This is a genomic window from Mitsuaria sp. BK041 (assembly GCF_014193085.1).
GTDB lineage: Bacteria > Pseudomonadota > Gammaproteobacteria > Burkholderiales > Burkholderiaceae_C > Roseateles.
On record NZ_JACHYT010000001.1, the window covers coordinates 282,911 to 339,790 of the forward strand.

The 56,880-nt window shown below is 69.6% G+C and carries 48 protein-coding genes and 1 pseudogene (2 of these 49 only partly in view); 18 read left to right on the plus strand and 31 right to left on the minus strand.

Annotation, left to right across the window (positions count from 1 at the left end):
- From FHT38_RS01205 to FHT38_RS01245, 9 genes are all read left to right on the plus strand, one after another.
- Nucleotides 1-25, plus strand: partial view of a sigma-54-dependent Fis family transcriptional regulator gene (locus tag FHT38_RS01205; RefSeq protein WP_183489081.1) — the 3' portion only. 1,568 nt of this gene lie to the left of the window's left edge; 25 of the gene's 1,593 nt are visible here — the last part of the coding sequence; the start codon falls outside the window, past its left edge; it ends in the stop codon at nt 23-25.
- Between the two features lie 169 nt (nt 26-194).
- Nucleotides 195-1,838, plus strand: coding sequence for a methyl-accepting chemotaxis protein (locus FHT38_RS01210; RefSeq protein ID WP_221213722.1), 1,644 nt, complete (start codon nt 195-197; stop codon nt 1,836-1,838).
- Between the two features lie 219 nt (nt 1,839-2,057).
- Entirely contained in the window at nt 2,058-3,260 is a 1,203-nt protein-coding gene (locus FHT38_RS01215; protein ID WP_183489084.1) for a substrate-binding domain-containing protein, read from the plus strand.
- Between the two features lie 172 nt (nt 3,261-3,432).
- A complete protein-coding gene (locus FHT38_RS01220) occupies nt 3,433-4,713 on the plus strand; it encodes a PHB depolymerase family esterase (protein ID WP_183489087.1) in 1,281 nt (426 codons plus the stop codon).
- Nucleotides 4,714-4,740: 27 nt separating this feature from the next.
- A complete protein-coding gene (locus FHT38_RS01225) occupies nt 4,741-5,496 on the plus strand; it encodes an ABC transporter ATP-binding protein (RefSeq protein WP_183489090.1) in 756 nt (251 codons plus the stop codon).
- On the plus strand, nt 5,493-6,254 hold the full coding sequence (locus FHT38_RS01230; protein WP_091720511.1) for an ABC transporter ATP-binding protein: 762 nt from the start codon (nt 5,493-5,495) through the stop codon (nt 6,252-6,254). Before FHT38_RS01225 ends, FHT38_RS01230 begins: the two co-directional genes overlap by 4 nt.
- A complete protein-coding gene (locus tag FHT38_RS01235; RefSeq protein ID WP_183489093.1) occupies nt 6,251-7,288 on the plus strand; it encodes a branched-chain amino acid ABC transporter permease in 1,038 nt (345 codons plus the stop codon). The genes FHT38_RS01230 and FHT38_RS01235 overlap by 4 nt, the downstream gene beginning before the upstream one ends.
- A gap of 17 nt (nt 7,289-7,305) precedes the next feature.
- Nucleotides 7,306-8,373: a branched-chain amino acid ABC transporter permease gene (locus tag FHT38_RS01240; RefSeq protein WP_221213782.1), complete on the plus strand. Its 1,068-nt coding sequence runs from the start codon at nt 7,306-7,308 to the stop codon at nt 8,371-8,373.
- On the plus strand, nt 8,370-9,215 hold the full coding sequence (locus tag FHT38_RS01245; RefSeq protein WP_183484737.1) for an alpha/beta fold hydrolase: 846 nt from the start codon (nt 8,370-8,372) through the stop codon (nt 9,213-9,215). The genes FHT38_RS01240 and FHT38_RS01245 overlap by 4 nt, the downstream gene beginning before the upstream one ends.
- 76 nt (nt 9,216-9,291) lie before the next feature.
- Here the strand turns inward: FHT38_RS01245 and FHT38_RS01250 are convergent, their stop codons facing one another.
- On the minus strand, nt 9,292-9,813 hold the full coding sequence (locus FHT38_RS01250) for a response regulator (protein WP_183489099.1): 522 nt from the start codon (nt 9,811-9,813) through the stop codon (nt 9,292-9,294).
- Nucleotides 9,814-10,149: 336 nt separating this feature from the next.
- Between FHT38_RS01250 and uvrA the strand changes: the two genes are divergently transcribed.
- Entirely contained in the window at nt 10,150-15,786 is a 5,637-nt protein-coding gene (gene uvrA / locus FHT38_RS01255; RefSeq protein ID WP_183489102.1) for an excinuclease ABC subunit UvrA, read from the plus strand.
- Nucleotides 15,787-15,901: 115 nt separating this feature from the next.
- Here the strand turns inward: uvrA and FHT38_RS01260 are convergent, their stop codons facing one another.
- Nucleotides 15,902-16,198, minus strand: coding sequence for a hypothetical protein (locus tag FHT38_RS01260; RefSeq protein WP_091720540.1), 297 nt, complete (start codon nt 16,196-16,198; stop codon nt 15,902-15,904).
- A gap of 65 nt (nt 16,199-16,263) precedes the next feature.
- Nucleotides 16,264-16,866 carry a hypothetical protein gene (locus tag FHT38_RS01265; RefSeq protein ID WP_221213723.1) on the minus strand — a complete coding sequence of 201 codons (603 nt, stop codon included), beginning with the start codon at nt 16,864-16,866 and terminating at the stop codon, nt 16,264-16,266.
- 142 nt (nt 16,867-17,008) lie between these two features.
- On the opposite strand from FHT38_RS01265, the gene FHT38_RS01270 reads away from it, so the two are divergent.
- On the plus strand, nt 17,009-19,678 hold the full coding sequence (locus tag FHT38_RS01270; RefSeq protein WP_183489105.1) for a prolyl oligopeptidase family serine peptidase: 2,670 nt from the start codon (nt 17,009-17,011) through the stop codon (nt 19,676-19,678).
- Between the two features lie 65 nt (nt 19,679-19,743).
- Here the strand turns inward: FHT38_RS01270 and FHT38_RS01275 are convergent, their stop codons facing one another.
- Together FHT38_RS01275 and FHT38_RS01280 are read right to left on the minus strand one after the other, a co-directional pair.
- Nucleotides 19,744-20,454, minus strand: a complete 711-nt coding sequence (locus FHT38_RS01275) for a response regulator transcription factor (protein WP_183489109.1) — start codon at nt 20,452-20,454, stop codon at nt 19,744-19,746.
- A gap of 49 nt (nt 20,455-20,503) precedes the next feature.
- Entirely contained in the window at nt 20,504-21,085 is a 582-nt protein-coding gene (locus FHT38_RS01280) for a DUF4148 domain-containing protein (RefSeq protein ID WP_183489112.1), read from the minus strand.
- Between the two features lie 377 nt (nt 21,086-21,462).
- On the opposite strand from FHT38_RS01280, the gene FHT38_RS01285 reads away from it, so the two are divergent.
- A complete protein-coding gene (locus tag FHT38_RS01285) occupies nt 21,463-22,026 on the plus strand; it encodes a DUF4148 domain-containing protein (RefSeq protein ID WP_221213971.1) in 564 nt (187 codons plus the stop codon).
- 42 nt (nt 22,027-22,068) lie between these two features.
- Here the strand turns inward: FHT38_RS01285 and FHT38_RS01290 are convergent, their stop codons facing one another.
- The 4 genes from FHT38_RS01290 to FHT38_RS01305 all read right to left on the minus strand — a co-directional run bounded on the left by FHT38_RS01290 (nt 22,069) and on the right by FHT38_RS01305 (nt 25,496).
- Complete coding sequence (locus FHT38_RS01290; protein WP_183489118.1) at nt 22,069-23,568, minus strand: M48 family metalloprotease; 1,500 nt, start codon at nt 23,566-23,568, stop codon at nt 22,069-22,071.
- Nucleotides 23,569-23,653: 85 nt separating this feature from the next.
- Nucleotides 23,654-24,265, minus strand: coding sequence for a UPF0149 family protein (locus FHT38_RS01295; protein WP_091720550.1), 612 nt, complete (start codon nt 24,263-24,265; stop codon nt 23,654-23,656).
- Between the two features lie 67 nt (nt 24,266-24,332).
- The gene (locus FHT38_RS01300; RefSeq protein ID WP_091720554.1) at nt 24,333-24,575 is read right to left on the minus strand and encodes a hypothetical protein; all 243 of its coding nucleotides are present in this window, start codon (nt 24,573-24,575) and stop codon (nt 24,333-24,335) included.
- 6 nt (nt 24,576-24,581) lie between these two features.
- The gene (locus tag FHT38_RS01305; RefSeq protein ID WP_091720558.1) at nt 24,582-25,496 is read right to left on the minus strand and encodes a DUF808 domain-containing protein; all 915 of its coding nucleotides are present in this window, start codon (nt 25,494-25,496) and stop codon (nt 24,582-24,584) included.
- 113 nt (nt 25,497-25,609) lie between these two features.
- Between FHT38_RS01305 and FHT38_RS01310 the strand changes: the two genes are divergently transcribed.
- Both FHT38_RS01310 and FHT38_RS01315 read left to right on the plus strand, forming a co-directional pair.
- Nucleotides 25,610-26,095, plus strand: a complete 486-nt coding sequence (locus FHT38_RS01310; protein ID WP_091724904.1) for a thioredoxin family protein — start codon at nt 25,610-25,612, stop codon at nt 26,093-26,095.
- Nucleotides 26,096-26,296: 201 nt separating this feature from the next.
- Nucleotides 26,297-27,127, plus strand: coding sequence for a transposase (locus FHT38_RS01315; protein ID WP_183489120.1), 831 nt, complete (start codon nt 26,297-26,299; stop codon nt 27,125-27,127).
- A 146-nt stretch (nt 27,128-27,273) separates the two neighbouring features.
- On the opposite strand, the gene FHT38_RS01320 is transcribed toward FHT38_RS01315, so the two are convergent.
- The 14 genes and pseudogenes from FHT38_RS01320 to FHT38_RS01380 all read right to left on the minus strand — a co-directional run bounded on the left by FHT38_RS01320 (nt 27,274) and on the right by FHT38_RS01380 (nt 41,794).
- Entirely contained in the window at nt 27,274-27,750 is a 477-nt protein-coding gene (locus FHT38_RS01320; protein WP_183489122.1) for a hypothetical protein, read from the minus strand.
- A gap of 191 nt (nt 27,751-27,941) precedes the next feature.
- Nucleotides 27,942-29,315, minus strand: a complete 1,374-nt coding sequence (glmU, locus tag FHT38_RS01325) for a bifunctional UDP-N-acetylglucosamine diphosphorylase/glucosamine-1-phosphate N-acetyltransferase GlmU (protein ID WP_183489124.1) — start codon at nt 29,313-29,315, stop codon at nt 27,942-27,944.
- Nucleotides 29,316-29,469: 154 nt separating this feature from the next.
- A complete protein-coding gene (locus tag FHT38_RS01330; protein ID WP_091720579.1) occupies nt 29,470-30,111 on the minus strand; it encodes a DUF4136 domain-containing protein in 642 nt (213 codons plus the stop codon).
- Nucleotides 30,112-30,362: 251 nt separating this feature from the next.
- On the minus strand, nt 30,363-31,370 hold the full coding sequence (gene ttcA / locus FHT38_RS01335; protein ID WP_183489126.1) for a tRNA 2-thiocytidine(32) synthetase TtcA: 1,008 nt from the start codon (nt 31,368-31,370) through the stop codon (nt 30,363-30,365).
- Between the two features lie 106 nt (nt 31,371-31,476).
- Nucleotides 31,477-31,845 (minus strand): dihydroneopterin aldolase, encoded by a 369-nt coding sequence (locus FHT38_RS25155; protein ID WP_254783363.1) that lies wholly within the window; start codon nt 31,843-31,845, stop codon nt 31,477-31,479.
- An 84-nt stretch (nt 31,846-31,929) separates the two neighbouring features.
- A pseudogene (locus FHT38_RS01340) lies at nt 31,930-32,910 on the minus strand (NAD(P)/FAD-dependent oxidoreductase); the annotation flags it as partial.
- A gap of 219 nt (nt 32,911-33,129) precedes the next feature.
- Nucleotides 33,130-33,792, minus strand: a complete 663-nt coding sequence (locus FHT38_RS25535) for a response regulator transcription factor (protein WP_175538144.1) — start codon at nt 33,790-33,792, stop codon at nt 33,130-33,132.
- Between the two features lie 149 nt (nt 33,793-33,941).
- Nucleotides 33,942-34,772 carry an APH(3') family aminoglycoside O-phosphotransferase gene (locus FHT38_RS01350; protein WP_091720594.1) on the minus strand — a complete coding sequence of 277 codons (831 nt, stop codon included), beginning with the start codon at nt 34,770-34,772 and terminating at the stop codon, nt 33,942-33,944.
- 247 nt (nt 34,773-35,019) lie between these two features.
- On the minus strand, nt 35,020-35,541 hold the full coding sequence (locus FHT38_RS01355) for a GNAT family N-acetyltransferase (RefSeq protein ID WP_147239809.1): 522 nt from the start codon (nt 35,539-35,541) through the stop codon (nt 35,020-35,022).
- Nucleotides 35,542-35,603: 62 nt separating this feature from the next.
- Entirely contained in the window at nt 35,604-36,278 is a 675-nt protein-coding gene (locus tag FHT38_RS01360; protein ID WP_183489130.1) for a sulfite oxidase heme-binding subunit YedZ, read from the minus strand.
- Nucleotides 36,279-36,348: 70 nt separating this feature from the next.
- Entirely contained in the window at nt 36,349-37,341 is a 993-nt protein-coding gene (gene msrP, locus FHT38_RS01365; RefSeq protein ID WP_091720610.1) for a protein-methionine-sulfoxide reductase catalytic subunit MsrP, read from the minus strand.
- 186 nt (nt 37,342-37,527) lie between these two features.
- The gene (gene ccsB, locus FHT38_RS01370; RefSeq protein WP_183489134.1) at nt 37,528-38,946 is read right to left on the minus strand and encodes a c-type cytochrome biogenesis protein CcsB; all 1,419 of its coding nucleotides are present in this window, start codon (nt 38,944-38,946) and stop codon (nt 37,528-37,530) included.
- 1 nt (nt 38,947) lies between these two features.
- A complete protein-coding gene (locus FHT38_RS01375; RefSeq protein ID WP_255488569.1) occupies nt 38,948-41,086 on the minus strand; it encodes a cytochrome c biogenesis protein ResB in 2,139 nt (712 codons plus the stop codon).
- A 126-nt stretch (nt 41,087-41,212) separates the two neighbouring features.
- A complete protein-coding gene (locus tag FHT38_RS01380) occupies nt 41,213-41,794 on the minus strand; it encodes a cytochrome c (protein ID WP_404932364.1) in 582 nt (193 codons plus the stop codon).
- Nucleotides 41,795-42,309: 515 nt separating this feature from the next.
- On the opposite strand from FHT38_RS01380, the gene yihA reads away from it, so the two are divergent.
- On the plus strand, nt 42,310-43,014 hold the full coding sequence (gene yihA / locus FHT38_RS01385) for a ribosome biogenesis GTP-binding protein YihA/YsxC (RefSeq protein WP_255488713.1): 705 nt from the start codon (nt 42,310-42,312) through the stop codon (nt 43,012-43,014).
- On the opposite strand, the gene FHT38_RS01390 is transcribed toward yihA, so the two are convergent.
- The 4 genes from FHT38_RS01390 to groES form a co-directional block, all read right to left on the minus strand.
- Entirely contained in the window at nt 42,990-45,332 is a 2,343-nt protein-coding gene (locus tag FHT38_RS01390; RefSeq protein WP_183489137.1) for a patatin-like phospholipase family protein, read from the minus strand. The genes yihA and FHT38_RS01390 overlap by 25 nt on opposite strands.
- 99 nt (nt 45,333-45,431) lie before the next feature.
- The gene (locus FHT38_RS01395; RefSeq protein ID WP_183489140.1) at nt 45,432-47,504 is read right to left on the minus strand and encodes a DUF1631 family protein; all 2,073 of its coding nucleotides are present in this window, start codon (nt 47,502-47,504) and stop codon (nt 45,432-45,434) included.
- Between the two features lie 329 nt (nt 47,505-47,833).
- Entirely contained in the window at nt 47,834-49,471 is a 1,638-nt protein-coding gene (groL, locus tag FHT38_RS01400) for a chaperonin GroEL (RefSeq protein WP_091720635.1), read from the minus strand.
- Between the two features lie 56 nt (nt 49,472-49,527).
- A complete protein-coding gene (gene groES, locus FHT38_RS01405) occupies nt 49,528-49,818 on the minus strand; it encodes a co-chaperone GroES (protein ID WP_091720640.1) in 291 nt (96 codons plus the stop codon).
- A gap of 209 nt (nt 49,819-50,027) precedes the next feature.
- Between groES and FHT38_RS01410 the strand changes: the two genes are divergently transcribed.
- Nucleotides 50,028-50,189, plus strand: coding sequence for a DUF3224 domain-containing protein (locus FHT38_RS01410; RefSeq protein ID WP_255512020.1), 162 nt, complete (start codon nt 50,028-50,030; stop codon nt 50,187-50,189).
- 47 nt (nt 50,190-50,236) lie between these two features.
- Here the strand turns inward: FHT38_RS01410 and FHT38_RS01415 are convergent, their stop codons facing one another.
- The gene (locus FHT38_RS01415) at nt 50,237-52,177 is read right to left on the minus strand and encodes a LamG-like jellyroll fold domain-containing protein (protein WP_183489143.1); all 1,941 of its coding nucleotides are present in this window, start codon (nt 52,175-52,177) and stop codon (nt 50,237-50,239) included.
- Nucleotides 52,178-52,248: 71 nt separating this feature from the next.
- On the opposite strand from FHT38_RS01415, the gene FHT38_RS01420 reads away from it, so the two are divergent.
- Nucleotides 52,249-52,608 (plus strand): hypothetical protein, encoded by a 360-nt coding sequence (locus tag FHT38_RS01420; RefSeq protein ID WP_183489146.1) that lies wholly within the window; start codon nt 52,249-52,251, stop codon nt 52,606-52,608.
- 643 nt (nt 52,609-53,251) lie between these two features.
- Entirely contained in the window at nt 53,252-53,593 is a 342-nt protein-coding gene (locus FHT38_RS01425) for a nuclear transport factor 2 family protein (RefSeq protein WP_183489148.1), read from the plus strand.
- A gap of 95 nt (nt 53,594-53,688) precedes the next feature.
- Here FHT38_RS01425 and eutC read toward each other — a convergent pair whose 3' ends face one another.
- The 3 genes from eutC to FHT38_RS01440 all read right to left on the minus strand — a co-directional run.
- Nucleotides 53,689-54,480 carry an ethanolamine ammonia-lyase subunit EutC gene (eutC, locus tag FHT38_RS01430; RefSeq protein ID WP_147240636.1) on the minus strand — a complete coding sequence of 264 codons (792 nt, stop codon included), beginning with the start codon at nt 54,478-54,480 and terminating at the stop codon, nt 53,689-53,691.
- A gap of 10 nt (nt 54,481-54,490) precedes the next feature.
- A complete protein-coding gene (locus FHT38_RS01435) occupies nt 54,491-55,894 on the minus strand; it encodes an ethanolamine ammonia-lyase subunit EutB (protein WP_183489152.1) in 1,404 nt (467 codons plus the stop codon).
- Between the two features lie 71 nt (nt 55,895-55,965).
- On the minus strand, nt 55,966-56,880 hold the 3' portion of the coding sequence (locus FHT38_RS01440; protein ID WP_147240635.1) for a pirin family protein. It continues 165 nt past the right edge of the window; 915 of the gene's 1,080 nt are visible here — the last part of the coding sequence; its start codon lies off the right edge, out of view; the stop codon is at nt 55,966-55,968.

The following is a 56,880-nucleotide window of genomic DNA, read 5'->3' on the forward strand; positions in this document are numbered from 1 at the left end:
GTACCCGGAACTGGCTTCAGGCTGACGCGTACGCCTGCACCCCGGCGCGAGCCCGGCGCCACATCGTCACGTTTGGGCCGTGTTCATGGGCTTCATCGAGGGTTCGAGGGCTTGCCGCGCGCGGGGCGCATGCGCATATTGCAGGGCAGGGAACACAACGACGACCGGACGCACCGGCCCGCCCAGGAGACCTCATGAACACGCTGACCACGCCCGCGCCCGGCTTCCATGCGGCCGCGTCCACTGCCGCCGAGTCCTCCGCGGGCGCCACGGGATCCGCGCGGCCCGCGCCGCGCCGGGCCTGGACGCTGGCGACCAAGCTGCGCGTCGCGGTGCTCGCGGCGGTGGTCGGCTTCGTGGTGCTGGTGATGTGGCTCAGCCACCGGTCGGCGATGAGCCTGCTGGACGTGAAGATGATCACGACGGTGGAGCAGGTCAAGAACGCCGAGCAGATCGCCAAGCGCTACTTCGACCGCATCGGCGCCGGCGGCCTGACCGAGGCCGAGGCCCGCAAGCAGGCGGCGGCGGAGATCGGCAAGATCCGCTACTCCGGCAACGAGTACCTCTGGATCAACGACATGAGCCCCAAGATGGTCATGCACCCGATCAAGCCGGAGCTCAACGACAAGGACCTGTCCGGCAACAAGGACCCGAACGGCTTGAAGCTGTTCGTCGCCTTCGTCGACACGGTCAAGAGCCAGGGCAGCGGCTTCGTCGACTACCTCTGGCCCAAGCCCGGCGCCAAGGATCCCGAGCCCAAGCGCTCCTACGTCGCCGGCTTCAAGCCCTGGGGCTGGGTCATCGGCTCGGGCGTCTACATCGACGATGTCTCCGCGATCGCGCGCCGCGACGCGACGATCGCGCTGACGCTGGTGATCGCCGTGGGCATCGCCGCGATGGTGGCGGTCGAGTGGTTCGCGCGCGGCCTCAAGCGCCGGCTCGACCAGATGCGTGAGGTCGTCGAGGCCGTGGCCAACGGCGACCTGCGCGCCCAGGTGCTCGGCAACCAGGCGGCCGGCAGCGACGAGATCGGCGTGGTGCTGACGCAGGTGGCGGCGATGCAGGTCCGGCTCAGCGACCTGGTGCGCGCGATCCGCGACGCCACCGACTCGATCCAGCATGCCTCGCAGGAAGTGGCCATGGGCAGCCAGGACCTGTCTCAGCGCAGCGAGCAGGCGGCCTCCAGCCTGCAGCAGACGGCGGCTTCGATGCAGGAGCTGACCCAGCAGGTGACGAACTCCGCGCAGGCGGCGCACCAGACCAACCAGCTCGCCATCGGCGCGGCGGACCGGGCCAAGCTCGGCGCCGACGTGATGGGCGAGGTGGTGCAGACCATGGACGGCATCGCCGGCGCCAGCCGCAAGATCTCCGACATCATCTCGGTCATCGACGGCGTGGCCTTCCAGACCAACATCCTGGCGCTGAACGCCGCGGTCGAGGCCGCGCGCGCCGGCGAGCAGGGGCGCGGCTTCGCGGTCGTCGCCAGCGAGGTGCGGGCGCTCGCGCAGCGCAGCGCCAACGCCGCCAAGGAGATCAAGGCGCTGATCAACGACTCGGTCTCGCGCGTCGACGCCGGCAGCGCCCAGGTCGGCCGCGCCGGCGAGGCGATGGGCCAGATCCTGCAGTCGGTGCAGCAGGTCAGCGGCACCGTCGCCGAGATCAGCCAGTCCAGCGCGGGCCAGTCCGACGGCCTCGCGCAGATCAACCAGGCCGTCGCCCACCTGGACGACATGACGCAGCAGAACGCGGCGCTGGTCGAGCAGACCGCCGCCGCGGCCGAATCGCTGCAGCAGCAGGCCCGCCTGCTCAACGCGCAGGTCGCGACCTTCCGCACCTGAGCCCGCGCGGCCGGGCCGCGCGCACCGCCTGGACTCCGGACACAGCGTCTGGAGTCCGGACAGGCTTGTGTTCGCCACCGCACGCCACTGTCTGGAGTCCGGACGGTGGCGTGGCCATGGGTGCGGTGAATCCGAGGGTTCTCCCGCACGGCACGGGCCTTGCGAAAGAGGGGCACGAGACCGGCGCACGACCGGTCCGCCCCACAGGAGACCCGGCCCATGACCCCTGGCTTCATCCGCGCCACCGCTGGCGCGGCCCTGGCGCTGAGCGCCGCCTTCGGCGCGAGCCTTCCCGCGTTCGCGCAAGGCAAGGAGATCCGCATCGCCCACGTCTACAGCCGCACCGGCCCGCTCGAGGCCTACGGCAAGCAGACGCAGACCGGCTTCCTGATGGGCCTGGACTACGCGACCGGCGGCACGATGACGGTCGCCGGCCGCAAGCTGGTCGTCCTGGAGAAGGACGACCAGGGCAAGCCGGACGTCGGCAAGAGCCAGCTGGCGGCGGCCTACGGCGACGACAAGGCCGACCTGGCCGTGGGCCCGTCCTCGTCGGGCGTGGCGCTCGCGCTGCTGCCGGTGGCCGAGGAATACAAGAAGATCCTGCTGGTCGAGCCGGCCGTCGCCGATTCGATCACCGGCGACAAGTGGAACAAGTACATCTTCCGGACCGGCCGCAACAGCTCGCAGGACGCGATCTCCAATGCGGTGGCGCTGGACCGGCCGGGCACCGTGATCGCGACGCTGGCCCAGGACTACGCCTTCGGCCGCGACGGCGTGAAGGCCTTCAAGGACGCGATCAAGAAGGCCAGGGTCGTCCATGAGGAGTACCTGCCCACGACGACCACCGACTTCACCGCGGGCGCGCAGCGCCTGATCGACAAGCTCAAGGACCAGCCCGGCCGCAAGGTGATCTTCATCATCTGGGCTGGCGCGGGGAACCCGTTCAAGATCGCCGACCTCGACCTCAAGCGCTATGGCATCGAGATCGCCACCGGCGGCAACATCCTGCCGGCGATGGCCGCCTACAAGTCGCTGCCCGGCATGGAGGGCGCGACCTACTACTACTTCGGCATCCCGAAGAACCCGGTCAACGAGTGGCTGGTGGCCAACCACTACAAGCGCTTCCAGTCGCCGCCCGACTTCTTCACCGCCGGCGGCATGAGCGCCGCGATCGCGGTGGTGGAGGCGCTCAAGAAGACCGGCGGCGACACGACGACCCAGAAGCTCATCAAGGCGATGGAGGGCATGAGCTTCGAGACGCCCAAGGGCCGCATGACCTTCCGCGCGGAAGATCACCAGGCGATGCAGTCGATGTACCACTTCAAGATCAAGGTCGACCCCGCCTTCGCCTGGGGCGTGCCCGAGCTGGTGCGCGAGATCAAGCCGGAGGAGATGGCCATCCCCATCCGCAACGCGCGTTGAACGGCGGCGGCCCGTCCCGCGGCCCTGCCCGTCCACCGATCCCCGGCGCATGAGCGCCGCTGCCGAATCGCCACCGCCCGCGACTGGCTCGCGATCTGGTCGCCAACCCGTGGCGACCGGTCGCGGCGCGGCCCGGCGACCCACCACCGTCCCCGACGTCCAGGAGGTTTCCATGAAGTCTTCCGCAGTCCGTGGTTCCACGATCCGGGCGCTGGCGCCCGCCGCGCCGGCCTTCGCCCTGGCGGTCACGCTGGCCTTGGCCGCGGCGGGCGCCGCGCAGGCGGCGGCGCCGCTGCCGGCGCTCAACATCGACAAGACGAAGATCACCGTCTCGGGGCTGTCGTCGGGCGGCTTCATGGCCAACCAGCTCGGCTACGCGCATTCATCGACCTTCAAGGGCGTGGGCGTCTTCGCCGGCGGGCCCTACATGTGCGCCGGCCACAGCAACTACACGGCCTGCATGTACAACGCGACGATCCCGGCATCGGCGCTGAGCACGATGCAGGCCGACCTCAACAACTGGAGCGGCACCGCGATCGACGCCAAGAGCAACGTGGCCGCGCAGAAGGTCTACCTGTTCGTCGGCACCAGCGACGCGACCGTCGGGCCCAACCCGATGAACGCCGTGCAGACGCAGTACCTCGACAACGGCGTGACGGCGGCCAATCTCTCCTACGTGCAGCGCAGCGGCACCGCGCACGTGCTGCCCACCGACTTCGACGCGAGCGGCAACACCAGCTGCGGCACCAGCGCCTCGCCCTACATCGCCAACTGCGGCTACGACGGCGCCAAGGCCGTGCTGACGCAGCTGTACGGCCCGCTCAATGCGCGCAACGACAGCCCGGCCGCGGCGAACTACGTCGAGTTCGACCAGACCGCGTTCAGCACCAACCCCGGCCTGGCCACCAGCGGCTGGGCCTACATCCCGGCCAACTGCGCGGCGGGCCAGTCCTGCAAGCTGCATGTCGCGCTGCATGGCTGCCAGCAGAACTACGCGACCATCGGCGACAAGTTCGTGAGGAACACCGGCTTCTCGCGCTGGGCCGACACCAACAGCATCGTCGTGCTGTTCCCGCAGACCCGGGTGGACAACATCGCGCGCTCGACGGCCGCCAGCGGCCTGCTGCCCAATCCCAACGGCTGCTGGGACTGGGTGGGCTGGTACGGCTCCAACTTCGCGCAGAAGGCCGGGACGCAGGTCGCCGCGATCAAGGCGATGGTGGACCAGGTGTCGGGCGGCGATCCCGGCGACCCCGGCGATCCGGGCACGCCGGCGCCGGTCTGCTTCACCTCGTCGAACTACACCCACACCGTCTCCGGCCGCGCCTACGCGCTGTACGGCCTGACCTACGCGAATGGCTCCAACCAGGCCATGGGCCTGTGGAACATCTACGCCACGACGACGCTGAAGCGGACCGCGCCCAACTACTACGTGATCGGCACCTGCCCCTGAGGCGCCGGCCAGCCACCCCCTGCACGCATGCTCGAGACCCGCGACCTCACCATCCGCTTCGGCGGCCACACGGCGGTGGACCGCGTCAGCTGCGCCTTCCATCCGGGCACGCTGACCGCCATCGTCGGGCCCAATGGCGCCGGCAAGACGACCTACTTCAACCTGATCTCGGGCCAGCTCGGCGCGAGCGCCGGGCGCGTGCTGCTCGACGGCGAGGAGCTGACGCGCATGGCCGCGCCGCTGCGCACCCGGCGCGGGCTGGGGCGGGCCTTCCAGCTGACGCAGCTGTTCCCGACGCTGAGCGTGCGGGAGAACGTGCGGCTCGCCGTGCAGTCGCGCCGTGGCGAGGGACTGCGGATGCTGTCGGTCTGGCTGCATCACCGGGAGCTGCTGGACGAGGCGCAGGCCATCGTCGAGCGCGTCCGGCTGGGACATCGCGCCGACGCGCCGGCGGCCAGCCTGCCGCACGGCGACCAGCGCAAGCTGGAGGTGGCGATGCTGATGGCGCTGCGGCCCAAGGTCTACCTGTTCGATGAACCCACCGCCGGCATGAGCGTCGACGAGGTGCCGGTGATCCTGGACCTGATCCGCGCGCTGAAGGTGGAGGGGGCCCACACGATCCTGCTGGTCGAGCACAAGATGGATGTGGTGCGCGAGCTGGCCGACCGCATCGTCGTGCTGCACAACGGGCAGTTGGTGGCGGACGGCGAGCCGGCGGCGGTGATCGCCTCGCCGGTGGTCCAGAACGCCTACCTGGGCCTGGCGATGCCGGAGGCCGCATGAGCGCCGCCACCGATCGCGCGCTGCTGCGGCTGGAGGGCGTGCACACGCACATCGGCGCTTATCACATCCTGCATGGCGTCGACCTCGCGGCGCGCGAGGGCGAGGTCACGATGCTGCTGGGCCGCAATGGCGCCGGCAAGACGACGACGCTGCGCACGGTGATGGGGCTGTGGCGCGCGGGCGCCGGTCGTGTGCTGTTGGACGGGCGACCGATCCAGGCGCTGCCGACGCCGGAGATCGCGCGGCTGGACATCGCCTATGTGCCCGAGAACATGGGCATCTTCGGCGACCTGACGGTGCGCGAGAACCTGCTGCTGGCCGCGCGCGGGGCGCGCTCGCTGGACGAGCTGGACACCGCGCGGCTGGACTGGCTGTTCGGCCTGTTCCCGGCGCTGCGCAAGTTCTGGCTGTACCCGGCCGGCAAGCTCAGCGGCGGACAGAAGCAGATGCTGGCGATCGCGCGCGCGATGGTGGAGCCGCGACGGCTGCTGCTGATCGACGAGCCGACCAAGGGCCTGGCGCCGGCCATCATCCGCAACCTGATCGAGGCGCTGCAGGAGATCAAGCGCGGCCGTGACGGCGCGCGCACGACGGTGCTGCTGGTCGAGCAGAACTTCATGGTGGCGCAGGCGCTGGGCGACGGGGTCGCGGTGATGGACGACGGCCGCGTCGTGCACGCCGGACGCATGGCGGAGCTGGCGGCCGACGAGGCGCTGCAGCAGCGCCTGCTGGGCCTGTCGCTGGCGGCGCACCAATGAGCGCCTTCTCGACGCCATCCTCCGCCGCGCCGTCGCCGGCGATCGACGTGGTGCCGCAGGCGCGCTTCGACCTGATTCCGCTGCTGCTGATCGCGGCGCTCGCGCTGGGCGCGCTGCCGCTGATCGGGTCGGCGTCGAGCTGGGCGACGCTGACGATCGCCGGGTTGGCGATGGGCCTGATCGTCTTCGTCATCGCCTCCGGCTTGACCCTCGTCTTCGGCCTGATGGACGTGCTGAACTTCGGCCACGGCGTGTTCATCGCGCTGGGCGCCTTCGTGGCCACGACGGTGATGGGTGCGATGGGCGGCTTCGTGGCGAGCCCCTCGCTGGCCGCGAACCTCGGCGCGGTGGCCGTGGCGGCCCTGGCGGGCATCGTCAGCGCGGCGGCGCTCGGGCTGGTGTTCGAGCGGGTGCTGGTGCGGCCGGTCTACGGCATGCACCTGAAGCAGATCCTGATCACGATGGGCGGGATGATCATCGGCGAGGAGCTGATCAAGCTCGTCTGGGGGGCGCAGATGATCCCGCTGCAGCCGCCCGAGTCGCTGCGCGGCGCGCTCATCGTCGGCGACGTGGCGGTCGAGAAGTTCCGGCTGCTGGCCGTCGTGGTGGGGCTGCTGGTCTTCGCCGGCCTGCTGTGGCTGCTGAACCGCACCAAGCTGGGTCTGCTGATCCGCGCCGGCGTGCAGGACCGCGAGATGGTGGAGAGCCTGGGCTACCGCATCCGGCGGCTGTTCGTCGCCGTGTTCGTCGCGGGTTCCGGTCTGGCGGGGCTGGGCGGCGTGCTGTGGGGGCTGTACCAGCAGAGCGTGATCCCGCAGATCGGAGCGCAGGTCAACACGCTGATCTTCATCGTCATCATCATCGGCGGCCTGGGCTCGACGCTGGGCTGCTTCGCCGGCGCGCTGCTGGTGGGGCTGATGGCCAACTACTGCGGCTTCCTGGCGCCCAAGGCGGCGCTGTTCTCCAACATCGCGCTGATGGTCGCCGTGCTGCTGTGGCGGCCGCAGGGCCTCTATCCGGTCAGCCGCCGTTGAGCGGATCCCTCATGTCCCTGATCCGATCCCTGCTGTCCCACGACCTGCCGCGCAGCCGCGTGCTGGCGGCGCTGCTGCTGCTCACGGTGCTGGCGCTGGCGCTGACGCCCTTCGTGTTCCCCGGCACGAAGGCGCTCAACGTGGCGGCCAAGATCCTCGTGTTCATCGTGCTGGTCGGCAGCTACGACCTGCTGCTGGGCTACACCGGCATCGTCAGCTTCGCCCACACGATGTTCTTCGGCATCGGCGCCTACGGCGTGGCCATCGCGAGCACGCGGCTGGAGCCGGGCTTCGCGGCGCTGTCGATCGGCGTCGGCGGCGCGCTGGGGCTGTCGCTGCTGCTGGCGCTGGTCATCGGCCTGTTCTCGCTGCGGGTCAAGGCGATCTTCTTCGCGATGATCACCCTGGCCGTCGCCGCGGCCTTCCAGGGCCTGGCGTCGCAGCTGTCGGACTTCACCGGCGGCGAGGACGGCCTGAACTTCCGCCTGCCCGCGCTGCTGTCGCCATCGACCGAATTCCTCGAGGAGCCTTTCCTCGGCGTGTCCGTCGACGGCCGGCTGCTGAGCTACTACCTGCTCTTCGTCGTGACACTGGTGCTGGTGCTGGCCTTGCTGCGCATCGTCAATTCGCCCTTCGGGCGGGTGCTGCAGGCGATCCGCGACAACGACTTCCGCGCCGAGGCCATCGGCTACCGCCTGGTGACCTACCGGACGCTGTCCACGCTGCTGGCCGCGATGTTCGCGACGCTCGCGGGCGCGCTGCTCGCGATCTGGCTGCGCTACAACGGGCCGGACACCTCGCTGTCCTTCGAGATCATGCTGGACATCCTGCTGATCGTCGTGATCGGCGGCATGGGCACGATCTACGGCGCGGTGATCGGCAGCGCGCTGTTCGTGCTCGCGCAGAGCTACCTGCAGGACCTGATGCGCGTCGGCGCGTCGGCGGTGGAGGGCGTGCCGGTGCTGTCGCAGCTGATCGCGCCGGAGCGCTGGCTGCTGTGGCTGGGCGTGCTGTTCGTGCTGGCCGTGTACCACTTCCCGAACGGCCTGGTGGGGCGCCTGCGGCAGGCGAGGAGAAGCACTTGAAGTCGACGTCGAACTACCTGCGCTGCGAGGGCCGCGAACTCCATTACATGGACTGGGGCGATCCGGGCGCGGCGCCGGTCATCGCCTGGCATGGCCTGGCGCGCACCGGGCGCGACATGGACGACCTGGCGGCGCACCTGGCGCAGTCCGGGCGTTATCGCGTGATCTGCCCGGACACGATCGGGCGAGGGTTGTCGCAGTGGAGCCCGGACCCGGACAACGAATACCACCTGGCCTTCTACGTGAAGCTGGCGGTGGCGCTGGTGGACCAGCTCGGGCTGGCCAACTGCCATTGGGTGGGCACGTCGATGGGGGGCGCGATCGGGCTACTGGCGGCGGCGACCTCGTTGCGCGGCCGCATCCGCCGGCTCGTGCTGAACGACATCGGGCCGGAGCTCGCCGAACCCGCGATCCAGCGCATCCGCGCTTATGCCGGTGACCCGGCGGCTTTCGACACGGTGAGCGAGCTGGAGCGTTATTTCCGTCAGATCTACCAGCCCTACGGCTGGATGAGCGCGGCGCAATGGCGCCGGCTGACGGAGACCTCGACACGCCGCCTGCCGGACGGCCGGGTGACGCCGCACTACGACCCGGCGATGGTGCGCCAGTTCTTCGTCCACCCGGACGATTACAAGCGCTGGACCGAATGGGATTCGCTCAGCCTGCCGGTGCTGTGCCTGCGCGGGGAGAGCTCCGATCTGCTGTTGCCGGAGACGGCCGAGGCGATGCGGGTGCGCGGGCCCCGGGCGGAGGTGGTGACGGTGCCGGGTTGCGGGCACGCGCCCGCACTGAACGTGCCGGAGCACTTCGCGATCGTTGAGGGTTTCCTGGCGGGGGGCTGACGGTCGGTGCGCGTCATGGCGTTCATCGCTTGATCAGCCAGCCGAGGATGCCGCCGAAGGCGGCTGTCAGCTTCGGTCAGTCGTTGAGCTGCGGCAAATCGAGCCAGCGCGCCAGGCGCCGGCGCAGCGTCAGGAAGTCCAGCGGCTTGGTCAGGTGCTCGTCCATGCCGGCCTTCAGGCTGTCGGCCACGTCGCTGTCCAGCGCGTGCGCCGTCAGCGCCAGGATCGGAAAGCGCGGCAGCCTGCCCTGCGCCTGCTGCTCCCGCAGCCGGCGCGCGCATTCCAGGCCGTCCATGCCCGGCATCTGGATGTCCATCAGCACCAGGCTGGGCGCCGCGTACTCGCACAGGTCCAGCGCTTCCTGGCCATTGCGCGCGAGCTGCGTCTTCAAGCCCATCAGCGCCAGGAACTCCAGCGCGACCACCTGGTTGATCGGGTTGTCCTCGACCAGCAGCACGAACGGCTCGCCCGGGGCCGGGCGCTGGCCGGAAACCGTCGGATCGGTCATCGAGGAAGGGGGCGACGGCTTGGCGGACGCGTCCGACGTCATCAAGACCAGCGTGGTCTCGGAAATGGGATGGCCGTCGTTTCTGTCCATGTCGCTTGTCGTCCCCGCTCCGGTCGGGAGGCGAGGTATTCCCTGAAAAACGTCGCCCGCCGTTCAGGTCGAACCGGGGTCGGTGTTGCTCGGCGGCGACGGGGTCCATTGTTGCCGCACCCCCCGAAGACTAGCAAGTGTGCGGAAGTCATCGGTCGGAGGCCTTGACAAGAGGTATGCGAAGGCTTCCTGAACGGTCTCCTGCTTTCAATTGCTTACCACTGCGTCGCGCCGGTCACCTCGCGCGCGTCCCGCCGGCTGCTGCCAATTCATGGCGGCCGCCCTCCCTAGAATCATCGCCCACTGCCTTTTTCGAGGCTCCCGAGCCCACACCTCATGTCCGACGCCGATATCCGCATCCGCGGCGCCCGCCAGCACAACCTCAAGAACCTCGACCTGGATCTCCGGACCGGAGAACTGACCGTGGTGACCGGGCCGAGCGGCTCGGGCAAGTCCAGCCTGGTGTTCGACACGCTCTACGCGGAAGGCCAGCGCCGCTACGTCGAAACTTTCTCCGCCTACGCGCGCCAGTTCCTCGACCGCATGGACCGCCCGGCCGTCGACAAGGTGGAGGGCGTGCCGCCCGCCATCGCGATCGACCAGACCAACCCGGTCCGCACCAGCCGCTCCACCGTCGGCACGATGACGGAGCTCAACGACCATCTGAAGCTGCTGTTCGCGCGCGGCGCCGACCTCTTCGACCGCGACACCGCGCTGCCGGTGCGCCACGACACGCCGCAGACCATCCACGCCGAGCTGCTGGCGCGCACCGTCGACGGCGATCCGCGCCTGGTGCTGACCTTCCCGGTCGAGCTGCCGGAGACCGTCAGCGCCGGCGAGGTCGAGCAGTGGCTCTCCGCCTCCGGCTTCACGCGGGTGCAGTCGGAGCGCGTCGTCAACGGCCGCAAGGTGCTGGACGTGGTGGCGGACCGCTTCCGCATGCAGGGCGTCGAGCAGGCGCGCGCGATGGAAGCCATCGAGCTGGCGCTCAAGCGCGGCAGCGGCCGCATGACGGTCTACGTGCTGCCGGCCGAGGAGGGCGCCGAGCCGGTGCTCTGGCGCTACTCGACCGGCCTGCATTGCCCGGAGAGCGACATCCGCTACGCCGACCCGCAGCCGGCGCTGTTCTCGTTCAACTCGGCGATGGGCGCGTGCGAGACCTGCCGCGGTTTCGGCCGCGTGATCGGCGTGGACCTGGGTCTGGTGATCCCCGACGAGCGCAAGACGCTGCGCGGCGGTGCGATCAAGCCGATGCAGACGCCGGCCTGGAAGGAATGCCAGGACGACCTGCTGAAGTACGCCGGCGATGCCGGCATCCCGCGCGACACCGCGTGGAGCCAGATGACGCAGGCGCAGCGCGACTGGGTCATCGAAGGCAGCCCGAACTGGAACGGCAACTGGAACAAGCAGTGGTACGGCGTCCGCCGGTTCTTCGATTACCTGGAGAGCAAGGCCTACAAGATGCACATCCGGGTGCTGCTGTCCAAGTACCGCAGCTACACGGAATGCCCGGCCTGCCGCGGCGCGCGCCTCAAGACCGAGGCGCTGCTGTGGCGCATCGGTTCCAAGGCGCTGGCCGACGCGGCACTGCCGGCCGCGCAGCGCTTCATGCCGGAGGGCGTGAAGTGGACGCGCGCGCAGCTCGAGGCGTTGCCGGGCCTGTCGGTCCATGACCTGATGCAGCTGCCGATCCACCGGCTCAGACGCTTCATGGACGAGCTCCAGTTGCCGGGCTCGATGCTCGACGAGGCGCTGAAGCTGCTGCTCGACGAGATCCGCAACCGGCTCAAGTACCTGGTCGACGTCGGCATCGGCTACCTGACGCTGGACCGCCAGAGCCGCACGCTGTCCGGCGGCGAGGTGCAGCGCATCAACCTGACCACGGCGCTGGGGACCTCGCTGGTCAACACGCTGTTCGTGCTGGACGAGCCCAGCATTGGCCTGCACCCGCGCGACATGAACCGCATCGTCGAGGCGATGCAGCGCCTGCGCGACGCGGGCAACACGCTGGTGGTCGTCGAGCACGACCCGGCGGTGATGCTGGCGGCGGACCGGCTCATCGACATGGGCCCCGGCCCCGGCCAGCAGGGCGGCCAGATCGTCTTCGACGGCACGCCGGAACAGATCCGCGCCGCCGACACGCTGACCGGCGCCTACCTCGGCGCGCGCAGGCACGTGGGCATGGGCCTGAAGCGCGTCGTCGAGGAGAACACGCCGCGACTGATCCTCGAGGGCGCGCGCGAGCACAACCTCAAGAACGTCAGCGTCGAGTTCCCGCTGCAGCGCATGGTGGCGGTCACCGGCGTGTCGGGCTCGGGCAAGAGCACGCTGATGCAGGACGTGCTCTATCCGGCGCTGGCGCGCTGGTTCGGCCAGGCCACCGAGGCGCCGGGCGCGCATGACCGGCTCCTGGGCGCGGACTGGCTGGCCGACGCGGTCTTCGTCGACCAGTCGCCGATCGGCAAGACGGCGCGCTCGAACCCGGCCAGCTACGTTGGCGTGTTCGACGAGATCCGCAAGCGCTTCGCCGACACGCCGATGGCCAGGGAGCGCAGCTACGGCGCCGGCATGTTCAGCTTCAACGCTGGCGACGGCCGTTGTCCGACCTGCGGCGGCTCGGGCTTCGAGCACGTCGAGATGCAGTTCCTGTCCGACGTCTACCTGCGCTGCCCCGACTGCGACGGCAAGCGCTTCCGCGCCGAGCTGCTCGAGGTCAAGCTGGAGCGCGCCGGACGGCAGCTCAGCGTCTCCGACGTGCTGGACCTGACGGTGGCCGAGGCGCTGGGCGTCTTCAAGGACGACCGCGAGGTGCTGAACAAGCTGCAGCAGCTGTCGGATGTCGGCCTGGACTACCTGACGCTGGGGCAGCCGGTGCCGACGCTGTCGGGCGGCGAGGCGCAGCGGCTGAAGCTGGCGGGATACCTGGCGGAGGCGGCCTCGAAGCCGCGCCAGGCGACCGCGACCAAGGGCACCCTGTTCCTCTTCGACGAGCCGACCACCGGCCTGCACTTCGACGACATCGCCAAGCTGATGCGCGCCATGCGCAAGCTGCTGTCGGCGGGGCATTCGCTGATCCTGATCGAGCACAACCTGGACGTGATCCGCGCGTCGGACTGGGTCATCGACCTCGGGCCCGAGGGCGGCGAGGACGGCGGCCTGGTCGTCGCGGTCGGCACGCCGGAGACGCTGAAGGACCATCCGACCTCGCACACCGCGCAGGCGCTGCGCGAGTACGCGGCCGAGATGGACCGCGCGCCGGTCAAGGTCGCCGAAGGCAAGCCGCTGCAATCGCTGCTGCGCCAGCGCCGCAAGGCCGATGAAGCGATCCGCATCGTCAACGCGCGCGAGCACAACCTGAAGTCGGTCGACGTCAGCATCCCGCGCGGCAAGTTCAACGTCGTGACCGGCGTGTCGGGCTCCGGCAAGAGCACGCTGGCCTTCGACATCCTGTTCAACGAGGGCCAGCGCCGCTATCTCGAATCGCTGAACGCCTATGCGCGCTCGATCGTGCAGCCGGCGGGCCGGCCCGAGGTCGACGCGGTCTGGGGCATTCCGCCGACGGTCGCGATCGAGCAGCGCCTGTCGCGCGGCGGGCGCAAGAGCACGGTGGCGACCACGACCGAGGTCTGGCACTTCCTGCGCCTGCTCTACGTGAAGCTCGGCGTGCAGCACTGCGCCAACGACGGCACGCCGGTGAAGCCGCAGAGCGTCGAGGCCATCGCCGCGCAGCTGCTGCGCGACTACAAGGGCCGGCACATCGGGCTGCTCGCGCCGCTGGTGGTCAATCGCAAGGGCGTCTACACCGACCTGGCGAAGTGGGCGAAGCAGCGCGGCTACACCCACCTGCGCGTCGACGGCGAGTTCCTGCCGACCAGTCCGTGGCCGCGGCTGGACCGCTTCAAGGAACACACGATCGAACTGCCGGTGGGCGACATGACCGTCACGCCGGAGACCGAGGCCGAGTTGCGCGAGCTGCTGGCCAAGGCGCTGGACCACGGCAAGGGCGTGGTGCATGTGCTGTCGCCGCTGGACGGACTGCACGACGCGCTGCGCAATGCGAAGCCGACGCGCGGCATCGGCGAGCTGCGGGTGTTCTCCACCAAGCGCGCCTGCCCGCAGTGCGGCACGAGTTATCCGGAACTGGATCCGCGGCTGTTCAGCTACAACTCCAAGCACGGCTGGTGCACCACCTGCGTCGGCACCGGCCTGGCGCTGACGCGCGAGCAGCGCAAGGCCCTGGACGACAGCCAGCAGGACAAGGACAACCGCGGTCGCGAGCAGAGTTTCCCCGCCGAGGAAGCCGAGATCGAGGACCTGAGCGACGCGCCCTGCCCGGATTGCCACGGCTCGCGGCTGAATCCCGTGGCGCGCGCGGTGAGCTTCGAGCACGAGACCATCGGCACCGTGGCCTCGTGGAGCGTGACCGAGGCGCGCGAGTGGATCGCGGGCCTGACACTCACCGGCCGCGACGCGGAGATCGCGCGCGACGTGGTCAGCGAGATCAAGGGGCGACTGGAGTTCCTGGAGGAGGTCGGGCTGGGCTACCTGACGCTGGACCGCGCGGCGCCCACGCTGTCGGGCGGCGAGGCCCAGCGCATCCGCCTGGCGGCGCAGCTCGGCAGCAACCTGCAGGGCGTCTGCTACGTGCTGGACGAGCCGACCATCGGCCTGCATCCGCGCGACAACCAGATCCTGCTCAAGGCGCTGTCGACGCTGGGCGACAAGGGCAACACGCTGGTCGTCGTCGAGCACGACGAGGACACCATCCGGCGTGCCGATCACATCATCGACATCGGCCCGAGCGCGGGCAAGCGCGGCGGCCGCGTGATCGCCGAAGGCACGGCCGAGCAGATCGCGAAGAACCCCGATTCGCTGACGGGCCGCTTCCTGTCCAGGCCGCTGGTGCATCCGCTCAAGGAGCGCCGCGAGATGGACGCCGACGCGCCCAAGCTGACGGTGCTCAACGCGACGCTGCACAACCTGCGCGGCGTCACGGTGGACGTGCCGCTGCACCGGCTGGTGGGCATCACGGGGGTGTCGGGCTCGGGCAAGTCGACGCTCGCGCGGGACGTGCTGCTGGCCAACATGGCGGCGGCGGTGCCGCTGCGCCGGGCGCCGTCGACCTGGCTGGGCTGCGACGCCATCGAGGGCCATCAGCAGGTGGACCGGGTGCTGGAGGTCGACCAGACGCCGATCGGCAAGACGCCGCGCAGCTGCCCGGCGACCTACATCGGCTTCTGGGACGCGATCCGCAAGCTGTTCGCCGAGACGCTGGAGGCGAAGGCCCGCGGGTATGGTCCGGGCCGCTTCAGCTTCAACACCGGCGAGGGTCGTTGCCCGGGCTGTGAAGGGCAGGGCATGCGCACCATCGCAATGAGCTTCCTGCCGGACGTGAAGGTGCTCTGCGACCAATGCCATGGGCAGCGCTTCAACCCCGAGACGCTGGCGGTGAGCTGGCGCGGCAAGAGCATCGGCGAGGTGCTGCAGATGGAGGTGGACGAGGCGGTGGAGTTCTTTGCCGCGATGACCTCGATCGCGCATCCGCTCAAGCTGCTGCAGGACGTGGGACTGGGCTACCTGACGCTGGGTCAGCCCAGCCCGACGCTGTCGGGCGGCGAGGCGCAGCGGATCAAGCTGGTGTCGGAGCTGGTGAAGGTGCGCGACGACGTGACGCGCCGCGGCCAGAAGCCGCCGCACACGCTGTACGTGCTGGACGAGCCGACGGTGGGCCTGCACATGGCCGACGTGGAGAAGCTGATCCGCGTGCTGCATCGCCTGGTCGACGGCGGGCACAGCGTGGTCGTGATCGAGCACGACCTCGATGTGATCGCCGAAGCCGACTGGGTGCTGGACCTGGGACCGGAGGGAGGCTCGGCGGGCGGACGCGTGGTCGCGCAGGGGCGGCCGGAGACGCTGGTGGCGCAAGGGACGCACACCGGCAAGGCGCTGGCACCGGTGCTGGCAAGACGCTGACCGGCGGGGCGCTCCGGAACCGGGGCGTCCGGCACGCCGCCGCAAGCGCCAACGACAACGGCCTCTCAAGGAGGCCGTTGTCGTTGGAAGGCGGGAGGAGGGCCGGTACCGGCGCTCAATGCGGCTTGCGCCGCTGGCGCTGCTCGAAGTCGTCGCCGTGATAGACGTTGCCGTCCCAGGTGCCTGAGCGGTGCTTCGCGCGGGCGATTGCGTCGAGGGCCGCGTCATGGGCGGCGCGACGGCGGTCGCGTGAATTGAAGCGACCCTTCAGGCCGATGCCGCTGCCCATCAGAAGGCCCGGGCGCCGGACCCATGCGCGCCAGGCCATCTGGTGCCGCCGCGGCAAGGCCATGTCGATCGCGAGCAGCACGCAGATCAGCAGTCCAAGGGCGGCGATGACTTTGGCGAACATACGTCGGCGCGGTGAATCACGCCTTGCTGGCGTGCAAGCGGCCGACTATACGCGAGGGGAAAACCTCAGTCGCGATGATGGCCGCGTCCATGTCCGTGGCCACGATCACCGCGGTCACCGTCGCGGTCCCAGCCGCCGCGACCGCCACCGCGATGGTCATCGCGGCGTTCTTCCCAGCGCCGGCCCTCCCAGCCGCGATGGTCGTCGCGGTGGTCGTGCCAGTCGCGGCGGCCATCCCAGCGGCCATCCCAATCCCGGCGCACCGGCTCCCACCGGGGCGGCGGCGGAGGGGCATAGACCGGCATCGGATGCACGCGCGGGCGACCGTAGTAGACCGGGGCGTAGGTCCGCGTGTACCAGTCCTCGCGGACGAAATACACCGGTCGGCCGCAGGCGCGGTAGTAGCCGCAGTGGCGCGACCAGGCGTGGTAATGCGCAGGCGGCACGCGCAGGTACATCGGCGGGGCGGGGTCGTAGACCCGCTCGATCACCATCGGCTGCGCGTAGATCACGTCCGGGCGGACGTTGCCGACGTCGATGCGGCCATAGAAGCCGGGCTGTCCGACGCTGATGGACACGCCCACGTCGCCCGCGAAGGCCGTTGGCGCAGCCAGCACGCCGGCGGTCAGCGCCACGGCGCCGAGGATGCGTTGGATCAGGTGCTTCATGGAACCTCCGACCTACCTAGGGAAAGTATGGACGGTTAACGCGCGCTTGACGGATCCGGTGCACAACGCAGCGGTAAGCAGTTGTTGACCCCTCCCTAGAATCCCGCGTCCCTGCTGACCTTGCGGGGCGTGGAGCAACGATTTGAAGCAATGGATCCTGACTTCCCTGGCGCTGGCGACCCTGGCGACGGGGCTGGGCGCCGGCGAGCCCTCGCTGGCGCAGACGACGACGGCCCCCGTCGCCGTGGCCAACCGGCCGCTCACCTTGGAACAGCTGTTCCGCGCCGAGTCCTACCGCGGCGAGTCCGCCAAGGACCTGAAATTCAGCGCGAGCGGCCGTTACGTCGCGTACCTCTGGAACCCGTTCGGCGAGCCGGGCAGCGATCTGTACGTCCATGACACCCAGACCGGCAGGACGGTCCGCGTGAGTTCGCCGGCGCTGATGGCCGTGGTGGAGACGCCGGAGAACCTGGAGCGCTACGCCCGCAAGCTCAAGCAGAAGCGCGACGAGCTGGCCCAGCGCCAGGCCCGCGAGGAGGCGCAGGCCGCCTACCTGCGCGGCGAGCCGGTGGACCCGGATCAATGGGAGCGCCAGGCGATTGCCGACCTGAAGGTGGAACTGGCCGAGCGCAAGGCGCGCGAGGACGCCCGCAAGGCGGCCGAGAAGGCGGCCTGGGGCGACGCACCGGCCGCCGCCGCGGCGCCGGCCTCGGGCGCTTCCGCCGCGGAGGCGAAGAAGCCGGCCAAGGATCCCAAGGACATGGCGCTCTGGGAGCTGCGCGACGAACTGAAGAAGAAGCGCGAGCGCGAGAAGCTCAAGCCCGAGGACCTGTACCCCGGCGTCTCGCAGTTCGTGTGGGCGTCCAAGGCGGATGAACTGGTGCTCGCCTACCGCGGCCAGCTGCTGCGCTGGAAAGCGGGCGCCGACCGCGCCGAGCCGCTGCTGTCGACGGGTCGCACGCTCAAGCCGGTCGCCTACGCGCCGGACGACCAGTCGCTGATCGTGCAGGACGAGACCCGCGTGCTGCGCGTGCGCCTGGCCACGGCCGGCATCGAGGTGATCAACCGCGAGCTGTTCAACCCGGACGACGAGGACCGCAAGTTCCGCATCGCCCAGACCGCGCTGAGCGAGGACGGCCGCTGGATGGCGCTGGCGGCCAACGCGCCGCTGGTGAACGCGGACGGCAAGCCGCTGCCCAAGCCGGGCAGGCAGGTCGAGATCATGAATTACGGCGACCGTTTCGCGACGGCGAAGAAGGTGGACCGCGAGGTCTCCGACGACAAGCGCGGCCTGCCCTCGATGGCGATCTACATCCGCAAGGTGCCGGCCGCCGGTGCCGCGCCGGAGCGCCAGCCCGAGCCGGTGTTCACGCACCCGGGCGGCGACGCGTGGTTCGAGATTTCGCCGGTGGTGTGGGCGCGCGACGGCAGCCGCTACGCCTTCACCACCTTCGAGCGCGAGAAGGACCTGCTGCGCGTCTACCTCGGCAAGCCCGGCGACGCGAAACCGGAGATGGTGCTGGAGCGCCGCGCGCCCATCCACCACGAGCTGGTCAACGTGATGACGCCGTCGTTCACGCCGGACTCGAAGCAGCTGGTGCTGATCCTGGCCGACAACGGCTGGCGCCAGCCCTACGCGATGAGCCTGGCGGCGGGCGCCGACCGTTCGGTGACGCCGCTGGTGAAGGGCGAGTTCGAGGCCTTCCAGGTGCTGGGCTTCACGCCGGATGCGAAGACGATGTTCGTCGTGTCCAACAAGGACGACTACGCGGCGATGAATGTCTGGCGAGTCGAGCTCAAGGACGGTCGCATGACGGCGCTGGGCCGCTCGCCGGATTACCACCGCAACGCGGCGGTGGCGCGCAACGGCCAGTGGGCGGCGGCGGTGGCCGGCAACTGGGCCGAGCGTCCCGAGCTGAAGCTGCTGAAGGGCCAGGCCGCCGCGTCGGGTGCCGAGCCCGGCAAGCTGCTGACGCAGAGCCACGACCCGGCCTGGGCCCAGGTCGACGTGCTGCGGCCGGAGCGCTTCAGCTTCCGCAACCGCCACGGCGACATGATCCCGGCCTACGTCTTCAAGCCGCTGGGCTGGGCGCCGAGCGACAAGCGCGCGGCGGTCGTCTACACCTACGGCGGGCCGCTGAATGATCGCCATTCGGTCGAGACCGACAGCTTCCAGCCGACCGGTTATGTCTTCGCGATGTACATGGCGGCCAAGCATGGCTACGTCACGGTGACGGTGGATCCGCGCGGGCACTCCAACTACGGCGAGAAGTTCGCCGATGCCAACTGGGAGCAGCCGGGCGCGCCGCAGACCGAGGACCTCGAGGACCTGGTCGCCTACATGAAGGCCAACCTGGGTGTCGACGGCCAGCGCATCGGCCTGAATGGCTGGAGCTTCGGCGGTTTCCAGACCCAGTACACGATGTATACGAAGCCTGATCTGTTCGCGGCCGGCATCGCCGGAGCGGGTCCGACCGAATGGGAGAACTACAACAGCTGGTACAGCGGCCGGACCATCGGCAAGGTGGACCGGACCAAGCCGGTGCTGCGCAAGTATTCGCTGCTGCCGCTGGCCAGGCAGCTGAAGAAGCCACTGCTGCTGGTGCACGGCATGCAGGATCCGAACGTGCTGTACCAGGACACGGTCAACGTGTACCGCGCGCTGCTGGAGTCGGGCAAGGAAGGGCTGGTCGAGCTGTTCCTGGATCCGGATGGCGAGCACGCCCTCGGTGGCGCGGTGAAGCCCGCCGGCTGGCACCGCAAGTACGAGGCGTTCTGGTTGGCGCAACTGGGGGCGGCGCAGCGCAAGTAGGACGCCAACCCTACCCGTGCCCTGAGCCGCCGATGTCGTGCCTGTCACGACGCCCGGCCGGCCGCTCACGCCGTCCGGAGTGCCGGCCCCGGGACGGCGTCGTCCAGCCGGTAACCGATGCCCCGCACCGTCTTGAGCAAGGCGCGGCCGTGTCCCAGGTCGATCTTCGATCGCAGACGCCGCATGTAGACGTCCACGATGTTGGTCAGCGGATCGACCTGATCGCCCCAGACCTTGGCCAGGATGCGCTGGCGGCTGAGCACGCTGCCCGGCGACACCATCAGCAGCTCCAGCACCGCCATCTCCTTGGCCGTGAGCGGGATCGCGCGGCCCGCGCGCCGCACCTGCCGCCGCTCCAGGTCGAAGACCAGGTCCGCCGCGCGCAGCGTGGTCGACACCGGCCGATAGCTGCGGCTGCGCCGGAGCAGCGCCCTGACGCGCGCCGTCAGCTCCTCGGGGTCGAAGGGCATGGCCATGTAGTCGTCCGCTCCCAGCTGGATCCCCTTGGCCTTGTCCTTGCTGCTCGCGGCATCCGCCAGCATCAGGATGGGCACCTGGCTCCCCCTGGCGCGCAGCAGGCGGCACAGGTCCAGCCCGTCCAGCCGGGGCAGCGCCAGGTCCGGGATCACGAGGCTCCATTCGAGCTCCAGGGCCAGGCGCAGCCCTTCTTCGCCGCAGCAGGCGATCCGCACGATGAACCCCGCGGCGGTCAGGCACCGCCGCAGGAGATCCGACACGGCCGGGTCATCCTCGACGACCAGCAGCCGCTGAATCATCGGAGTCGGCGAGGGACACCCACCCGCCCGCCTCGCGGCGGGCGGCCCCTCACGGCTTGGCCGACTGGTCGTTGTCGTTGATGCGGCGCAGCTCGCCGCTGCGGCGCGCCTCGTCGAACTGCTGCTTCACGTCCTGGCGGGTGGTCGCCGGCTTCTTGGCCGCGCCGGTCGTGGCAGGCCCCGCATGGGCACGCGACTCGTGGAAGGCGTGGTCGACCTCGCCGTTGGCGCGCGCGGTCGCCAGTTCCGCCTTGACCTGCGCCCGCGTCTTGGGTCCGCTGGTCTGGACCCCTGCGGTCTGGGTCTTCGCGTGGGCGGCCGACTCGTGGAAGGCGTCGCGCTTCGCGCCGGACTTGCGCGCTTCGGTCAGGGCCTGGCGCGCCTGTTCGCGCGTCTTGGTGCTCTTGCCCTTGACGCCGAGCTCTTCCTTGGAGTGCTGACCGTTCTCGTCGAACGCCGCGTCGATGGCTCCGGAGGCCTGCGCGCGGTCGCGCTCGGCCTTGACTTCATCCCGGGTGGGGGGACGCGCGGTCGCGTCTTCGGCATGCGCCCACATCGAGGCACTCGCAGCGGCGGCGGCGAGGATCGACAGCAGGGCCGTCCGGGTCGTGCTTCGAGTGTTGCGGTTCATCACTTTGCTGTTCCTTTCACTTCCTGTCAGACGGCCGGACTCGGCGTGCTGCCTGTCGGACGTCGCACCACTGCGCGGTGCAGGATGAATTCTCAGAACCCGCAATGAACGTCAGCGGCGAGCCCAGTTAATCGAATGTGAGCGAGAGATGAACGGATCATGAAAGCAAGCCCCTGCTTGCGCTGTTCATGTGCTGCTCATGCGCGGTTCATGTCCGGGGCCACCGACGTTCATCCCGCGCGGCCAGACTTCATCGCACACCACGCCGTGGTGCGATGCCGGGGCCGCCTGATGGCGGTGCCAGGCCTCCGACTGGAACTGAAAGGAACAAGCAGGTGAAGTACCGCGACGCTCGATGCGCCACCCGTCTCACGCTCATGTCGGTCTTGATGACCATGGCCACCGGCGCCGCGATGGCGCAGTTCGCCGAGAACGGCCAGTACACGCCCCGCGAACTGGGCCAGTCCGGCCGCGCGATGACCCGGGCCCAGGTGGTCGAGGAGCTGGCGCGCGCACGCGCCAATGGCGAGCTCGATCCCGTGGTCATCGAGCTGGGCGAGCAGGCCCTCTCCGGGGCGCAGCGCCGCCAGGCCCTCACGCGCCAGGAGGTGAAGCAGCAATTCGACGAGGCGCGCCGCAGCGGCGAACTGCGCCGCCTCAACGACAACGATCAGTCACCCCAGCCGGGCCGGGACGCCGGCGGCGGGGACGAGGGCGGCCTGACCCGCGAGCAGGTCAAGGCGGAACTCGCGCGCGCTCGCGCGGCTGGGGAACTCGACCACGCCTTCCACGAGTCCTTCGCGCACGGCCAGCCTTACGGGCAACGTCCAGCCGCCAGGTCGGCGACCACGCGGGCCGAGGTGAAGCAGCAGCTGGACGAGGCGCGCCGCAGCGGAGAGCTCAGGCGGCTCAACGACAACGATCAGTCGCCGAAGCCGTAAGGCCGCCGCCGGCGCGGGTGCGGGACGGGCGATGGCGCGCGCTCAGGGCGTCGCGACCACCGTCTTCACGCGCTCGCCCGGCTTGGGCGGTGCCTCGCCACCGTAACGGCCGTTGAGCAGTTTCAGCTGCGCTTCAGTCAGCACCGAGCCCTTCGCCATCTCGGCGAAGCCGCCGGCCGGGAAGGGCCGCAGCGCGATCTTCCACGGCCGGGCCTGCTTGCGGTCGTCGGCATTCAGCGCGCGGAAGCTGCCCTCCGCCTGCGCGAGACCCTCGCGCCGTGCTTGCAGCGCCTGGCCGTCCTTCGCGGCGTAGACCAGCGCGTAGACCGCGCCCTTCGAACTCGTCACCAGCGTCAGCTCGGCGTTGCCGCGCTGGCCCTGCGCGTTGCGACGCACGCCGGCGAAGTGGGTCGCCTTCAGCCCGTTGATCGTCTTCGCGTCGGTGCGGCCCTGCTCGGCGCCGAGGTTGCGCAGGATCTCGTCGTGCGAGTTGCCCGCCTTGGCCGGCACCGGCTGCAGGATCAGCGCCGCATCGCGCTGCGGGCTCATGACCGTCACCGCGTCATTGCCGTTCTGGATCGCCCAGCCCGCGGGCGCCGTCAGCGCGAAGTCCAGGTCCGGGTGCAGGAACTGCTGTCCCCGCACCAGCCCTTGCGCCGGGCTGTCGCCGAAGACCATGCCCTCGATCGCCTGCAGGAAGGCGGCGCGGTTCTCGTCCACCGCCTGCCCGGCGGTCAGCTGCGAGGCCTCGTCGCGGATGCGCTGCAGGCGCTGCTCGTTGCTCGGGTGCGAGGCCAGCCAGTTGTTGCCCGTCTGCGGCTGCCGGCCCTGTGCCCGCGCCTGGTCGGCGGCGAACTGCTCCTGGTCCTTCAGCACCTGGATCACGTCGACCATGTGCCTGGGGTCGTAGCGGTTGCGAGCCAGGTACTCGGCGCCGAGCTGGTCCGCCTGCAGTTCCTGCTCGCGGCTGTAGGAGGCGATGTAGCCGGCCGCGGCGTTCTGCGAGAGCTGCCCGGCGATGTCCGTCGCGCCGCCCACGCCGCGCGACTCCAGCACCGCGCCCAGCACCGTCGCGGCGAGCACGCCGATGCCGGCGTTCTGCTGGCGCGTCGCCCGCTGCGCGCCGTGGCGCGCGGTCACGTGGCCGATCTCGTGGCCCATGACGCCGGCCAGGTCGGCCTCGTTCTCCATGTAGGCCAGGATGCCCCGGGTGACGTAGACGTAGCCGCCCGGCAGCGCGAAGGCATTGACCTCCGGACTGTCGAGCACGGTGAAATGCCACTCGAGCTCGGCCCGGTGCGACTGCGCGGCGAGCTTGTTGCCCAGCGCGGTGACGTAGGCCTGCAGCCGCGCGTCATCGACGACCGCGTACTCCTTGAGCACGCCCTGGTGGGCCTCGCGGCCGGCGGCCACCTCCTGCTGCAGGCTCATCGCGCTGCGCTCCGTGCGGCCGGAGACCGGGTTGACGACCTGGGTGCCGCAGCCGGCGATCGTCAGCAAGGCGGCGGTGGCCAGCACCGCGAACGGAAAGTGGCGCTTCATCGGATCAACTCGGCGGGACGGAAGAAGGAAAAGGGAAGGGCGGGACGGCGGGCGTGAGGCCCGCCGGCGGCAAGGCGGGGAGCGCTCAGGTGGCCTGCTGGCGCAGCGTCCACAGCGTCAGGACGCCCTCGGGCACTTCGCGGCTGAGCGCGTCGCGCCAGTGCAGGTCGGTGAGCTTGTCCTGGTCCTCGGCGCTGAGCTGGCTCTCGTCGCCGCCCAGCAGCGCGATCGGCGCCAGCGCGGCCGCGGTCTTGACGTGCTCGAACAGCGGCGCCCAGGCCTCGCCGTCCTGGTCCACGCCGATCATGAAGCCGGTGCACCAGTCCTCGGCATCGACCAGCTGCTGGTCGCCTTCCTCGGCAACGCTGAAGATCGGTTCCCATTCGTCCTGCTTCGACGACCACTGCACCGCCAGGCTGTGCACGTGGCGCAGCAGCAGCAAGGCGATCTTCTTGCGCTGCTTGCCGCTGGCGAACGGGTCGCCGCCGCCCCACACCGGGCTCATCCATTCGGCGCCGGGCTTGTCGCTCAGCGACAGCGGGCTCAGCAGCTGCGCGCTGAGGTAGCCGTCGAGCGCCTCGATGTTCATCGCCGCGTCGTTGTCGATCTCGGACAGGAAGTCGTCGAGGTCCGACAGCTCATCGTCGGTCAGCGGGGTGTATTGCGCCTTGTCGGGCTGGTACTGCGGGAAGTCCATGTCGGATCCTGGAAAGTCGGGCGGGGTCGGGCGGAGTCGGGGAAGCGGAGAAGGCGAGGGCCGGCGCTCAGCCGTGGCGGCCGTGACGGCTCTTGGGCTTGCGGCCGTCCATGTCGGTGAGCTGGGTCTTGAGCAGCGCCATCAGGACGCGGGCGTTGGCCTCGGTCATGACCAGCAGCGTGCTGGGTTCGATGCCCTCGACCGGTTCACGCTCCTTGACGAGGGCGTCCACCTTGAAGGTCACCAGGCCGCTGGTGCTGGAATTCGAGGCGGCCTTGAACTTCTGGACTTCGATGTGATGCGTCTTCATGGGGCGTCATTCTCGGCGATGGCGCAGGCGCTGGATACCGGTGACCACGGCCACGACGACGATGCCGGCCAGGATGCCGGTGATCGCGTCGCCGAGCAGTTCGACGAGGGTGCGGGCGAAGCCGCTGGCGCCGAGTGCTTCCACGACATGCTGGATCGCATGATGAAGGAAGGGCGCGCCGTGCGTCAGGATGCCGCCGCCGACCAGGAACATCGCGGCGGTGCCGGCCACCGACAGCGCCTTCATCAGCCACGGCGCCAGCCAGAGCAGCCCGCGGCCCAGCGCCTGCTGCCAGGCCGCGGCCTTGCGGCTGAGCCACAGGCCGGCGTCGTCCAGCTTGACGATGCCGGCGACCAGGCCGTACACGCCGATCGTCATCAGCAGGGCGATGCCGGAGAGCACCAGCACGCGGGTCATGAAGCTGGCCTCGGCCACCGTGCCCAGGGTGATGGCGATGATCTCGGCGGAGAGGATGAAGTCGGTCCGGATCGCGCCCTTGACCTTGTCCTTCTCCAGCGCGGCCAGGTCGATCGCCGGGTTCCTGGCGGCCTCGGCCAGCGCGGCCTCGTGGGCGTCGTCGTCGGCGGTGTGCAGCCACTTGTGGGCGAGCTTCTCGACGCCCTCGAAGCAGAGGTAGGCGCCCCCGATCATCAGCAGCGGCGTGACCAGCCAGGGCGCCCAGGCGCTGATGGCCAGCGCCGCCGGCACCAGGATGGCCTTGTTGATCAGGGAGCCCTTGAAGACGCCCCAGACCACGGGCAGTTCCCGGTCGGCGCTGACGCCGGTGACCTGCTGCGCATTGAGCGCCAGGTCGTCGCCCAGGACGCCGGACGTCTTCTTGGCGGCCATCTTGGAGAGCAGGGCCACGTCGTCCAGGACCGTGGTGATGTCGTCGAGCAGTGCGAGCAGGCTGGAGGCCATGGCGGAGGTGTCCCGTTCCCTGAGGGTGATGATTTGTGCGAAGCCCGTCTTTGTACCCGAAGCCGGGCCTCAGCTTCGTCGCGGTCTTGCCGGTGGTGGCAAACTCCGACGCCATGAAACGCCGCACCGCCACCCAGCTTTTCGCCGCCGCGCTCGTCGCGGCGTCCGCCACCGCGGTCCACGCCGCCGACGCCGCTGCCGGCGGGCCGGGCCCGTACGACGAACAGGCCGACGCCCGCGCCGACATCAACACCGCCGTCGCCCGCGCTGCCAAGGAGGGCAAGCAGGTGCTGGTGGTCTACGGCGCCAACTGGTGCAAGGACTGCCTGGCGCTGAACAAGGGCTTCGGGCAGGGTCACCTGGGCGGCGCGGTCGACAAGCGCTTCGTCACGGTCAAGGTCAATGTCGGCCGCTTCGACAAGAACGTCGACCTCGCCAACCAGATGGGCGTGACGCTGAAGAAGGGCATCCCCACCGTCGCGGTGCTGGGCGCCGACGGCCAGGTGCTGGGCACGACCAAGGGTGGCGAGCTCGCCGATGCGCGCAACATGGGCGAGGACGCCGTGATGCGGGTGCTGGAATCGCTGGGCAAGTCCTGAGCGCAGCCTTCGCGGGGCGCGGACCCATGCATAGGCAGGCATCCGGTTCCAGGCTTTGCTGTTGAGTCCTGACCCCCGATAGCGCTCTGGCTATCGACCGGGGGACGCGGGCCCCGCGATCAGGGGTCAAGTCTTGCGCCCGTGGCCGCGACAGCGGTCCGGGCGCTTGTCTTTTGTGCGGGCTTCGCCTAGTTATTGGGCATGGCCAGGCCGCTTCGCATCGAGTTCCCCGGCGCCGTTTATCACGTGGCGACGCGTGGTGATGCGTCCGTGTTCGCGGATGACGAGGACAGGCTGGCGATGCTGGGCCTGATCGAGCAGGCCGCCCAGCGCTTCGATGCCCAGGTGCTGGCCTACGGGCTGGGGCGCGAGCATTACGAGCTGCTGCTGTTCACGCGGCAGGCGAATCTGTCGCGATTGATGCGGCATCTCAATGGGGTGTATACGCAGGCGCACAACCGTCGGCATGGGCAGATCGGGCATGTGTTCCAGGGGCGCTTCAAGGCGGTGCTGGTGGATCGGGAGCATCTGCTGCTGGATGCTTGCCGGTATGTGGAGTTGATCGGGCGACGCGCCGGGTTGGCGTCTTCGCCGGTGGCGTGGCGCTGGAGCAGCCTGCAGGCGCATGCGGGGCTGGTGGCGGCGCCGGAGTGGCTGGAGGTCGAGGGGCTGTGGACCAACGTGCTGGGGCGCGTGCCGCAGAACGCGGCGGATCGGCGCAAGGCGGCGCAGCGCTACCAGGCGATCGTGGAGTCGGAACCGGACCTGGATATCTGGGGGCAGTTGCGGCAACAGATCTTTCTTGGGGATGCGGCCTTCGTGCAGCGCACCGTGCGGCAGAGCGAGCATCCGCCTCGCACCCCACGCCCCAGACGCTGGGGCGACTGGCTCAAAGCCTCCGCCAGCCGCGAAGAAGCGCTCTATCGCGCCCACACCGAAGGCGGTCAATCCATGACTGCTCTCGCCCGCGAACTCGGCTTGTCGGTTTCCCGCGTCAGCCGCCTCATCTCCTGCCACGAACGGCAGCGCTAAAAGGCTGCCACTCGTCGTTGCAAATGCTCGCCATAGCCCCGCTATGGCTGCGCTTTGCGCCTAGATTGGCAGCCTTTTAGCGCTGCCGTGGCGGGGCGGAAGGACGTGGCGCGGACGAAAGGGCCGTGGCGGGGGCGCGGCGAAAGTCAGTGCAGCGCGTGGGCGGGCGCCGCAGGGCATGCGGCGATCGAGGCGTCGGATTCGGTGGCTTCGTGCCACGCGGCGGTCGTCAGGTCACGGGCAGCGCTCAGCTGATGACAGAGTTCCGCCACGCCCAGACCATCGGCCTCGCCTTCCGGCAGCGGCAGCGCCGAGACCTCGCTCGGCAGATCCGCCAGCGCACCCAACAGCTGGAACAGCAACTCCAGATCAGGCGCCGCATCCGGCGTCTGCTGCTGACGCGCCAATCCCAGGCTACGGCACAGGTAGAAGCAGGCATCCGCCGCCTGATCGCACATCGCGTGCGACATCGCCAGTTGCTCCAGCGCCTCGGCACGAGCCGCCTGCGCCGCCGGATCCTCGGAACGATCCGCCAACGCATCCAGCGCGGCAGACGCCGGCGGCACGACCATCACGTCGTCATCCTGGGCCAGCAGCAGAGCAGCAGTTTTGGGGTTCGCCATAAGGATTCAGCTGGGAACAGCGGGTCAGCCGGTCAACGGAAAGGATCCTAGGGAAGCCGTGGCAAACGCGCCTCCCGCAGCTTGGGGGGAACGCCAACCCGGCAAACGCCGTGGATCTCAATCCCGTGAACTTGTCACACTTCGTGACACGAATGGCAGAGCTTACGCAGTTCCTGGCCTATTTGGGTGAATCACTTCACCTTCTTGGGGCGGGACCAGCCGGAAATCACGGTTTGTCGGCCGCGCGCCACAGCGAGGGCGCCCGGCTCGACGTCCTTGGTGATGGTGGAACCGCCACCGATGGTGGCGCCGTCGCCCAGGGCGACCGGGGCCACCAGCACGCAGTTGGAACCGACGTGCACGTCCGCGCCGATGGTGGTGCGGTGCTTGTTGGCACCGTCGTAGTTGGCGGTGATGCTGCCAGCGCCGTAGTTGACCCGCTCGCCCACCGTGGCATCGCCGAGGTAGGCCAGGTGATTGGCCTTGGCCCCCTTGGCCAGCGTGGAGTTCTTGACCTCGACGAAGTTGCCGATGTGGACCTCGGCGCCCAGCTTCGCACCGGGGCGCAGCCGCGCGAAGGGGCCGATGAGCGCGCCCTCGCCGACGCTGGCGCCAGCGGCCTCGCCATCGATGTGGGTGAACTCATGGATGCGAGCGCCGGCGCCGATCGTGGCGTTGCGGATCACGCAGTTGGCGCCGATGCGCACGCCGTCGCCCAGCGTGACCTCGCCTTCGAAGACGCAGTTGACGTCGATCTCGACATCCTTGCCGCAGTGCAGCGTGCCGCGCAGGTCGAAGCGCGAGGGATCGGCCAGGCGCACGCCGGCAGTCATCAAGGCCTCGGCCTGCGCGAGCTGGAAGCGGCGCTCCAGGTGCGCCAGCTGGGACGGGCTGTTGACGCCCAGGACCTCGGTCTCGTCCGCGGTCTTCACGCCGACCACCGGCGCGCCCTCGGCGACCGCCATCGCGACGATGTCGGTCAGGTAGTACTCGCCCTGCGCGTTCTTGTTGTCGAGCTGGCCGACCCAGCGCTTCAGCGCCTCGGTCGGCGCGGCCATGATGCCGGTGTAGCACTCGCGGATGCGGCGCTGCTCGTCGCTGGCGTCCTTGTGCTCGACGATGGCCTTGATCTGCTCGCCATCGCGCACGATGCGGCCGTAGCCGGTGGGATCGGCGTACTCGATGGTCAGCAGCACCAGCCGCTCGCCGCCGCAGGCCTCGACCAGGGCACGCGTCGTGGCGGTGCTGATGAGCGGGGTGTCGCCGCTGAGGATGAGCGTGCTGCCGCCGGCCGTGAGCGCCGGGACGGTCTGCTGGATCGCATGGCCGGTGCCCAGCTGCGGCTCCTGACGCACGAAGCGCACACCTTCGCCACCGATGGCCGCCTCGACCTGGTCGGCACCGTGGCCGGTGATGACGATGCGCGCGTCCGCCTGCAGGGACGCGGTGTTGGCCAGCACGTGTCGCAGCAACGCGCGGCCGGCCAGCTTGTGGAGCACCTTGGGCAGGCTGGACTTCATGCGGGTGCCCTTGCCCGCGGCCATGACGACGATGTTCAGCGACATAAGAAAAATCGCGGTTCCCTGTTGGAGAGACCGCGATTATCGGGGGCGCCCGCGACGCCCCTGAGGGCGGCGCCGTGACCGGTGGTCGCCGTTTGTTGGCACCGGCGGCGGGCGCCGTCCGCGGCGACCCGCCGGGGTCCGGCGTCCGAAGGCCTTACTTGGAAGGCGTCAGCTGCACGCTCACGCGGTGCGGCTCGGGACGGGTGGCCGGGAAGTCGGCCATCGAGGCCTCGAACAGCGCGCCGAACAGCTCCTTGCCGCCCTCGGTGAAGCCGTCACTGGAGGCGCGGGCCTCGTACAGCGGCTCGTTGGACTTGCGGTCGCGCAGCAGCATGGCGACTTCGCGGTCGTAGCGGCGCTCCATCATCGGGTCCATCGGGTAGGCGTAACCCCAGCGGCTGTAGTACGGCCGCCAGGCGGGGCCGTAGCGCCAGCCCCAGTAGCTGCCGTTCCAGCGCCACCACAGCGGGTCGTCCCACGGCGCGGTGGCGGTGCGGGTGATGCGGGCGCCGAGCGACACCAGCACGTCCGCCGCCTTTGGATCGCTGGCCTCGGTGAAGCCGGCCTTCAGCAGCGCGCCCCGGGCGGCGTCCTCGAGCGTCGCCTGACCCGCGGCGTCGCGTTGCTGCGAGGGCAGCCGCTCGAAGGCGAAGGTGCCCGCCTGCCGGGCGGCGGGCCAGGAGCCGAAGCTCTGGGCATCGGCCGAAACGGAATTGAGCGAGGCACACGCGGTGAGCGACAGCACGGCTGCCGCGCCGAGGCTCGCCAGGGCCAGTCGACGATTCAAGGTGAACATGGAAACCTCCAGGTCAAATGCCGCTGACGGTCGTCAGCCGGGGCAGTTGCCGCGCCCGGTGATGACGCCAGTACGCGGCGTGACGGTGCAACGATTGTGGCCTCGCGCGGTTGACCCGTGTGTGGGAGCCGCGTGACGGCACGGTCAATGCGGGGTATCTCTTCGTATGAAAGCGCGAAGCCGGCGTGCGGCATGACTGCTACGGTCGCTGGCCCTCACGCATGAACCGTTGTCACTCCAGCGATGGGCGCTCAGTCATCCGCCGCCGAATAGGCCTCGCCCGCATCGTCCAGCGGTGCCGGGGCTTGCCCGGGGCGAACCAGCTTGACCACCCCGGTAGCCGGCGCCGGCGTGCCGCACTGCTCATCCTCATCGAACGCGATGTCCCCGTCGGCGACCGGCGCCCCGGTGGCCTTGATCGTCTGGAACGGGAACAGCTCGCGATCCATCATGTGCGAGGTCACGATGTTCCCCATCGCGGTGAACATGTTGTCGACGCGCCCCGGGAAGCGGCGGTCCCAATCCTGCAGCATCGCCTTCACCGTCGCCCGCTGCAGATTGGGCTGGCTGCCGCACAGGTTGCACGGAATGATCGGGAACTCGCGGTGCTCGGCCCAGCGCTCCAGGTCCGATTCCTTCACATACGCCAGCGGCCGGATCACGACGTTCTTCCCGTCGTCGCTGACCAGCTTGGGCGGCATGCCCTTCATGCGGCTGCCGAAGAACATGTTCAGCATCAGCGTCGTGACGATGTCGTCGCGGTGATGGCCCAGCGCGATCTTGGTCGCGCCCAGCTCACCCGCGACGCGATACAGGATGCCGCGGCGCAGCCGCGAGCACAGCGAGCAGGTCGTCTTGCCCTCCGGCACCAGGCGCTTGACGATGGAGTAGGTGTCCTGCTCCTCGATGTGGAAGTCCACGCCGCGCGACTTCAGGTAGGCGGGCAGCACGTCCTCCGGGAAGCCGGGCTGCTTCTGGTCGAGGTTGACGGCGACGATGTCGAACTTGATCGGCGCGCGGTCGCGCAGGTTGATCAGGATGTCCAGCAGCGAGTAGCTGTCCTTGCCGCCGGACACGCAGACCATGACCTTGTCGCCGTCCTCGATCATGTTGAAGTCGGCGATCGCCTGGCCCACCTGGCGATGCAGGCGCTTGCTGAGCTTGTTCATCTCATGCGCATGCTTCTTGGCCGCGGCGTCCGCAGCGGCGTCCGCGGCGGCCAGGTCGAGGCCTTCAAGGGTGGTGGTCGAGTCGGTCATGTTCTGTCCTCAATGTATTCATCAAGCGGGGCCTGCGGAACCGGCTCTGCCGGGCCGCCAGGCCCGCCCCCTTGAGGGGGCGCGCGTCAGCGCGTAGGGGGTGGTCCTACCAGGTGCCACATTCGGCGGAGATCGCGACCTGGCAGTCGGGGAAGATTTCGAGCTTGGTCACCTTGATGCGCACGCCCACCACGCCCGGCAGCTTCATCAGCCGGACGCTGAGCTTGCCCAGCAGGGCCTCGAGCAGGTCGGTGTGTTCGGCGGTGCACTCGTCGATGATGATCGCGCGCACGCGGCGGTAGTCCAGCACGTGGCCGATGTCGGCATCGCGCGAGACGATGGTCTGGGCGCCGAGGTTCACTTCGGCGTCGACCTGGATCGGTTGCGGGCCCTCGCGCTCGAAGTCGAGCACGCCGAGGTTGGCGCCGAAGCGCAGCCCGTTGATGTGGATGACCTGGCGGTTGTTGCGGCGCAGCGCGGGCGGCGGCTGCGACTCGCGCAGCGGGCGCAGGAAGGCCTCGATCTGCTTGGCCGCGACGACGCCGTCGCCCAGCGCGGTCTGCACGCAGGGATGCTGGCGGCCGCTGGCGTCGCCGGCCACGAACAGGCCCAGCACGCCGAAACGCGGTTCGTCGCGGAAGGGCTGCGAGGGCGCGGTGACGCCGGCCCGCTGCAGCGCATCGGCGACCTTGAGCCAGGCGGAGGGCTCGGGCTCGTAACCGAGCAGCACCGCGACATGGTCGAACGCTTCCTCGCCGTGCGCCTTGGAGGTGACGACCACCCCTTCGGCCGAGGCGGTGACCGCGGTCGGCAAGGCTTGAGCGGGACGGCGGCGCAGGCCGGGCAGGCTGTCCAGCTGCTGGACCAGGTGGCTTTGCGCGCGCCACTCGGAGCGCGACCAGAGCGTGACCGCATGGCCGCGACCGGCGAGGTACAGCGCGTTCTCGACGGCGTTGTCGCCGCCGCCCAGCAGCAGCACCTTGCCGGGCGGCAGACGGTCGCGGACCGCCGTCAGCTCGACCGCGTCGAGCACCCGGTCGTGGCGGTCGCTGGCGGGGTACAGCGGCGCCGGATGGCGCGGCGTCAGGCCGGTGGCGAGCAGCAGCGCGCGGGCGCGCAGCGGGCGCAGGCCGGCCGCGTCGCGTGCGCCGGGGGCGTCGGCGGCATCCGGCGCGTTGACGGCGAAGGCCGGGCCGCCGTCGAAGTAGAGCGTCCAGCCCTGTTCCGCCTGCCAATCGAGGTGGTGGATCGTCTGGTCCGTCAGCGCGTGCACGCCGGACTGGGCAGCGACATGGGCGGCGTAGCGCTCGCCCAGCTCCGCGAGCGACTCGCCGGGCGCGCCGAGCAACCAGTCCTGGCGGTACTCGAGCGGGCGCAGGCTGTCGCACAGGCGCGGGGCGCGCTCGATCAGCGCGACGCTCAGGCCCAGCTGGGTCAGCCAGCTGGCGGCGCTGCAGCCGGCCGGACCGCCGCCGACGATGGCGGCATCGACGAGCGCGGGCAGGCTGGCGGGCAGGCGGTCGGGCGAGTTCTGGGACATGGGCGGGCGTGGCGTCGGCCGGCGGGGCGCCGGCGCAGGGAGGCCGGTCAGCCCGGCCCGGGCCCGGCGAGGCGGCGTCCGCCATCCCGAGCAAACCGGGGATTATCCCGGATGAGCGCCGGAAACCGCCATCGGGGGCCTTCTGCGGACGCGACGGGGCGCCAGCCGGTGACGCGTGTCACGGCCGACCGGGTCGGATCTCCCGACCGGCCCGCGCGCTCAGAGCACCGCGCTGTCGGCCGCGAGCAGACCGCGCTCCCGCGCGATCGTGGCCGCCTGGGTGCGGGTGGCGGCGGCGAGCTTGCCCAGGATGCCCTTCATGTGGGTCTTCACCGTGCCGGCCGAGATGTCCAGCGCCAGCGCGATCGCCTTGTTGCTCTTGCCGTCGGCGACCAGGCGCAGCACCTGGCGCTCGCGGCCGGTCAGGCGGCAGCGCGTCATGCTGTCGGCGACGCGCCGGGCGGCGAGCGCGCTCAGGTAACGCGAGCCGCGCGCCAGATGGCGCACGCCGGCCACCAGTTCCTGCGACGCGCAGCCCAGCTCGACATACCCGTCCACGCCGGCCTCCAGCGCGCTGCGCACGTCCTGCTCGCGGTCGTGGGCGGTGAGGACCATCACCCGCGGCGCGGACGTCTCGCCCGAGCCGGTCGCGCGGTCGGCGTCGTCGCTGGCGCGCAGGGCGGCCAGCGCCATGGCACGGGCGTAGTCGGCGATGACGACGTCGGTCCGTCGGCCCGCGCGCGCGACGCCCGGCAGCTCGATGCGGTCGTCGAGGACGTCGATGTCCCCCTCGCGCGACAGCAGGCTGGCCAGGCCGGCGGCGACGACGGGGTCGGAATGGGCGACCCGCACCTGGATGCGGGCGAAGGCGGCATGGAACACGGCGGGCGTCCTTTCTACTCGGTCCTGCGGGCCGCGCGCCGAGCGTCGACCCCGGGCGCAAGGGTAGGAGCGCGACGCGGCCGCCGACATCCTGCGTTGGTATAGGTCGGCTCAGCCGGAGGCAGGGGCGGCGACGGCGCGCCGCGGCCTCAGAAGCACTCGTCCAGCAGCAGATGGAACTCGAGCTTGCGTGCGTCCGGCGCGGCGATGCCGTAGGCCGAGAAGAGGACCTCGCCCAGCGACGGACCGAACTCATCGAGGCAGTTGGCCAGGATCGCGAGGTCGCGATAGCGGTCGGCGATGCCGGCGCGGCCGACGTCGATCACGCCGGCCACCTCGCCCTCGGCGCTCATCAGAAGGTTGTCGAGCGAGAAGTCGCCGTGGCTGACGACGCGGTCTTCCTCCAGCGGCAGCAGCTCGCCGAGCGCGCGCCACACCTGCTCGGGCGTCCAGCCCTGGCGCGCGTCGTCGAAGTCGTCGGCGTCGATCAACCCGGCCTCGAGCCGCTGGCGGGCGAGGTCCAGTTGCAGGCGGTGGCTCGCGCTGAACGGGCAGGTCTCCACCGGTAGCGCATGCAGGCGGCGCAGGCAGCGCCCGATCGACGCGACGATCGCCGGCGCGCGATCCGGCGCCGCTTCGAGCCATTCGTAGGCGGTGCGGCCGGGCAGGGCCTGCGTCAGCAGCCAGGCGGTCCCGCCGGTCGCCTCGAAATGCGCGACCGCCGGCACGGGCCAGCGCCCGCTGAGCCAGCGCAGCCGGGCGAATTCATCGACGATGGCTGTTGCGGCTTCCCCATCGCCGTGCTTCAGGTAGAGATCGGGCGAGCCCTCGCGCCGCAGCCGATGCACGAGGGCGCCGGCCTCGCCGACCAGATTGCGGTGCCACTCGCGGCCTGCGAGCGCCCCGGCCAGCGACGGTGGCAGCGACGGCGCGGAAGCGGGGATCTCACGGAGGTCGTCGGTCTCGGCGTCGTCGGTCATGTCGCGTGAAGGAGAGGCGATCGCGCGAGTATCGGCGTGTGGCACGCACAGGCCGGAGGACACGGTAGGCGCGCCGCGCAGAGAGTCACCAGCCATGAATCGTCCGGTCGCTCCGCCGACCTCGGACCACCGCTGGTGGTCGCCTGCGGAGCTCGCGTCCACCACCGAGACGGTGTGGCCGGAGCGCCTGGCCGACCTACTGCGGACGGTCGAGCGCCGATAGCGCCCGGTGGTCAGCGACCAGCCCTCAGCGACCGGGCGCTCGGCGCTCGAAGTGCAGCATGTCTTCCCACTCGTCGTGGAGCTGGAAGCTGCGCATGGATCGGCCGAACTCGGTGAAGCCGTTGTGTCGCAGGACCTTGAGCGAGCCGAGGTTCCCGGCTCGTGCTTTCGCCTCGATCCGGACCAGGCCGAGCTCGTCGAAGGCCTTGGCCAGCACCAGCTTCACTGCCTCCTTCGCATGGCCACGGCCATTGGCCCGCTCCGCGATCCGGTAGCCCAACTCGCACGAGTGGAAATGCCTGCGGCGCACATGGCTCAGGTTGATGCGTCCGACGAGCTCGCCATCCGCATCGCGGATCAGGTACTGGTGGCCGATGTCGGCGGCGGCCTCCCGCAGCGCGGTGGCGACGGCGGCCTCGATGCCGCCCGCGTCGTAATAGGCCGGCGGCCGGGCATTGATGTGCGACTCGAAGAACGCACGGTTGTCGGTTTCGAAGCGACGCAGCGCGACGACGTCGCGCTCGGAGACGGGGTGCAGGCTCAGCATGAGTCAACGGCGGCCGAAGTCGCCGAGCATAGCGGCGTAGCGACCGCGACCGCCGCGCCCGTTCAGCGCTTCATCCGCCGAAACGCCCGCCATCCCAGCAGCACCGCCAGGATCGAGCCATAGACCAGCGGCTCGGCGAAGTTGTTCTTGCCGGCGCGCATCCAGATGAAGTGCATCAGCCCGACGATCGCGATCGCGTACACCAGCTTGTGCAGCGCCTGCCAGCGCGGCGCGCCCAGTGCCTTGATCGCGCGGTTGAACGAGGTCGCCGCCAGCGGCACCAGCAGCAGCCAGGCGGTGAAGCCCATCAGGATGAAGGGCCGCTTGCCGATGTCGCGCAGGATGTCGGCCAAGTCCAGCCCCTTGTCCAGCCAACCGTAGGCCAGCAGGTGCAGGCTGGCGTAGAAGAAGGCGAACAGGCCCAGCATCCGGCGGAAGCGCGCCAGCGCCGGCTGGTTCGTCCAGGTGCGCAGCGGCGTCACCGCCAGCGTGATCCACAGCAGGCGCAGTGCCCAGTCGCCCAGGCCGCGGATCAGCGTCTCGGCCGGGTTCGCGCCCAGCCGCTCGGTGAAGGCGCCGAAGACGTACCAGGCCAGCGGCAGCAGGCACAGCAGGAAAAGCACGACCTTGGCCGCCGGATGCAGCAGCGGACGACGCCTCGCCGGCGCGCGGCGCGCGGCAGCCGGCGCCGTCGCGGAGGTGGACGTGGCAGCGGTGGAAGGGGGAACGGAGGTCATCGGTGGATGCAATGGCGATGGCCGGCGGCGGCGTCCGGTGGCCGCGGTGGGGCCGGGCGGCGCGCCGCGCTCAGAAGTTCTTCTTCAGGTCCATGCCGGCGTACAGCTGCCCGACCTGCGCCTCGTAGCCGTTGAACATCAGCGTCGGGCGGCGCTTGGCGAAGAGACCGTCCTCGCCGATGCGGCGCTCGGTGGCCTGGCTCCAGCGCGGGTGGTCGACCGTCGGGTTGACGTTGGAATAGAAGCCGTATTCCTGCTGCGCCGCCTTGGTCCAGCTGCTCACCGGCTGCTTCTCGACGAAGCGGATCTTGACGATGGACTTGGCCGACTTGAAGCCGTACTTCCAGGGCACCACCAGCCGCAGCGGCGCGCCGTTCTGGTTGGGCAGCACCTCGCCGTACAGGCCGAAGGCCATCAGCGTCAGCGGATGCATCGCCTCGTCGATGCGCAGGCCCTCGACGTAGGGCCAGTCCAGCACGCCCGAGCGCACGCCCGGCATCTGCGCCTTGTCGGCCAGCGTCGTGAACTCGACGTACCTGGCCTTGCCGGTCGGCTCCGCCTTCTTCAGCAGCTCCGACAGCGAGTACCCCACCCACGGGATCACCATCGACCAGCCCTCGACGCAGCGCAGCCGGTAGACGCGCTCCTCCATCGGGGCGACCTTGAGCAGGTCCTCCAGGCCGAAGCGGCCCGGCTTGGCGCATTCGCCCTCGATGACCACGGACCAGGGCCGCGGCTTCAGCGTGTGGGCGTTCTCCGCCGGGTCCGACTTGTCGGTGCCGAACTCATAGAAGTTGTTGTAGGAAGTGACATCCTTGTAGGCGGTCAGCTTCTCCATGACGGTGGCGCCCGCGACGGCGCTCTTCGCGCCGGGCAGCTTCGCCAGCTTGCCCGGGCCCGCCGTCTGGGCCTGGACGCCCGCGGACAGGCCGCTCAGGCCGATCCCGGTCAGGCCCAGCGCGCCCGCCGTCTTCAGCCAGTCGCGCCGGGCGTCGTGGACCTCGCGGGGCGTGATCTCGGAAGCGGGGATGCGCTGGCCGTCGCGTGGCTTGTGGAAATGCATGGCAGACCTTCGGGGGAGGGAAGCCTCGCACCTTACGCCGCCCGCCGCGGGATTTCATGAGATCGCGCTTAAGTCCCCTCGTTCAGGGCCCGGACCGGACCCGGCGCGCGCCGCGGCCTACCTCGAAAGAAGGAGGGCGGCGTGGACTGCTCGCCCGACGCCGCCCTCGCTCGAATCCGAGCCGCCTTACAGCGTGCCGTAGGAATGCAGGCCCGACAGGAACATGTTGACGCCCAGGAAGGCGAACGTCGTGACCAGCAGGCCGATCAGCGCCCACCAGGCGCTCACCACGCCGCGCAGGCCCTTCATCAGCCGCATGTGCAGCCAGGCCGCGTAGTTCAGCCAGACGATCAGCGCCCAGGTTTCCTTCGGGTCCCAGCTCCAGTAGCCGCCCCAGGCCTCGGCCGCCCAGAAGGCGCCCAGGATGGTCGCGATCGTGAAGAAGGCGAAGCCCAGCGCGATCGCCTTGTAGGCCAGGTCGTCCAGCGTCGACAGCGCCGGCAACCGCGCCGTCAGCGGGCCGCGCAGCGCGACGCTCGCCGCCAGGAATACCGCCACGCCGGCCATCTTGCCGGCCCAGCCGTTCAGGCCGGCAGCCAGCTCCGGCGACACGTTCGCGCCGAAGCGGAAGGCCAGCAGCACCGCCACCAGCCCCACCGGCACGCCGATCAGGCCGATCACCAGCGCGCGCGGCGTCGCGGTCTTGAGCAGCGTCGCCAGCGCCACCATCGCCGCCATCGCGAAGCTGCCGTAGCCGATGAAGTTCGCCGGCACATGGATCTTCATCCACCAGCTCTGCAGCGCGGGCACCAGCGGCTGGATCTCATGCGCCTCGCGCGCCACCGTGTACCAGAGCAGGAAACCGACCGCCGCACTGACCACCAGCATCACGTAGGCGCCCAGCGCGCGCGTGGCGAAGCGCTGCTCGTAGTACAGGTACATCAGCGTCGTCAGCCAGGTGAAGAGCACGAAGACCTCGTAGAGGTTGCTCACCGGGATGTGGCCGATGTCGGGCGCGATCTGGTGGCTTTCGAACCAGCGCACCATCGTGCCGATCAGCGCCATGCCCACCGCGCCCCAGGCCAGCCGGGTGCCGATCGCCTCGGCCGCGCTGTGGCCGCCGGCCTTCTGGAAGAAGCCCAGCCAGTAGAAGAGGGTGCTCATCCACACCAGCACGCTCATCCACAGGATCGCGCTCTGGCTGGACAGCATGTACTTCAGGAAGAAGACCTTGTCCGCCGCGGCCAGGTCCGCGCCGAAGTCGTCGGTCTGTCTCAGGTAGAGCTGGATCGCGAACAGGCTGGCCGCGCCGACGATCAGGCACAGCGGCCGCAGCGGCCGCCAGAACCAGCCCAGCGCGATCAGCGCCGGCGCCGCGCCGGCCAGGATGCCCTTCTCGTAGACGTCCATCGACGCGTGATAGCGGCTGAACGCGAAGCCCGCGCCGATCAGTACCAGCGCCGCGAAGATCCAGTCGAACGCATTGCGGCCGTGGAAGTAACCGCGCCGGCCGATCACCAGCGAGCGCTGCGGCGTCGCCTCGGAGGCGCCCGGCAGCTGCGCGGGCAGGGCCGACGACTCGGCGGGGGAGTAGGTGCTGTTCATGTCAGGCCTCCTCATGCAGCAGCCGCTGCTTGAGCGCTTGGAATTCGACGGGCAGGTCGGGCGAATCGCGGTTGCTGGACAGGGCCATGCGGACCCGGGTCTGTTCGCTGCGTCCCGGCGCGGCCTCCAGCCACAGCCACAGCCGCCGCTCCTTGACGTAGAGCATCGCAAACACACCGACGATCAGCAACACGGCGCCCAGATAGACCAGGGTCTGCCCAGGGGCGCGGGTCACCTGGAACACGCTGGCCTGGATCTGCTGGAAGTCGTCCAGCTGCATCAGGACCGGCGCGGGATAGAACATCGCATCCGACAGCGACAGCACCGCCTGCGTCATGAAGGCCTGCGTCGCGTCGCCGGGCGTCGGCCGGGGACGGCCCAGTTGCTCCTCGGCCTGCTTGTGCAGCTCGAACAGGCTGCCGTTGAGGATGCGCAGCAGCACCTCGGACACGCGGGCGCGCTCGGGCTCGGGCACCTCGCGTTCGATGAACTGCGACAGCGCCGGCAGGCCGCCCAGCGCCGCGCCCTGCGCGGGCGCATCGGCCTTCAGGCCTTCGGCGCCGGCGAACAGGGTCAGCGTGCGCAGCGCCGTGGCCTCGAGCTGCGCCTGCATCGCCGGCTTGTCGGGCGGGCTGGCGCCCAGCGCGTACTGCCGCGCCGCGAGCAGCCGCTGCGCCGGATCGGCCAGCACACGGCGCAGCGCCAGCCAGCTTTCCATGCTGTCCTTGCTGTCCACCGGCACGCGCAGGTAGCGGAAGTTGTCGGCCAGCGTGTCGCGCACGCCGAGCAGGTAGACCCGGTGGCCCTCCAGCTCCAGCGGCAGCATGTAGTTGTTGTACTCGCGCGCCTGGCCGCTGGCGTCGCGCAGCTTGTAGCTGAAGGACGGGCCGACGTTGCGCAGCGTCTTGCGGTCGCTGACGTTCGCGCCCGAGCCCAGGTGCTGCTCGAGCCGGCCCACCAGGTCGACCTTGCGCACGTCGGTGCCGGCCTGGTCCTTGCCGTCGTTGGCGAAGTTCTCGACGTTGATGACGCGCAGCCCGGTGAACTCCAGGCCGTAGGACTCGCCGTCCACCGTCAGCGTCGTGGTGCCGTTGACCTTGGCGTCCAGCGGCGTGTCGTGCGGCGACTGCAGCGAGCGCAGCTTGAGCTTCATGCCCGAGCCGCCGTCCTCGAAGCTGCTCTGGTAGAGCGTGACGCCGCGGTAGGTGACCGGCTCGTTGACCTTGACGGTCGCCTTCGTCGACGAGCCGTCGCGGCGGTCGTGGATGACGATGTCGCTCGCGAACAGCTTGGGCATGCCGGTCGCGTAGTACTCGACGATGAATTTCTTCAGCTCGACGTCGAAGGGCAGGTCCTGCACCACCACGCCGGTGGGCATGGACAGCAGCGCGGTCGACGAGCGGCTGCCCTCGGGCACGAACAGGTTGCCGCGGAAGCTGGGATTGGAGGTGCCCAGCCGGTTGACCGCCGTCATCTGGTTCAGGTCGGCGCCCTGGTAGATCTGCTTGCCCTGCGCCCACATGATCGCGCGCACGATCAGGTTGCCGTCGAGCAGCCCGCCCACGCAGATCAGCACGATGGCCGAGTGCGCCGCCAGGTAGCCGATCTTGTGCGCCGCGCCCTTGCGCGCGCCGATCATCACGCCGCCGGTGCGCACCTGCGCGCGCGCCTTCCAGCCCTCGGCCGCCAGCCAGGCGTTGACCTGGCCCAGCGCCGCTTCCGGATTCATGTGCAGGTAGCCCAGCGCCTTGAGCTTGAAGGCCTGGATCGACTGCTCCCGCATCGTCTCCTTGTAGGTCTTCAGGTCGCGCAGGATCCTGGGCGTGTGCCGCGCGATGCACAGGCTGGTCGACACGACCAGGAAGCCCAGCATCAGCAGGAACCACCAGGCGCTGTAGACGGTGTAGAGGTCGAGCTTGCCGAACAGCTCCGACCAGAACGGCCCGAACTGGTTGACGTAGTTCGTCATCGGCTGCTGCTGCTGCACCACCGTGCCGATCACGGAGGCGATGCAGATCACCGTCAGCAGCGCGATCGCGAAACGCATCGACGCCAGCAGCTCCATCGCGTCGTCGAGCGCGACACGGGCCGCCACCTGGGCGGCGGGCCGGGGGGGACGGTCGGGGGACTTCTCGGTCATGGCCGGCATTCTCGTTGCCCGGAACGACGAATCGGGCGAGGGCCGGCAAAAACGAAGGCCGGTGATCGGATCACCGGCCTCGTTCGTCGGCACCTGCCCCGAAAGGGGCGTCGCGCAGACGGCCGCTCAGCGCAGGCCGGCGATGTAGTCGGAGACCGCCTTGATCTCGCGGTCGCTCATCTTCGCGGCGATGGCCAGCATCTGCGGACTGTTGGGCCGGCCGCCGGCGCGGAACGCGGTCAGCTGGGCCTCGGTGTAGTCGCTGTGCTGGCCGCCCAGGCGCGGGTACTGCGCGGGGATGCCGGCGCCGTTGGGGCTGTGACAGCCGGCGCAGGCGGGCACCTGCTTGTCGGCGATGCCGCCGCGGTAGATCTTCTCGCCCAGGGCGATCAGTTCCTTGTTCTTCGCGAAGCCGGGCTTGGCGCCCTTGCTGGCGTAGAAGGCCGAGACGTTGCGGATGTCGGCATCCGACAGCGGCGCGGCCATGCCCGACATCACCGCGTTCTTGCGCTTGCCCGACTTGAACTCGTGCAGCTGCTTGGCCAGGTAGTCGGCATGCTGGCCGGCGATGATGGGATTGGCGGGACTGCCGCGGGAGCCGTCCGCCGTGTGGCAGGCGGCGCAGACTTGAGAGCTGATGGCCTGGCCCTTGGTCAGATCGGGCTTGGTGGCTGCTTGCGGTTCGGCGGCGTTGGCGGCGCCGGACATCAAAACCATACTCGACAACAAGAAAGCGGCAGTCTTCATGAATTGTTGAGGGTTGGGTGAGCGCAACCGTGGGATCTTACAATGGCACCTCTTTTGAGCCCCGCAGCGCGATGACCGATTCCAACAAGAAACCCGCTCCCGCGGCCCCAGGGAAACCCGCAGGCCGTGGTGCGGGACGCGCAGGGGGGGCGAAGAAGAAGCCCGGTCCGGGCAAGACCGGCCAGCGTGCCGCCGCCAAGGCGCGTGCCAAGGCCAACGAGAAGCTCAAGGCGCAAGGCCTGCCCCCGCCGGTCAAGCCGGCCAGCACCGAACCGCTGACGGCCGGCAAGCGCGCGCTGGCGTGGACGCACACCGCGCGCTTCCTGACGACCGCCAGCCAGCTCAAGCATCTGCCCGTCAACGGCGTGCTGCCCGCCGAGGCCCAGGCGCGCGCCGAGGCCGCGGGCGACGACGAGTTCGACGAATTCCTGGACGACGCCGACGTCGGCGCGCCCGAAGGCGACGCCGGCTCCGCGCTGGCGAGCGAGGGCGAGGCGCTCGCGCACGACCTGGCCCCGCGCCAGCTGCCGGAGATCGCCTTCGTCGGCCGCTCCAACGCCGGCAAGTCGACGGCGGTCAACACGCTGGCGCAGCAGAAGCGCCTGGCCTTCGCGTCCAAGACGCCGGGCCGCACGCAGCACATCAACCTGTTCGCGGTGGGCCCGCGCGACGCGCCGGACGCGCTGTTCGCCGACCTGCCGGGCTACGGCTACGCCGCGGTCGCCCGCGACGCCAAGCTGCGCTGGCAGCGCGTCATGGCCGACTACCTCAGCGAGCGCGAATCGCTGTCGGGCGTGGTGCTGATGGTCGATTCGCGGCTGGGCCTGACCGACCTCGACAAGCAGCTGCTGGAGTTCGTCTCCGACCGCGTCACCGCCGGCGAGGTCAGCCTGCTGATCGTGCTGACCAAGGCCGACAAGCTCAACCGCAAGGAAGGCGCCGCGGTCCTGGCGCAGGTCGAGAAGGACATCGGCGTGCTGGCCACCGAGGACTCGGACATCGGCATCACGCTGTTCTCGGCGCTCAACAAGCAGGGCCTGGAGGACGTCGCCGAGGTGCTCTATGACTGGGCCCACCGCGAGCCGGTGCTGCGATCGGACGACGAGGAAGCCGATGCCGACGCCGACCCCGATGAGAACGCCGACGCCGAGCCCGATCAGGGCCGGCCGATGAACACGTAGAGCGCGGTGCCGCCGCGCGGCGCGTAGCCGATGCCCACGTACAACGGACCCAGCCCCGTGTCCGAGCCGAGGAACACGCTGCTCGCGTAGCGCAGGTCCTTGATGTTGATGTCGCGGCGCGACAGCCAGGTGTTGCCGGCCTCGAGCGTGCCGCCGACGAAGAAGCCGCGGGACAGGAAGGGCTGGTCGTTCAGCCGCCGGTAGTAGGTCGCCCGCGTGAACAACAGCGAGTTGCCGCTGAGCTGGTTGGGGTTGTAGCCCGACAGCTGATGGAAGCCGCCCAGCGTGTAGCCGCCCAGGCCGGTGTCGTCGGGCTGCTGCGATCCGACCGCCCGCGCGTACAGGCTGACGGTGTGGCCGCCGAAGCTGCGCACCATGTTGCCGTCCATGTTCAGGCGCAGGAAACGGCCGCTGCTGAGGTTGCGGTTGTCCTGGCGGCCGCCCTGGGCCTCGACGGTGAAGCGGTAGCCGTGCTGCGGGAAGTTGGCGTAATCGAGCTGGTCAACGACGGTGCGCAGGCGGAAGCCGCGCTCGTAGCTGGTCCAGCGCAGCTTGCCCATCGCGGGCGTGGCGACGGTGATCAGGTCGGGCTTGGCATGGCGGACCTGGCTGATCACGCCCAGCCGCACCTCGCCCCAGCGGCCCCAGGGCTGCCCGACGTCCAGCCCCAGCGTGCCGTCGCGCCGCACCAGGCGCGCCTGGCCCAGGCTGGCGTTGTCGGGGTCGTTGTCGTCATAGACGATCTGCTTGCGCTGGTTGGCCTCGGCCCAGGCGCTGACGAACCAGTCGTCGGCCACGCCGAGCTTGAGTCCGAGCGGGTGGTAGAGCTCGGTGTAGAGCCGCGGCGTTTCGCCGATGGTGATCTGGTTGCGCCACTCGGTGCCCTTGCTGGTCAGCCAGTGGCGGTTGTGGCTCAGCCGCAGGTTGAAGAAGCTGTCGCCGCCCGAGTCGGTGGACAGGTCCATGCCGACGCGGAAGTAGTTCGGCCCCCAGGGCTTGTCCTCCATGTTGAAGACCAGCGTCTCGCCGTCGGCGCGTTGCTCGACGTGATAGTCGACGCGGTTGTAGTCGCCGCTGGAGGAGAGGAAGCGCATGTCGCGCTCGGCCGTCTCGTTGTTGAAGACCTGGCCGGGCTTCGATTCGAGCTGGCTGCGGAAGCGCTCCGGATTGGTGTTGTCCGAGCCCTCCAGCTTGACCGCCGCGAGCACGACGGCCGGCGGCTTCAGCCCGATGCGCGCGAACTGCCAGTCGGCATAGGTCTTGTCGTCGACGGCATAGGCGCGCAGCTGCGGCAGCAGCGCCTGGGCCGCCTCCTCGCCGGCGCGGATGAAGTCGCGCGCCTTGTCGAAGTCGCCCGAGGTCAGCTTGCCCAGCTGCGGCGTGATGAGCAGGTCCTCGCCGGCGGACATGCTGGCGATCGAGCGCTGCACGTTCTGCTCGGTCAGGATGTTGATCATCTGCGCCGTCAGGCCGATCAGCGAGTTCAGCGTCTCGCGCCCACCCACCGGGGTGCCGACGTTGACGGCGATCAGCCGCGTCGCGCCCATCTCGCGCGCCACGTCCACCGGCAGGTTGTTGACCAGGCCGCCGTCGCCGAGGATGCGGTCTTCCCACTCGACCGGCGCGAACACGCCGGGCACGCTCATGCTGGAGCGCAGCGCCAGCGCCAGGTCGCCCTCGGCCAGGATGCGCTCCTGGCCGTTCTCCATGTCGGTGGCGACGGCGCGGAAGGGCGTCGGCAGGCGGTCGAACTGGCGCACGTTGCGCACCGGCAGCGTCAGCCGGCGCAGCAGCGCCTCCAGGCCGCGGCTGGAGAGGGTGCCGGTGGGCACGCGCACCTCGCCGTCGCGCAGGCCGAATTCGATCGTCGCGGAGAACTCGAAGTCCTCCTCCTTGCGGCGCTGCGACAGGTCCTGCCGATCGACGCGGCTGGCGAAGAGCCGGTCCCACGCGATCCTCGACAGCTCGCGATCCAGGTCCTCGGCGGACATGCCGCTGGCGTAGAGCCCGCCGATGATGGCGCCCATCGAGGTGCCGGTGACGATGTCGACGGGGATGTGCTCGCGCTCGAGCACCTTCAGCACGCCGACGTGGGCCAGCCCGCGCGCGCCGCCGCCGGACAGCACCAGTGCCAGCTTGGGCCGCTGCGCCTGGTCGGCGGCGGGCGTCGGCACCGGGCCGGGGGACGGGTTGGGCGGCACGGTCTGGGCCAGCACCGCCGGCGCGGCCAGCGCGGCGGCCAGCACGGCCGTCAGCAGCAGGGCAGGCAGGCCGGGAACACCGGCGAGGCGGAAAACGGCTCGGGAATCGCGGAACACGGCGGGCATCGACGGCGGACGGGGGGCGGAACGCCCCACGGCAAGCGCCCGGGGCGCGCGCATTGTGACCCGAACCGGCCTCGGCGGCCGGCCGTGTCGTCAGCGATCGTCGCCGTGGGCGGGCGTGCGGTCCAGGTCCAGCATCAGCGTGCCGATCGCGCGCTGCAGCAGCGGCGCATCCTCGAGCTGCGTGATCAGGCCGGCGGCCACCAGCTGCTCGAGCGCGCCGCGCGTCACCGAGTGCCGCTCCTCCGGCGCCTGGCCGATGAACAGGAACATCTGGCGGCTGTCGCTGATCCAGGCGATCTGCGCGGTGATCCATTCGCTCCGGTGGAACAGGTGGTACCAGCCGCCGATGTGCACGCCGGCGATCCAGTCCTGCAGCGCGGCCTGCGCGTGCGGCGAATGTTCCTCGCTGTAGAGCGCCACCGGCACCGTCGGCAGCTGGCCGCGGTCGACCCGCTCGTAGGCCCAGCGCGAGGGCAGCTGCGATTCGCGCTCGTCCAGCAGCTGCTGCAGCAGCTCCTCCGGTGTCTGGGCCGGGCGGCGGGGCGCAGGCGCCGCCGGCGCCGCTTCCTCGACCGCCGGCAGGCCGCGCAGCACGCGGCCGTGCTGGCGCATCAGCTCGTCGAGGAAGGCCTGGCGCTGCATCGGCGGCAGCGCGATCGAGTCCATGCCGCGTTCCAGCGCCCGGACCAGCTCCGGCAACTGGGCGCGCAGCCGCTGGCGCGCCGCCTCGTCCGGCTGCGGCGACACACTGTGCAGCAGCGCGTCGACCAGTTCGATCGAGGTCTGTGCCTCCACCGCGTCGCGGCCGTGCTGGACCATCGCGTGCGCGATGACCTCGACCCAGGGGCCGAGCAGGAAACGCCGCATCAGCTTGCCGGCCTGCGCGTCGTCGAGTTGGTGCTCCAGCTGGTCGCGCAGCATCCGCTGCCACTCCTGCCGGCGCTGCTCGCGATCCAGCCGCTCCAGCGCCACCGCGCTGCGCTGGCCGCGGGCCTCGGCCTGGGCGCGGATGTGGCTGTCGACCTCGGTCAGCGCCTGCTGGAACTGCAGCGCCGAGGGATGGGCGCTGTCCAGCAGCGGCTGGATCACGCGCTCCAGGAACTGCAGGAAGGCCTTCAGGTCGACATCGTCCGGCCGCTGGAAACCCGCGCCGTGCGCGGCGATGCGGTTCAGCAACTGCCAGGTCGGGTGGTCCTGGCGCCGCAGCAGCGTCGCGTCGGCGCGGGACAGCCGCACGATCGCGACCTGCAGCCGGCCCATCAGCACCTTCAGCGGCGGCTGCAGGCTGTCGTCGGCCAGGATCTGGTCGTACAGGCGCGACAGCAGGTCGGTGCCCGGCGCGCCGGTGCCGGGGCCGAGCCTGGGCGGCGGAGCGGCCGGCGCGGCGCCGGCGGGGCCGGGGTGCGCCATCGCCGGGGTCAGCTCGGCGGCGCGGGTGTTCATCAGGTCCAGCTTCAGCGCGACCTGGTCCAGCGTCGCGTTCTGCGTCGGCGTCTCGGTGATGCTCTTGAACTGGCGCCGCCGCAGGTCCGACTCCTTCAGCGCGGCGCCGTGGCTCGTGAGCATGCCGCTCAGCTGCGCCTGCCGCAGGCCCTGGCACAGCGAGGCGTAGATCGGCTGCAGCTTCAGCGCCAGCGGCAGCGCGGCCATGCGCATCAGCGCATAACGGCCCTCGGCATCGAGGTCCACGCCCTCGATCGCGCGGGACAGCGCCTGCGCGAACAGCGCGGCCCGCAGCGGGTTGTCGTTCTTCAGCGGCCGGGCGATGCCGCGCAGCGCGGCGAAGAAGTTGCCGAGCTGGTGGAGCTCGGCGCGCGACTGGTCCTCGATGGCGGTGATCACGTGCGCGATCGCCACGTCCTTCAGCGCCTGGCCCTCGTCGACCAGGCTCAGCGACAGCTCCCCGCGGCCCGCCGCCTGACGCTCGCGCTGCAGCGGATCGCCGCCTTCGCGCGCCAGGCCCAGCAGGCGACCCAGCGAGCCTTCGAGGTCGGAAGCGAAGTGGGCGCGCCGCTTGGACCATCCGGCAAGCAGCTGGTGGTGCTCCAGCCGGCTCTTGAGCTCGTCCTGCAAGCCGTTGTAGACCGCATGCGACAGCGCGGGCACGTGGGCGAGGGTCTCGTCGACCAGGCTTTGAAGGGAAGGCGAAGCGGCGTGGGCCATCGTTTGTGACAAGTTGTCAGCGCATTATGGTCGCCCCCGATTCAAGTGACATCCCCCAGGCCCGTGGGGCCGTGCGACCTGGGGAAAGCCCCTGCGGTGCCGAGCCGACGAGGCCGGCGGGTCCGTCGATTCTGGGCGCATGCCGACCGGGATGACCAGCAAGCGCGCTGCCCGGTTCGTATCCAACGGAAACAGAGCGGGCCCGGGCGGCGATCTTTCTCTTTCCGCTGCGGCCCGCGCAATGAAAAAAGGGGTCGCCGAAGCGACCCCTTTTGCTGAGCGTCAACGATCGACGGCGGGCGTCGATCGTCGCGGGCTCGGCCGGACTCTTACATGTCCATGCCCATGCCGCCCATGCCACCCGGCATCGCGGGCGCGGCGGACTCGTCCTTCGGCGCTTCGGCGACCATGCACTCGGTCGTCAGCATCAGCGAGGCCACGGAGGCGGCGTTCTGCAGCGCGGTGCGGGTCACCTTGGTCGGGTCCAGGATGCCCATCTCGATCATGTCGCCATAGGTGCCGTTGGCGGCGTTGTAGCCGTGGTTGCCCGAACCGGCCAGCACGTTGTTGACGACGACCGAGCTTTCCTCGCCGGCGTTGTAGACGATCTCGCGCAGCGGGGCTTCGATGGCCTTCAGGATCAGCTTGATGCCGGCGTCCTGGTCGGCGTTGTCGCCCTTGATGTCGCCAGCGGCCTGACGGGCGCGCAGCAGCGCGACACCGCCGCCGGCCACGATGCCTTCCTCGACGGCGGCACGGGTGGCGTGCAGCGCGTCTTCGACACGGGCCTTCTTCTCCTTCATCTCGACTTCGGTGGCGGCACCGACCTTGATGACGGCCACGCCGCCGGCCAGCTTGGCCACGCGCTCCTGCAGCTTCTCGCGGTCGTAGTCGCTGGTGGCTTCCTCGATCTGGACGCGGATCTGCTTGACGCGCGCCTCGATGTCGCCGCCGGCGCCGTTGCCGTCGATGATGGTAGTGTTTTCCTTGCCCACTTCGACGCGCTTGGCTTGGCCCAGGTCAGCCAGCGTGACCTTCTCGAGCGACAGGCCGACTTCCTCGGCGATGACCTTGCCACCGGTCAGGATGGCGATGTCTTCCAGCATGGCCTTGCGACGGTCGCCGAAGCCCGGGGCCTTCACGGCGACGACCTTCAGGATGCCGCGGATGGTGTTGACCACCAGGGTCGCCAGCGCTTCGCCGTCGACTTCTTCCGCGATGATCAGCAACGGACGGCCGGCCTTGGCGACGGCTTCCAGCGTCGGCAGCAGGTCGCGGATGTTGGAGATCTTCTTGTCGTAGAGCAGGACGAAGGGGTTGTCCAGGATCGCCGACTGCTTCTCCGGGTTGTTGATGAAGTAGGGCGACAGGTAGCCGCGGTCGAACTGCATGCCTTCGACGACGTCCAGCTCGTTGGCCAGCGACTTGCCGTCCTCGACGGTGATCACGCCTTCCTTGCCGACCTTGTCCATCGCGTCGGCGATGATCTTGCCGATCGAGTCATCGGAGTTGGCCGAGATCGTGCCGACCTGGGCGATTTCCTTGGACGTGGTGGTGGCCTTGGAGGCCTTCTTCAGCTGCTCGACCAGGGCGGCGACGGCCTTGTCGATGCCGCGCTTGAGGTCCATCGGGTTCATGCCGGCGGCCACGTACTTCATGCCTTCGCGCACGATGGCCTGGGCCAGCACGGTGGCGGTGGTGGTGCCGTCACCGGCGTTGTCCGAGGTCTTGGAAGCGACTTCCTTGACCATCTGGGCGCCCATGTTCTGCAGCTTGTCCTTGAGCTCGATCTCCTTGGCGACCGAGACACCGTCCTTGGTGACGGTGGGGGCGCCGAACGAGCGCTCCAGCACCACGTTACGGCCCTTGGGACCCAGCGTGACCTTGACCGCGTTGGCCAGGATGTTCACGCCTTCGACCATGCGGGCACGGGCTTCGCCGCCGAAGACAACGTCTTTTGCTGCCATGTGTATCTCTCCGAATCTCTATCTAGATGAATGGGGTCTGTGAGGGTGGTCGCCGATTACTTGGCGATGACCGCAAACAGATCCTCTTCGCGCATCACAAGCAGCTCTTCGCCGTCGACCTTGACGGTCTGGCCGCTGTACTTGCCGAACAGCACGCGGTCGCCGACGGCGACGTTCAGGGCGATGAATTCACCCTTGTCGTTGCGCTTGCCCGGGCCGACGGCCAGCACCTCGCCCTGGTCGGGCTTCTCGGCGGCGTTGTCGGGGATGACGATGCCGGAGGCCGTCTTGGTTTCGTTTTCCAGGCGCTTAACGATCACGCGATCGTGCAGAGGACGCAGTTTCATCAGATCTCCTTGACTGTGCGGACTTGCTTCAAGGGCCCGCCGTGCGGTTCTCGCACTGGCCAACCCCCACAAGAAGTAAGCCCCGCGAGGGACGTCGTGGGGCTTGTTAGCACTCGACCGACGCGAGTGCTAGCAGGGAGATTATATGGACCGGCTTGGCGCTTTCAAGGGCGGGTGTCGACATTCAGCTAACTTGGGAGGGGAGCTTCGTGCTGATGCACACCGGCGAGATGAACCGCGGCCAGCCGACACTGACCGTGCAGGTGGTGCCGGATTCAGGGACCGGCGGGCTGACCGGGCTCAGCGGGCAGCTGAGCGTCGACATCCGGGACGGGCGGCATTTCTCTGAGCTGGCGTATGAGTTGACGTGAAGCTTCCGCGCTCGCCTTGCCCCCGCCCAAGGGCGGGGGCAAGGCTGTCAGCGGGCGAGGTTCGCAACGGCGGCGGCGGTCAGCGCTCCGCTGTAGATCCGGAAGTCCTGCATCCGCCCCTTAAAGAATGGATCGCCCCCGTACTGCGAGCGTCCCAGCCAGTTCCGCGTCGTGTGGCCGAACTGATAGGGCGCCATCCAGATTTCGGGACTGGTGGCGACCGGTGAGCCGTCGACGTAAAGCGTGCCGACCGTGCCAGAGAGCGTGATGGCCACATGGGTCCAGCGACCGTTGGGCGGAATGGGCGCCGCCAAGGGCGACGGCATCCAGAACTGATTGCGTGTGGACATGAGGCGCATCAGGCTGGGGACGGGCGGGCGCGTCGACTCCCGCGGGGTGAGCGCCATGTACGACACGTCGTTGGAGCCGAAATCGAAGAAGCGCGAACTGGCGCCGGTGTTGTCGCAGTAGACCCACATCGCCACCGTGTAGTCGCCCAACGCCGACACCACGCCATCGACCAGGCGCACATGGGCACGGCGGCCGTCGAACACGACGCAGGTGCTGCCGTTGCGCCCCTCGCCCCAGGTCGCGCCTTCCATGAGCACGCCATATCGGCCGTTGCCGCTGAGGTCATCGGTGCTGCCGTTGAGTGGCAGATGCAGCCACAGTTCTCCGGGCACCGCCACGCGCAGGGTGTCCGCCCCGACCCGCTCGCCCTGGCCGGTGACGGCGCTGATGCGGTAGTACCAGGTGCCCGCAGCCGGTGCGTCGGTGTAGGTGCGCGGGTCGGTGACTCGCGCAAGGGTGGTGAAGGGGCCGGCGGAGGAACTCGCGCGCTGCACCAGATAGTCCGTTGCGTCGGCGCTGCCCCACCACGACATCAGCACCTTGCCCTCATGGAGGACGGCGCTCAGGCCGCTCGGCCGGGCGGGCGCGACGGCGTCACGGACGTAGAGCAAGGATCCCAGGCCCGGCGAATCCCCACCGTCCACCCGTTCAGGACGCTGCTTGTTCACCATCTTCTGGGTCCATGGGGCCGACAGGCCTTTGCGGGCGACGTAATGGTTGAGGATGAGTTCCCAGCAGGGGCGAGGGTTGTCCCCACCGGACACCGTGGTGCTGGATCCATGGACGCCGGTGTAGGGGGTGAAGGGCATCGGGTACGCGATGTAGTCGGGCGGCGGTCCGACCAGGACGTTGGTCTTCGCGACGTACTCCGCACCGGCGAGGAGGCGGTTGTTCCAGAGCCCGTAGAGGTCCTCGCCCTGGTTCCAGGCCATCTCGCACAGCATGCCGGCCAGCGCGATGCCAAGGGTGGAGTGTCCTTGGTCGCGGTGGCTTTCCTGCCACTGGCCCAGGTAGCCGGGATGCAGGTAGTAGACGTTGTTGCCGTGCGATCCACAGCCTCGGCCGTTCTTGTAGTAGTTGCTGGCCTCAGCGACGATGTCCGGTCGGTCGCAGAACACGCCGATGGCATACATGCTGCAGACGTTCGCCAGGTCCCAGTTGGCCCAGTAGTGCGTGACCTTTCTGATCTCGGTGCCGTTGTGGTCGGTGAGGAACGCGTGGCACTCCGGATAGAACACGTTGAGCAGCATGGTCTGGAACCGTGCGACGTCCTCCTTGGCCCAACCCGGATAGGTGCGCATCACCTCGGCGGCATTGGCCCATTGGTTGCCGTAGAGGCCCGACGCCAGGTAACGATTGGAATCGCCGGCCAGCCGCTTCAAGGTCGACGACCAGGCATTGAGGAACTTCACCGCGTCTTTCGCATAGGCCTCGTCGCCGGTGACCTTCCAGCGCAGCGCGAGGTGATACGCGCGCATCATGTCGGTGACCATCACCCAGAAGTTCTCGCCGGTTCCGCCGCGACTCACGACTTCCAGCGGTGAGGGCTTCACGCCCAGCTCGGCACGACGCGCGGCGAGCAGCAGGTTCCAACTGCCGAGCCAGGGCTGCCTGCCGGCGGCGACCTGATCGCGCATGCGCTGAAGATCCGTCTGCGTATGAAGCAGCCCCGGATGGAGCAGCCCGCCTGGCGCAGGCGCAGGCGCGGGTGCCGGTGCGGGCGTGGGTGCCGGTGCCGGTGCGGGTGCAGGTGCAGGTGCAGGTGCAGGTGCAGGTGCAGGTGCAGGTGCAGGTGCAGGTGCAGGTGCAGGTGCAGGCGCAGGCGCAGGTGCGGGTGCGGGTGCGGGTGCGGGTGCGGGTGCGGGCGCCGGTGAAGGCGCGGGTGCAGGCGCAGCCGGGGCGGGCGGCATGGGCTCGGTCGGGGCGGGAGGGGGCGCCGGCGCCGGCGCGGGGGCTGGAATCGGATCGTCGGGCCGAGGATCCGGTGTCGTGTCGGGCGGCGGCGGCGTCCCGATGCCCGCCGCCGCTTCATCCGCTCCGCCGAGCAACGGGGTACCCGCCTCGCTGACCGGGCCGCCGCCGCATCCCGGCAGAAGCGGCAGGATCGGGAACAGGCCGACGCCCAAGGTCAGCAGGCGCCGGTGCGCGTCCGGAAAGTCGTCAAGGGCCGCGTGCTCCGCCCCGGGTCTGAATATCGTCATTGCGGTGGTCTTGTTGAAGTGCGCCACGCTATGGCCGGCGTGCGCGGCAGTCATAACGGCGCGTGATCGCGTGGCTGATCTCGCCACTTCGTCACGCAACCGGATGGCTTGGCTGGCGCGGTTCACGCATCACGGTGGCGGCGCCGGCCACACCGGGCTGCAGCGTCGCCATGGCGAGCCCCCTCTCTCGCGTCGTGCGACCCGCCTTGCGCTCCCCCTCGCTGCGAGCCAGCACGACGTCGAGCCGCTTTTGGCGTCGATGACCGATTGCAGCGAAATGCCGGGCTACTCGAGTGTTTGCGGCGATTTAGCGTTAAATCGTTGCGGCGGCATGATAGGTCGGGCGTTGAATGCGGTGCCCCTGGAATTCGCTACATGAGGTAACGGCGCCGCAACGGGAATTACAGAAGTTGTGTCGAACGAGACTTCTTGCCACAGGACACGGACACGGATCCAGGTGGCAAGCGGGTTGCCGTTGTTGTTGGGACCGATCTGACCAGGAGAACCTGCATGTCTCACGCCCATAAATCGATTCTTGAGAAGGCGAACGCGGCCATCGTCAAGCGCGACTTCGAAGGATTCCTGCGGTTCTGCACCGAGGATACCGAGTGGACCTTTGTCGGCGAGCGGACGCTCAGGGGCAAGGAAGCCGTTCGCAAGTGGATGGCCGACACCTATCGCGAGCCCCCCGAGTTCGACGTCCATCGAATGGTGGCAGAGGGCGACTTCGTCATTGCGATCGGCGAGATCACGCTCAAGGACGACAAGGGGGAAGCCTCCCGGCATGAGTACTGCGATGTCTGGCGCTTCCGTGATGGCTTGTTGGCTGAACTGCGCGCTTTCGTCGTCTAGCGTCCCGGAGCCGCCCACCGAGTCCGATCAACCTGACAACGGTCGGAACCATCGGACGCAGCCATCGATATCCGCGGCGGCCGCTGCCTCCGTGATCAGCGCCTGTCGAGCCGGAACGGCTCCCGAGTCTCGACCGCCGGCGCCACTTCCACGCTTTCATCCTTCAACGCAACACCCGTCACCTGACGAGCCCGCGCTTCCTGGAGCAACCACGCCAGCCGCGCCGCCGCGGTGGCCGGCGCCAATCCTTCCGGTCGCACGTTGGAGATGCAGTTGCGCTCCGCGTCCACGCGGCCGGGGCGAGGCGCCCAGGTGACGTAGACGCCCATGCTGTCGGGGGAGCTCAATCCAGGGCGCTCGCCGATGAGCACCACGACGAGCTTCGCTCCCAGCGCTTGACCGATCGGATCTCCGATCGCGACGCGCGCCTGACGGACGATGGCGACGGGCGACCAACGCCAGCCGTCGGCGAGCAGCGGCCGGAGCGCTTCGACGAACCGGACCGCATGCCGCTCGATCGCCAACGCGGACAGGCCATCGGCCACGACCAGCGCCAGATCCGGCTGCTGTTGCGCATCGAGCGAGGACAGCACGGCCGTCGACCGGTCGTCGAGCCGTCGACCGAGATCCGGTCGCTGAAGGTACGCCGCCCGATCCGCGGCGGCACTGTGCAGATCGAGCGTTTCCAACCCGGCCTCGTTCAGGGCCGCCGCGAGCGCCACGTGATCCAGCTCGCGATGCACCGCGTCCCGCGCCTGCGCATGGGCCAACTGGAAGGCCAGGTGCGCCGCCGTCGGCTGGCTGACGCCCGCTCGGCCCAGCCCGATCCGCGCCGGCGTGTGGCGCCGCAGCGTGTGCCAGGGATTGGGAGTGATCGCGTCGCTCATGGTGTTTCGCTCACGACGATGGCAGCAAGGCAGCGAAGGCCGGGGACATGGCGTCGACCAGATGCCCCGGCGCGCCGGGTCGCGCGATGCGCATGCGTTCGAGCCAGCGCTCGAACTCCGGCGCGGCGCGCAAGCCCAGCACCCGCCGGGCGTACAGCGCGTCGTGGAACGAGGTCGTCTGGTAGTTGAGCATCACGTCGTCCGAGCCCGGGATGCCCATGATGAAGTTGCAGCCCGCCACGCCCAGCAGCGTGAGAAGCACATCCATGTCGTTCTGATCCGCCGCCGCGTGGTTCGTGTAGCAGATGTCGCAGCCCATCGGCAGGCCCAGCAGCTTGGCGCAGAAGTGGTCCTCCAGCCCGGCCCGGATGATCTGCTTGCCGTCGTACAGGTACTCCGGCCCGATGAACCCGACCACCGTGTTCACGAGCAGCGGCTCGAAGTGCCTCGCCACCGCGTAGGTCCGGGCCTCGAGGGTCTGTTGGTCGCAACCGTGGTGCGCGCCGGCGGACAGCGCGCTGCCCTGGCCGGTCTCGAAGTACATCACGTGCTGCCCGCGTTGGCCGTCGTCGAAGTAGGCGCCCCGCGCCAGCGACAAGGCCGCCGCGCGCGCCTCGGCCAGCAGCTTCAGGTCGACACCGAAACTGCGGTTGGTCGCTTCCGTGCCGCCGATGGACTGGAACACCAGATCGACCGGCGCGCCGCGCTCGATGCACTGCATCGTGTTGGTCACGTGCGTGAGCACGCAGCTTTGGGTGGGGATCTCGAAGCGCTCGATGACCTCCGCCAGCAGGCGTAGCAGATGCGCGACCTGGGTCAGGTTGTCGGTGGCGGGATTGATGCCGATGACCGCATCGCCGCTGCCGTACATCAGACCGTCAAGCACGCTCGCGGCGATCCCGCTGGCGTCGTCGGTCGGATGATTCGGCTGCAGGCGCGTAGACAGCCTGCCCGTGAGTCCCAGCGTATTGCGAAAGCGTGTGACGACCTGGCACTTGCGAGCGACCAGGATCAGGTCCTGGTTCCGCATGATCTTGCTGGTCGCAGCCACCATCTCGGGCGTGAGGGCGGGCGCCAGGCGCGTGAGCGCCGCGGTGTCCGCCGCGTCCGAGAGCAGCCACTCGCGCAACCCGCCGACCGTCAGGTGGGTGATCGGCTGGAAGGCCGCGGCGTCGTGGCCGTCGACGATGAGTCGGGTGATCTCGTCGTCCTCGTATGGGATCAGGGCCTCGCTGAGGAAGGTCTTCAGCGGCAGATCGGCCAAGGCTATCTGCGCGCCGACGCGTTCCTGCTCAGACCCGGCGCAGACGCCGGCGAGCCGGTCGCCCGAACGCTCCGGTGTGGCCTTGGCCATCAGCTCGCGCAGGCTGTCGAAACGGTAGGTGATGGCGCCGACGCGCTGGGAAACATTCATCGCTGCCTCCTTGCGTCCAGCTTAACCGTGTCCCTGTCCGATCGTGTGACCGGCGCCTCGCTTGCGGTGACTCAGTCTTGCGCCGGCGGCCGCTCCGTCCGGCCGTCCGCATGCCGCGCGAATCGGTCCTCCTGGTCGCCGTGCACCGGGGCCGGGTCCGGCCACGGCCAGCCCCCGAACTCGGTGCGACGGTAGTCCTCGAAGGCCTGACGCAGCTCCTGCTCGGTGTTCATGACGAAGGGGCCGTACTGCGCCACCGGCTCGCCGATGGGACGGCCCTGCAGCATCAGCAACTCGGCGGGTTCTTCGCCATTGACAAGCACGACGTCGAGGCCGGCCCGCACCTCGATGGAATGGCCGACGGTCACGGGCTCGTCGCCGATCGTGATGCGGCCGCCGGCGAAGAAGTACAGCTTGCGTCGCGTGCCGTCGCCCAGTGCCGCGGGCAAGGTCCATTGCGCGCCGGGCTCCAGGCGCAGGGTCCACATGGCCAGGTCCGAATGCAGCCGCGAGCCCCACGAGTCCGGCGGCGGCGCGAGCGGCTTGGTCACCGTCGCGCCGGCATGAGCGGCGTCCGGCAGGGCGCCCGCGATGACCACCACCTCCGTCGCGCGTCCGGCGTCGTCGACGAAGGTGTGCCGCGGGATGTCCTGCGACCAGAACATCGTGAAGTGCGGCTCCACCATCTTGCTGTCCGCGGGCAGGTTGAGCCAGATCTGGAACAGCTCCAGCGGGTTGGGACGGTCGGTGTGCAGCAGCGGGAACATCTCCGCGTGGACGATGCCCTTGCCGGCCGTCAGCCACTGCACGTCGCCGCCGCCGAAGCGCGCGCCGGCGCCCAGCGAATCGGAATGGTCGATGCGGCCCTGGCGCACGATGGTGACGGTTTCGAAGCCGCGGTGCGGGTGGGCGGGGAAGCCAGGCACCTGCTGGCCGTGGTACATGCTCCAGCCGTCCTTGCGCGAGAAGTCGGAACCCATCTGCCG

Excerpts from the sequence above, each read along its gene's own strand:
- FHT38_RS01355 (WP_147239809.1), bottom strand. The coding sequence starts at position 35,541 with ATGCTGAGCCTGCACCCCGTCTCCGAGCGCGACGTCGTCGCGCTGCGT.
- ccsB (WP_183489134.1), bottom strand. The coding sequence starts at position 38,946 with ATGAACAGCACCTACTCCCCCGCCGAGTCGTCGGCCCTGCCCGCGCAG.
- FHT38_RS01300 (WP_091720554.1), bottom strand. The coding sequence starts at position 24,575 with ATGAAGACGCATCACATCGAAGTCCAGAAGTTCAAGGCCGCCTCGAAT.
- FHT38_RS01375 (WP_255488569.1), bottom strand. The coding sequence starts at position 41,086 with ATGACCGAGAAGTCCCCCGACCGTCCCCCCCGGCCCGCCGCCCAGGTG.
- FHT38_RS01295 (WP_091720550.1), bottom strand. The coding sequence starts at position 24,265 with ATGGACTTCCCGCAGTACCAGCCCGACAAGGCGCAATACACCCCGCTG.
- FHT38_RS01290 (WP_183489118.1), bottom strand. The coding sequence starts at position 23,568 with ATGAAGCGCCACTTTCCGTTCGCGGTGCTGGCCACCGCCGCCTTGCTG.
- FHT38_RS01435 (WP_183489152.1), bottom strand. The coding sequence starts at position 55,894 with ATGAATGTTTCCCAGCGCGTCGGCGCCATCACCTACCGTTTCGACAGC.
- FHT38_RS01275 (WP_183489109.1), bottom strand. The coding sequence starts at position 20,454 with ATGATTCAGCGGCTGCTGGTCGTCGAGGATGACCCGGCCGTGTCGGAT.
- FHT38_RS01225 (WP_183489090.1), top strand. The coding sequence starts at position 4,741 with ATGCTCGAGACCCGCGACCTCACCATCCGCTTCGGCGGCCACACGGCG.
- FHT38_RS01260 (WP_091720540.1), bottom strand. The coding sequence starts at position 16,198 with ATGTTCGCCAAAGTCATCGCCGCCCTTGGACTGCTGATCTGCGTGCTG.
- FHT38_RS01220 (WP_183489087.1), top strand. The coding sequence starts at position 3,433 with ATGAAGTCTTCCGCAGTCCGTGGTTCCACGATCCGGGCGCTGGCGCCC.
- FHT38_RS01215 (WP_183489084.1), top strand. The coding sequence starts at position 2,058 with ATGACCCCTGGCTTCATCCGCGCCACCGCTGGCGCGGCCCTGGCGCTG.
- FHT38_RS01315 (WP_183489120.1), top strand. The coding sequence starts at position 26,297 with ATGGCCAGGCCGCTTCGCATCGAGTTCCCCGGCGCCGTTTATCACGTG.
- FHT38_RS01360 (WP_183489130.1), bottom strand. The coding sequence starts at position 36,278 with ATGACCTCCGTTCCCCCTTCCACCGCTGCCACGTCCACCTCCGCGACG.
- FHT38_RS01415 (WP_183489143.1), bottom strand. The coding sequence starts at position 52,177 with ATGCGCGATCAGGTCGCCGCCGGCAGGCAGCCCTGGCTCGGCAGTTGG.
- FHT38_RS01305 (WP_091720558.1), bottom strand. The coding sequence starts at position 25,496 with ATGGCCTCCAGCCTGCTCGCACTGCTCGACGACATCACCACGGTCCTG.
- FHT38_RS01230 (WP_091720511.1), top strand. The coding sequence starts at position 5,493 with ATGAGCGCCGCCACCGATCGCGCGCTGCTGCGGCTGGAGGGCGTGCAC.
- FHT38_RS01210 (WP_221213722.1), top strand. The coding sequence starts at position 195 with ATGAACACGCTGACCACGCCCGCGCCCGGCTTCCATGCGGCCGCGTCC.
- FHT38_RS01285 (WP_221213971.1), top strand. The coding sequence starts at position 21,463 with ATGTCGGTCTTGATGACCATGGCCACCGGCGCCGCGATGGCGCAGTTC.
- glmU (WP_183489124.1), bottom strand. The coding sequence starts at position 29,315 with ATGTCGCTGAACATCGTCGTCATGGCCGCGGGCAAGGGCACCCGCATG.
- FHT38_RS01265 (WP_221213723.1), bottom strand. The coding sequence starts at position 16,866 with ATGAAGCACCTGATCCAACGCATCCTCGGCGCCGTGGCGCTGACCGCC.
- groES (WP_091720640.1), bottom strand. The coding sequence starts at position 49,818 with ATGAAACTGCGTCCTCTGCACGATCGCGTGATCGTTAAGCGCCTGGAA.
- ttcA (WP_183489126.1), bottom strand. The coding sequence starts at position 31,370 with ATGACCGACTCGACCACCACCCTTGAAGGCCTCGACCTGGCCGCCGCG.
- FHT38_RS01320 (WP_183489122.1), bottom strand. The coding sequence starts at position 27,750 with ATGGCGAACCCCAAAACTGCTGCTCTGCTGCTGGCCCAGGATGACGAC.
- groL (WP_091720635.1), bottom strand. The coding sequence starts at position 49,471 with ATGGCAGCAAAAGACGTTGTCTTCGGCGGCGAAGCCCGTGCCCGCATG.
- FHT38_RS01280 (WP_183489112.1), bottom strand. The coding sequence starts at position 21,085 with ATGAACCGCAACACTCGAAGCACGACCCGGACGGCCCTGCTGTCGATC.
- FHT38_RS01395 (WP_183489140.1), bottom strand. The coding sequence starts at position 47,504 with ATGGCCCACGCCGCTTCGCCTTCCCTTCAAAGCCTGGTCGACGAGACC.
- eutC (WP_147240636.1), bottom strand. The coding sequence starts at position 54,480 with ATGAGCGACGCGATCACTCCCAATCCCTGGCACACGCTGCGGCGCCAC.
- msrP (WP_091720610.1), bottom strand. The coding sequence starts at position 37,341 with ATGCATTTCCACAAGCCACGCGACGGCCAGCGCATCCCCGCTTCCGAG.
- FHT38_RS01235 (WP_183489093.1), top strand. The coding sequence starts at position 6,251 with ATGAGCGCCTTCTCGACGCCATCCTCCGCCGCGCCGTCGCCGGCGATC.
- FHT38_RS01250 (WP_183489099.1), bottom strand. The coding sequence starts at position 9,813 with ATGGACAGAAACGACGGCCATCCCATTTCCGAGACCACGCTGGTCTTG.
- FHT38_RS01330 (WP_091720579.1), bottom strand. The coding sequence starts at position 30,111 with ATGTTCACCTTGAATCGTCGACTGGCCCTGGCGAGCCTCGGCGCGGCA.
- FHT38_RS01310 (WP_091724904.1), top strand. The coding sequence starts at position 25,610 with ATGAAACGCCGCACCGCCACCCAGCTTTTCGCCGCCGCGCTCGTCGCG.
- uvrA (WP_183489102.1), top strand. The coding sequence starts at position 10,150 with ATGTCCGACGCCGATATCCGCATCCGCGGCGCCCGCCAGCACAACCTC.
- FHT38_RS01425 (WP_183489148.1), top strand. The coding sequence starts at position 53,252 with ATGTCTCACGCCCATAAATCGATTCTTGAGAAGGCGAACGCGGCCATC.
- FHT38_RS01350 (WP_091720594.1), bottom strand. The coding sequence starts at position 34,772 with ATGACCGACGACGCCGAGACCGACGACCTCCGTGAGATCCCCGCTTCC.
- FHT38_RS01380 (WP_404932364.1), bottom strand. The coding sequence starts at position 41,794 with ATGTCCGGCGCCGCCAACGCCGCCGAACCGCAAGCAGCCACCAAGCCC.